The sequence below is a fragment of the Paractinoplanes globisporus DSM 43857 genome, from assembly GCF_000379645.1.
Classification (GTDB): Bacteria; Actinomycetota; Actinomycetes; order Mycobacteriales; family Micromonosporaceae; genus Actinoplanes; species Actinoplanes globisporus.
The window spans coordinates 1-55,712 of record NZ_KB903301.1 but is presented as its reverse complement, the minus strand read 5'-3'; the positions used below and the strand labels follow the sequence as shown (position 1 = coordinate 55,712).

General features: G+C 70.9%; 53 protein-coding genes (1 of these 53 running past the window's edge). 34 read left to right on the top strand and 19 right to left on the bottom strand.

What is annotated here, in order from left to right:
- The 4 genes from A3CQ_RS0115595 to A3CQ_RS0115580 form a co-directional block, all read left to right on the top strand.
- Positions 1 to 448 carry the end of a diacylglycerol/lipid kinase family protein gene (locus tag A3CQ_RS0115595; protein ID WP_020511872.1) on the top strand. The gene continues 860 nt to the left of window position 1, outside the view, so 448 of the gene's 1,308 nt are visible here — the last part of the coding sequence; the start codon falls outside the window, past its left edge; its stop codon occupies positions 446 to 448.
- Positions 445 to 1,200 carry a metallophosphoesterase family protein gene (locus A3CQ_RS0115590; RefSeq protein ID WP_051115257.1) on the top strand — a complete coding sequence of 252 codons (756 nt, stop codon included), beginning with the start codon at positions 445 to 447 and terminating at the stop codon, positions 1,198 to 1,200. Before A3CQ_RS0115595 ends, A3CQ_RS0115590 begins: the two co-directional genes overlap by 4 nt.
- A gap of 42 nt (positions 1,201 to 1,242) precedes the next feature.
- Positions 1,243 to 1,704, top strand: a complete 462-nt coding sequence (locus tag A3CQ_RS0115585) for a DUF8821 family protein (protein ID WP_020511870.1) — start codon at positions 1,243 to 1,245, stop codon at positions 1,702 to 1,704.
- A gap of 187 nt (positions 1,705 to 1,891) precedes the next feature.
- Positions 1,892 to 2,644 (top strand): metallophosphoesterase, encoded by a 753-nt coding sequence (locus tag A3CQ_RS0115580; RefSeq protein WP_020511869.1) that lies wholly within the window; start codon positions 1,892 to 1,894, stop codon positions 2,642 to 2,644.
- On the opposite strand, the gene A3CQ_RS0115575 is transcribed toward A3CQ_RS0115580, so the two are convergent.
- A complete protein-coding gene (locus A3CQ_RS0115575) occupies positions 2,641 to 3,192 on the bottom strand; it encodes a DinB family protein (protein ID WP_020511868.1) in 552 nt (183 codons plus the stop codon). The two genes, A3CQ_RS0115580 and A3CQ_RS0115575, sit on opposite strands and share 4 nt — an antisense overlap.
- Before the next feature lie 92 nt (positions 3,193 to 3,284).
- Between A3CQ_RS0115575 and A3CQ_RS0115570 the strand changes: the two genes are divergently transcribed.
- Together A3CQ_RS0115570 and A3CQ_RS0115565 are read left to right on the top strand one after the other, a co-directional pair.
- Positions 3,285 to 4,358: an AI-2E family transporter gene (locus tag A3CQ_RS0115570; RefSeq protein ID WP_020511867.1), complete on the top strand. Its 1,074-nt coding sequence runs from the start codon at positions 3,285 to 3,287 to the stop codon at positions 4,356 to 4,358.
- Between the two features lie 11 nt (positions 4,359 to 4,369).
- Positions 4,370 to 4,915 carry an AAA family ATPase gene (locus A3CQ_RS0115565; RefSeq protein ID WP_020511866.1) on the top strand — a complete coding sequence of 182 codons (546 nt, stop codon included), beginning with the start codon at positions 4,370 to 4,372 and terminating at the stop codon, positions 4,913 to 4,915.
- Here the strand turns inward: A3CQ_RS0115565 and A3CQ_RS0115560 are convergent.
- The 3 genes from A3CQ_RS0115560 to A3CQ_RS0115550 are packed head-to-tail and all read right to left on the bottom strand — an operon-like array spanning position 4,878 to position 7,426.
- Positions 4,878 to 6,167 carry a hypothetical protein gene (locus tag A3CQ_RS0115560; RefSeq protein ID WP_169516279.1) on the bottom strand — a complete coding sequence of 430 codons (1,290 nt, stop codon included), beginning with the start codon at positions 6,165 to 6,167 and terminating at the stop codon, positions 4,878 to 4,880. The genes A3CQ_RS0115565 and A3CQ_RS0115560 overlap by 38 nt on opposite strands.
- A 2-nt stretch (positions 6,168 to 6,169) precedes the next feature.
- Entirely contained in the window at positions 6,170 to 6,772 is a 603-nt protein-coding gene (locus A3CQ_RS0115555; protein WP_020511864.1) for a hypothetical protein, read from the bottom strand.
- Between the two features lie 48 nt (positions 6,773 to 6,820).
- Positions 6,821 to 7,426: a GNAT family N-acetyltransferase gene (locus A3CQ_RS0115550; RefSeq protein WP_020511863.1), complete on the bottom strand. Its 606-nt coding sequence runs from the start codon at positions 7,424 to 7,426 to the stop codon at positions 6,821 to 6,823.
- 203 nt (positions 7,427 to 7,629) lie between these two features.
- On the opposite strand from A3CQ_RS0115550, the gene A3CQ_RS0115545 reads away from it, so the two are divergent.
- From A3CQ_RS0115545 to A3CQ_RS0115535, 3 genes are all read left to right on the top strand, one after another.
- Positions 7,630 to 9,504, top strand: a complete 1,875-nt coding sequence (locus A3CQ_RS0115545; RefSeq protein WP_020511862.1) for a pectate lyase-like domain-containing protein — start codon at positions 7,630 to 7,632, stop codon at positions 9,502 to 9,504.
- Between the two features lie 66 nt (positions 9,505 to 9,570).
- Positions 9,571 to 10,107: a MarR family winged helix-turn-helix transcriptional regulator gene (locus A3CQ_RS0115540; protein WP_245577241.1), complete on the top strand. Its 537-nt coding sequence runs from the start codon at positions 9,571 to 9,573 to the stop codon at positions 10,105 to 10,107.
- 53 nt (positions 10,108 to 10,160) lie between these two features.
- Complete coding sequence (locus A3CQ_RS0115535; RefSeq protein WP_020511860.1) at positions 10,161 to 10,820, top strand: putative glycolipid-binding domain-containing protein; 660 nt, start codon at positions 10,161 to 10,163, stop codon at positions 10,818 to 10,820.
- Here the strand turns inward: A3CQ_RS0115535 and A3CQ_RS53020 are convergent.
- On the bottom strand, positions 10,783 to 11,568 hold the full coding sequence (locus A3CQ_RS53020; RefSeq protein ID WP_020511859.1) for a serine hydrolase: 786 nt from the start codon (positions 11,566 to 11,568) through the stop codon (positions 10,783 to 10,785). The genes A3CQ_RS0115535 and A3CQ_RS53020 overlap by 38 nt on opposite strands.
- Before the next feature lie 10 nt (positions 11,569 to 11,578).
- Positions 11,579 to 12,730, bottom strand: a complete 1,152-nt coding sequence (gene rho / locus A3CQ_RS0115525) for a transcription termination factor Rho (RefSeq protein WP_020511858.1) — start codon at positions 12,728 to 12,730, stop codon at positions 11,579 to 11,581.
- A 199-nt stretch (positions 12,731 to 12,929) separates the two neighbouring features.
- On the opposite strand from rho, the gene A3CQ_RS53015 reads away from it, so the two are divergent.
- The 4 genes from A3CQ_RS53015 to A3CQ_RS0115505 all read left to right on the top strand — a co-directional run bounded on the left by A3CQ_RS53015 (position 12,930) and on the right by A3CQ_RS0115505 (position 16,003).
- Positions 12,930 to 13,262, top strand: a complete 333-nt coding sequence (locus A3CQ_RS53015; protein WP_020511857.1) for an ArsR/SmtB family transcription factor — start codon at positions 12,930 to 12,932, stop codon at positions 13,260 to 13,262.
- Entirely contained in the window at positions 13,246 to 13,605 is a 360-nt protein-coding gene (locus tag A3CQ_RS0115515; protein WP_026205734.1) for a VOC family protein, read from the top strand. The genes A3CQ_RS53015 and A3CQ_RS0115515 overlap by 17 nt, the downstream gene beginning before the upstream one ends.
- Before the next feature lie 62 nt (positions 13,606 to 13,667).
- Positions 13,668 to 14,528, top strand: a complete 861-nt coding sequence (locus A3CQ_RS0115510; RefSeq protein ID WP_020511855.1) for a hypothetical protein — start codon at positions 13,668 to 13,670, stop codon at positions 14,526 to 14,528.
- On the top strand, positions 14,525 to 16,003 hold the full coding sequence (locus A3CQ_RS0115505) for a class I SAM-dependent methyltransferase (protein WP_020511854.1): 1,479 nt from the start codon (positions 14,525 to 14,527) through the stop codon (positions 16,001 to 16,003). Before A3CQ_RS0115510 ends, A3CQ_RS0115505 begins: the two co-directional genes overlap by 4 nt.
- Here A3CQ_RS0115505 and A3CQ_RS0115500 read toward each other — a convergent pair.
- Together A3CQ_RS0115500 and A3CQ_RS53010 are read right to left on the bottom strand one after the other, a co-directional pair.
- Positions 15,984 to 17,099: a glycosyltransferase gene (locus tag A3CQ_RS0115500; RefSeq protein ID WP_020511853.1), complete on the bottom strand. Its 1,116-nt coding sequence runs from the start codon at positions 17,097 to 17,099 to the stop codon at positions 15,984 to 15,986. The genes A3CQ_RS0115505 and A3CQ_RS0115500 overlap by 20 nt on opposite strands.
- Positions 17,089 to 18,087 carry a glycosyltransferase family 2 protein gene (locus tag A3CQ_RS53010; protein WP_020511852.1) on the bottom strand — a complete coding sequence of 333 codons (999 nt, stop codon included), beginning with the start codon at positions 18,085 to 18,087 and terminating at the stop codon, positions 17,089 to 17,091. The genes A3CQ_RS0115500 and A3CQ_RS53010 overlap by 11 nt, the downstream gene beginning before the upstream one ends.
- Before the next feature lie 263 nt (positions 18,088 to 18,350).
- Between A3CQ_RS53010 and A3CQ_RS0115490 the strand changes: the two genes are divergently transcribed.
- The 4 genes from A3CQ_RS0115490 (at position 18,351) to A3CQ_RS0115475 (ending at position 22,760) form a co-directional block, all read left to right on the top strand.
- A complete protein-coding gene (locus tag A3CQ_RS0115490) occupies positions 18,351 to 19,436 on the top strand; it encodes an LCP family protein (protein WP_020511851.1) in 1,086 nt (361 codons plus the stop codon).
- Between the two features lie 38 nt (positions 19,437 to 19,474).
- Positions 19,475 to 20,917, top strand: a complete 1,443-nt coding sequence (locus A3CQ_RS53005) for a GGDEF domain-containing protein (protein ID WP_051115256.1) — start codon at positions 19,475 to 19,477, stop codon at positions 20,915 to 20,917.
- A gap of 68 nt (positions 20,918 to 20,985) precedes the next feature.
- On the top strand, positions 20,986 to 21,834 hold the full coding sequence (locus A3CQ_RS0115480; protein WP_020511849.1) for an MEDS and STAS domain-containing protein: 849 nt from the start codon (positions 20,986 to 20,988) through the stop codon (positions 21,832 to 21,834).
- Positions 21,831 to 22,760 (top strand): anti-sigma factor RsbA family regulatory protein, encoded by a 930-nt coding sequence (locus A3CQ_RS0115475; RefSeq protein ID WP_020511848.1) that lies wholly within the window; start codon positions 21,831 to 21,833, stop codon positions 22,758 to 22,760. Before A3CQ_RS0115480 ends, A3CQ_RS0115475 begins: the two co-directional genes overlap by 4 nt.
- On the opposite strand, the gene A3CQ_RS53000 is transcribed toward A3CQ_RS0115475, so the two are convergent.
- Entirely contained in the window at positions 22,672 to 23,859 is a 1,188-nt protein-coding gene (locus A3CQ_RS53000) for an MFS transporter (RefSeq protein ID WP_020511847.1), read from the bottom strand. The two genes, A3CQ_RS0115475 and A3CQ_RS53000, sit on opposite strands and share 89 nt — an antisense overlap.
- Positions 23,860 to 23,912: 53 nt before the next feature.
- Here A3CQ_RS53000 and A3CQ_RS0115465 point away from each other — a divergent pair, with 53 nt between their 5' ends.
- Positions 23,913 to 24,653, top strand: coding sequence for an AraC family transcriptional regulator (locus A3CQ_RS0115465; protein ID WP_020511846.1), 741 nt, complete (start codon positions 23,913 to 23,915; stop codon positions 24,651 to 24,653).
- Here A3CQ_RS0115465 and A3CQ_RS0115460 read toward each other — a convergent pair.
- Positions 24,625 to 25,212, bottom strand: a complete 588-nt coding sequence (locus A3CQ_RS0115460; protein WP_020511845.1) for a TetR/AcrR family transcriptional regulator — start codon at positions 25,210 to 25,212, stop codon at positions 24,625 to 24,627. The two genes, A3CQ_RS0115465 and A3CQ_RS0115460, sit on opposite strands and share 29 nt — an antisense overlap.
- Positions 25,213 to 25,250: 38 nt before the next feature.
- Here A3CQ_RS0115460 and A3CQ_RS0115455 point away from each other — a divergent pair, with 38 nt between their 5' ends.
- From A3CQ_RS0115455 to mmsB, 5 genes are all read left to right on the top strand, one after another.
- Positions 25,251 to 26,108: an ABC transporter ATP-binding protein gene (locus tag A3CQ_RS0115455; RefSeq protein WP_020511844.1), complete on the top strand. Its 858-nt coding sequence runs from the start codon at positions 25,251 to 25,253 to the stop codon at positions 26,106 to 26,108.
- A complete protein-coding gene (locus tag A3CQ_RS0115450; RefSeq protein WP_020511843.1) occupies positions 26,105 to 27,550 on the top strand; it encodes a fluoroquinolone export ABC transporter permease subunit in 1,446 nt (481 codons plus the stop codon). The genes A3CQ_RS0115455 and A3CQ_RS0115450 overlap by 4 nt, the downstream gene beginning before the upstream one ends.
- 321 nt (positions 27,551 to 27,871) lie before the next feature.
- Positions 27,872 to 28,999 (top strand): multiple monosaccharide ABC transporter substrate-binding protein, encoded by a 1,128-nt coding sequence (chvE, locus tag A3CQ_RS0115445; protein WP_026205732.1) that lies wholly within the window; start codon positions 27,872 to 27,874, stop codon positions 28,997 to 28,999.
- Positions 28,999 to 30,531 carry a multiple monosaccharide ABC transporter ATP-binding protein gene (mmsA, locus tag A3CQ_RS0115440; protein WP_020511841.1) on the top strand — a complete coding sequence of 511 codons (1,533 nt, stop codon included), beginning with the start codon at positions 28,999 to 29,001 and terminating at the stop codon, positions 30,529 to 30,531. The genes chvE and mmsA overlap by 1 nt, the downstream gene beginning before the upstream one ends.
- Entirely contained in the window at positions 30,528 to 31,778 is a 1,251-nt protein-coding gene (gene mmsB, locus A3CQ_RS0115435; protein WP_020511840.1) for a multiple monosaccharide ABC transporter permease, read from the top strand. Before mmsA ends, mmsB begins: the two co-directional genes overlap by 4 nt.
- 42 nt (positions 31,779 to 31,820) lie before the next feature.
- On the opposite strand, the gene A3CQ_RS52995 is transcribed toward mmsB, so the two are convergent.
- Positions 31,821 to 32,393 (bottom strand): MerR family transcriptional regulator, encoded by a 573-nt coding sequence (locus A3CQ_RS52995; RefSeq protein ID WP_020511839.1) that lies wholly within the window; start codon positions 32,391 to 32,393, stop codon positions 31,821 to 31,823.
- Between the two features lie 147 nt (positions 32,394 to 32,540).
- On the opposite strand from A3CQ_RS52995, the gene A3CQ_RS0115425 reads away from it, so the two are divergent.
- Complete coding sequence (locus A3CQ_RS0115425; RefSeq protein ID WP_020511838.1) at positions 32,541 to 33,947, top strand: pectate lyase; 1,407 nt, start codon at positions 32,541 to 32,543, stop codon at positions 33,945 to 33,947.
- 133 nt (positions 33,948 to 34,080) lie between these two features.
- Here the strand turns inward: A3CQ_RS0115425 and A3CQ_RS59045 are convergent, their stop codons facing one another.
- Positions 34,081 to 36,072, bottom strand: coding sequence for a GMC oxidoreductase (locus A3CQ_RS59045; RefSeq protein WP_245577240.1), 1,992 nt, complete (start codon positions 36,070 to 36,072; stop codon positions 34,081 to 34,083).
- 53 nt (positions 36,073 to 36,125) lie between these two features.
- Here A3CQ_RS59045 and A3CQ_RS0115415 point away from each other — a divergent pair, with 53 nt between their 5' ends.
- The 3 genes from A3CQ_RS0115415 to A3CQ_RS0115405 all read left to right on the top strand — a co-directional run bounded on the left by A3CQ_RS0115415 (position 36,126) and on the right by A3CQ_RS0115405 (position 38,800).
- Positions 36,126 to 36,887, top strand: coding sequence for an alpha/beta fold hydrolase (locus A3CQ_RS0115415; RefSeq protein ID WP_020511836.1), 762 nt, complete (start codon positions 36,126 to 36,128; stop codon positions 36,885 to 36,887).
- Between the two features lie 84 nt (positions 36,888 to 36,971).
- Entirely contained in the window at positions 36,972 to 37,319 is a 348-nt protein-coding gene (locus A3CQ_RS0115410; protein ID WP_020511835.1) for a hypothetical protein, read from the top strand.
- A 20-nt stretch (positions 37,320 to 37,339) separates the two neighbouring features.
- Complete coding sequence (locus A3CQ_RS0115405) at positions 37,340 to 38,800, top strand: flavin-containing monooxygenase (protein WP_020511834.1); 1,461 nt, start codon at positions 37,340 to 37,342, stop codon at positions 38,798 to 38,800.
- Positions 38,801 to 38,827: 27 nt separating this feature from the next.
- Here the strand turns inward: A3CQ_RS0115405 and A3CQ_RS0115400 are convergent, their stop codons facing one another.
- Entirely contained in the window at positions 38,828 to 41,242 is a 2,415-nt protein-coding gene (locus A3CQ_RS0115400; protein WP_211216601.1) for a glycoside hydrolase family 95 protein, read from the bottom strand.
- A gap of 76 nt (positions 41,243 to 41,318) precedes the next feature.
- On the bottom strand, positions 41,319 to 42,110 hold the full coding sequence (locus A3CQ_RS0115395) for an MBL fold metallo-hydrolase (RefSeq protein WP_020511832.1): 792 nt from the start codon (positions 42,108 to 42,110) through the stop codon (positions 41,319 to 41,321).
- 502 nt (positions 42,111 to 42,612) lie between these two features.
- On the opposite strand from A3CQ_RS0115395, the gene A3CQ_RS52980 reads away from it, so the two are divergent.
- The 3 genes from A3CQ_RS52980 to A3CQ_RS0115375 all read left to right on the top strand — a co-directional run bounded on the left by A3CQ_RS52980 (position 42,613) and on the right by A3CQ_RS0115375 (position 44,712).
- Positions 42,613 to 43,533, top strand: coding sequence for a helix-turn-helix domain-containing protein (locus A3CQ_RS52980; RefSeq protein ID WP_063713569.1), 921 nt, complete (start codon positions 42,613 to 42,615; stop codon positions 43,531 to 43,533).
- A 134-nt stretch (positions 43,534 to 43,667) separates the two neighbouring features.
- On the top strand, positions 43,668 to 44,036 hold the full coding sequence (locus tag A3CQ_RS60815; protein ID WP_157295920.1) for a hypothetical protein: 369 nt from the start codon (positions 43,668 to 43,670) through the stop codon (positions 44,034 to 44,036).
- 475 nt (positions 44,037 to 44,511) lie between these two features.
- Positions 44,512 to 44,712, top strand: a complete 201-nt coding sequence (locus A3CQ_RS0115375; protein ID WP_020511828.1) for a DUF397 domain-containing protein — start codon at positions 44,512 to 44,514, stop codon at positions 44,710 to 44,712.
- A 108-nt stretch (positions 44,713 to 44,820) separates the two neighbouring features.
- Here A3CQ_RS0115375 and A3CQ_RS0115370 read toward each other — a convergent pair whose 3' ends face one another.
- The 4 genes from A3CQ_RS0115370 to A3CQ_RS0115355 are packed head-to-tail and all read right to left on the bottom strand — an operon-like array spanning position 44,821 to position 50,015.
- Entirely contained in the window at positions 44,821 to 46,797 is a 1,977-nt protein-coding gene (locus A3CQ_RS0115370; protein ID WP_020511827.1) for a beta-galactosidase, read from the bottom strand.
- A gap of 55 nt (positions 46,798 to 46,852) precedes the next feature.
- Entirely contained in the window at positions 46,853 to 48,190 is a 1,338-nt protein-coding gene (locus A3CQ_RS0115365) for an ABC transporter substrate-binding protein (protein WP_085944316.1), read from the bottom strand.
- Between the two features lie 11 nt (positions 48,191 to 48,201).
- Positions 48,202 to 49,074 (bottom strand): carbohydrate ABC transporter permease, encoded by an 873-nt coding sequence (locus tag A3CQ_RS0115360; RefSeq protein WP_020511825.1) that lies wholly within the window; start codon positions 49,072 to 49,074, stop codon positions 48,202 to 48,204.
- Positions 49,075 to 49,112: 38 nt separating this feature from the next.
- Complete coding sequence (locus A3CQ_RS0115355) at positions 49,113 to 50,015, bottom strand: carbohydrate ABC transporter permease (RefSeq protein WP_020511824.1); 903 nt, start codon at positions 50,013 to 50,015, stop codon at positions 49,113 to 49,115.
- A 201-nt stretch (positions 50,016 to 50,216) separates the two neighbouring features.
- On the opposite strand from A3CQ_RS0115355, the gene A3CQ_RS0115350 reads away from it, so the two are divergent.
- The gene (locus A3CQ_RS0115350) at positions 50,217 to 51,212 is read left to right on the top strand and encodes a LacI family DNA-binding transcriptional regulator (protein ID WP_020511823.1); all 996 of its coding nucleotides are present in this window, start codon (positions 50,217 to 50,219) and stop codon (positions 51,210 to 51,212) included.
- On the opposite strand, the gene A3CQ_RS0115345 is transcribed toward A3CQ_RS0115350, so the two are convergent.
- Entirely contained in the window at positions 51,195 to 52,862 is a 1,668-nt protein-coding gene (locus A3CQ_RS0115345) for an Imm49 family immunity protein (RefSeq protein WP_020511822.1), read from the bottom strand. The two genes, A3CQ_RS0115350 and A3CQ_RS0115345, sit on opposite strands and share 18 nt — an antisense overlap.
- A 196-nt stretch (positions 52,863 to 53,058) precedes the next feature.
- Between A3CQ_RS0115345 and A3CQ_RS0115340 the strand changes: the two genes are divergently transcribed.
- The 3 genes from A3CQ_RS0115340 to A3CQ_RS0115330 all read left to right on the top strand — a co-directional run.
- Entirely contained in the window at positions 53,059 to 54,468 is a 1,410-nt protein-coding gene (locus A3CQ_RS0115340; protein WP_020511821.1) for an alpha/beta hydrolase family protein, read from the top strand.
- 154 nt (positions 54,469 to 54,622) lie between these two features.
- Entirely contained in the window at positions 54,623 to 54,919 is a 297-nt protein-coding gene (locus tag A3CQ_RS0115335) for a transposase (RefSeq protein ID WP_040432469.1), read from the top strand.
- A partial coding sequence (locus A3CQ_RS0115330; RefSeq protein WP_020511819.1) for an IS3 family transposase occupies positions 54,916 to 55,712 on the top strand: 797 nt, incomplete at its 3' end. The genes A3CQ_RS0115335 and A3CQ_RS0115330, both read left to right, overlap by 4 nt.

Sequence of the window (55,712 nt, the reverse complement as noted above, 5' to 3'; positions counted from 1 at the left end):
CACCGGCCACCAGGGCCCGACCCTGAGCGTGCAGGCCGGTTCGCTGTCGCTGATCGGCCCGCAGGCGGTCCTGGTCAGCAACAACCCGTACGGCCTCGACGACGTGGCCGGGCTGGGCCGCCGCTATCGCCTCGACGGCGGGATCCTGGGCGTTCTGGCCGTCCACGTGCGCGGCGCCGCCGACGCCGCGAGCCTGGTCTTCGGCGGCCGGCCCGGCACCCTGACCCGCGCCGAGGTCCGGACCGTCGACATCGACTCGACCGCCGGCAGGCTCCCGGTGGGCGTCGACGGCGAGGCACTGATCATGCCCACACCGGTCCGCTGCACCATCTCGCCCGGCGCCCTCCGCGTCCGGGTGCCCCGCCACCGTCCCGGCGTTCCGGCGCCTCCGCCCGAGCTCGACTGGGCGCGCCTGCGCAAGCTGGCCTTCGGCCTGAACCGCCGATGACCGAACCATTGGTCATCGCCCACCTCTCCGACCTTCACCTGGGCGCCGACGTACCCGCCGCGGTGGCCTCGATCGCCGACGAGGTGGCCGCCTTCGAGCCCGATCTGACCGTGGTCAGCGGGGACCACACCATGCGCGCCCGCCCGAGCGAGTTCCTCCGGGCGGCCGACCTGCTGGACAAGCTGCCGGCCCCGCGCCTCGTGATCCCCGGCAACCACGACCTGCCGCTGATCAGCCCGCTGCGGGTGACCGCGCCCTACGCCCGCTACCGCCGCTGGATCGGCGAGGACGATCCGGTGGTGCGGATTCCGGGTCTGACCGCCCTGGGCATCAACAGCATGCCGTGGTGGCGGTGGAAAAGCGGGCGGGTGACCCCGGAGCAGGCGGTTCTCATCCGGCAGGTGCTGGGTCAGGCTCCTCCCGCCGACGTACGCCTGCTGGCCCTGCACCATCCGCCGTTCGCGGGCGGCCCGGCCCGTCTGGTCGGCCGTTCCCGGCTTTCGCAGGCGCTGCAGGCCGCCCAGGCCGACGTCGTCCTCTTCGGGCACACGCACGTCCCCGCCGTCGAGCAGACCCCGACCCACCTGCTGCTGGTCAACGCGGGCACGGCCACGAGCTACCGCACTCGCAACCTGCCGCGCTCCTGGACCCTGCTCCGCATCCACCCGACCGCCATCGAGGCCCTCGAGCGTTTCGAGTCCACCCCCGGCACCTGGCACACCGGCCGCGTGATCCACCTCTTGCGCCGATAGGTTTGAAGGTCTGCACGTTCTTCAGATATTAAGGAAATCACCATGACCTATGCCGTGGACTTCGACACCGTGTCGACCGCCGGCCTGGAGTCGTCGCCGGTCGCGGCCGCGCTCGCCGGCCTGCGGGCGAACGAGGCCCGGTACTTCCGGAACAAGTACGACCACGTCTTCACGGTCGAGCCCGCGAGCGACGCCGGGGCGACCATCGACTGGGTGAACCGCATCCTCGCCGAGGAACGCGGCATCGTCATCTCCTCGCCCCCGCTCGAGGCGACCGCGTTCCAGGTCGAGAACATTCGGATGGCCTACGTCTTCTACCAGAACGGCCTGTCGATCAACGTGATGTACACGATCGACGACGGCGGCAAACGGGCGGTCGGGTTCAAGCTCTCCGACGGGATCGACGTTCCCGCCGAGCTCGGCTCGTTCAAGTTCGCCCGGCAGAAGTCGAGGCTGGCCGGGACGATCCGCGGCTCCTTCTTCGTCATCAAGAACGATTACTGATTTTCACCCTGCTGTTCACACTTGCCGGATGTTCGGGGCACGCTCAGCAACACCGGAAATTTCGGTCTTTGTCCCCGCCGGACCGGCCGCTGTCTACGAGGCTGTTCCTAAACTGGGTCGCGGCCGCGCACCCCTCGGGGGAGCGCGGCCGTCGTTGTGTCGGTGGAGCTTCGGTATGGGGTAGCGAATGGGCCGGATCGTGCTGGTGGGAGACGTCGGCGGGTTTCCCGGGGAACTGGCGCGGGTGGTTGGCGGTGGCGGCCACGACCTGGTGATCCAGGTCGGTGACCTGGTTGATCGTGGTCCGGACAGCCCGGGCGTGCTGGCGCTGGTGCGGGAGCGTCTCGAACGCGACCGGCGCGGCTGGGTCCAGCTGATCGGCAACCACGAATGGCAGTACCTCGACGGCGAGATCTTCTGGCCGGAGCCGCTGGGCGAGGACGACCAGGGCCTGCTGCGCGCCTGGTGGCTGAGGGAATGGGTCCGGGTCGCCGCGGCCGTCCGGGCGGCCGACGGCGAGGAGTTCCTGATCACCCACGCCGGACTGGGCGTGGAGGCCTGGCGGCAGCTGGGCGAGCCGGTCACGGCGACGACGGCGGCCGATCTGCTCAACACCCGGCCGCGGGAGGTGCTCGGCAGCTATCGCGGCCCGCTGTGGGCGTCCGCGGGGTCCGAGGTCTACGAGTCGTGGCTGGACGAGGGGACGCCGATGCCGTTCTCGCAGATCCACGGGCACGACCAGATCGTCGGCTTCGAGGGCCGCACGTGGCGGTGCGGCGAGCGGGTCCGGCAGCGGGCCATCGTCGACTGGGCGGCCCGGCACACGATCACCCGGGTGAGCGGCGGCGCCCGCTTCATCGGTATCGACCCGCGGCACGGCCGCACCGGCGCGCCGCAATGGGCGCCGCTCGTGCTCGACGGCGCGACCCTGGTGGCCTAGGGCTTGAAACCCTCCCGGTACAGGTCCCGCAGGACGCCGATCTCGCCGCCGTGGTGCATGACCTCGCGGTTGATGTGGATGATCAGGGCGGCCATCGGATCGTCGGCGAAGAAGCCGCCCTTCGGGCCCAGCGGGCGGGCCAGCGCGTCCGCGTCGAGCGCGGCGATGTTGTCGTGCCAGTCGCGGTAGCACTCCGACAGGAAGGCGACGCCGTCGGCCGCGGTGCCGGGGATGGTGGCCGGCCAGTGCCGCAGGTCGAACATGTCGGCGTCCCCCGAGTCGCGGAAGAACGTGCTCGTGCGCGTCGACATGGCGGTCGCCGTGTGCACGATCCGCCAGGCGATCGTCGTGAACGGCGGGGGAGTCGGGTGCTGCTGGTACCCGTCGTACGCGAAGCCGCCCTTGCCGTCGGGATGGACGGTCCAGCAGCCCGCGACGGGCTCCCAGAGGTACTCGTCGTCGGTCAGCCCGTCGAGCCGCGGGCGCAGGTGCGCGTCCCAGTAGAACTCGAGCTGCGACACCAGGAGCGAACCCCAGTCGACAATCATGCGCACCAGTTTCCGGCAAAGGGTTGGGTCTTGCGACCGAAGCGCGAGATCGTTCGTTCCGCCATGATGGCCGCGTGGAGAGGAGCCCTTCGATGCCTGCGACCCGGACCGTGTTGCGCTGGGCGGTCGTGGCGACGTGCGGAGTGCTGGGCGTCCTGCTCGTCGCGTACGGCCTCTATCTGATCCGGAGCATCCTCGTGCTCGTCCTGATCGCGCTCTTCCTCGCGATCAGCTTCGAGCCGGTGGTACGCAAGCTGAGCGCCTGGGGCGTGCCCCGCGGCGCCGCCGTCGCGATCGTCATCGTCGCGCTGGTCGTGCTCGTGGCCGGGTTCATCTGGTCGCTCGTCCCGCTGATCGTCGAGCAGGGCGGCCACCTGGCCGACGACCTGCCCGGTTACGTCGCGAAGCTCTCGGAGGAGTCGAAGGGGGTCCGCGAGGTCACCGACCGCTACCACATCACCGAGCGGCTCACCGCGCTGGCGGCATCGCTCCCCGGCCGCCTCGCCGGCGGCGCGGTCGGGTTCTTCCAGCGGTTCACCGGCGCCCTGACCTCGGCACTCACCGTGCTGGTCCTGACCATCTACTTCATGGGCGACCTGCTGCGCCTGCGCCGGGGCCTGCTGTCCGTGGTGCCGGAGCGGCGCCGGCAGCGGGTCGGCGAGATCATCGACGTCACGGTCGACAAGGTCGGCGGCTACATGATCGGCAACATCATCATCTCGGTGATCGCCGGGACCACGACGTTCCTCTGTCTGGCCGCCCTGCACGTTCCCTTCGCGCTGCCCCTTGCCGTCACCGTCGCGATCACCGACCTGATCCCGATGATCGGCGCCACCCTCGGCGCGACCATCTGCGTGCTGGTCTCGCTGTTCACCGTCGGTCTGTGGCCCCGGACGATCCTGGTGATCATCTTCTTCGTCGTCTACCAGCTGGCCGAGAACTATCTGCTGGTCCCGCGCGTCTTCCGCAACACGGTCGACATGCCGGCCGCCGCCGTGCTGCTGGTGGCACTGACCGGTGGCACCCTGCTCGGCCTGGCCGGCGTCATCATGGCGATTCCCGTCGCGGCGACCGTCAAGGTCGTGGTCGCGCCGCTGCTGTCCGGGCCGGCGGAGACGGAGGCGGAGGTGGAGGCGGAGGACGCGGGCGTGCCCGAAACTCAATAACATCGGGTCCCATGATCGTGTGGATCAACGGCACTCACGGCGCGGGCAAGACGACCACCAGCGCGCTCGTGCAGCAACTGATGCCGGAGTCTCGACTGTTCGACGCCGAGAAGGTCGGCGAGACGCTCATGGACATCACGCCCGGGCTGCCCGCGACGGACAACTTCCAGCACTGGCCGCCGTGGCGGCAACTCATCGTCGAGACCGCCCGCCGCGTCCTCGACTACACCGGCGGCGTCCTGGTGATGCCGATGACCGTCCTGGTCGAGTCGTACTGGCGCGAGATCAGCGCGGGCCTCGCCCGGCACGCCATTCCGGTTCGGCACTTCGTCCTCCACGCCGACCAGGAGACCCTCCGCCGGCGCATCGCGGGGGCCTCGCCGATCCCGTCGCCGTTCCGGCTGCGATACCTTCAGCCGTACGCCGAGGCGGCGCGCACGTGGCTGCATAGCGAGGCCGAGGTCGTCGACACCACGCACCGCACGCCGGCCGAGGCCGCGCGGCAGATCGTGGCGGCCGTCAGGATCGGCGCGGGCGGAGACCCCAGGCGTAGCTGAGGGTGACGGCGGCGCCGGCCAGCACCCACCATCCGCTGATCCCGCCGCCCTGCCACACGACGGCCAGGACCGCGGTGGCCAGACCCATCACGACGGCGATCCCGCCGTTGAGCAGGCGGTACCAGAGCGGGCGGCGGGCCGACAGCTCGTCGAGAGCGTTTGGCTGGGCGCGGACCGCCTCACGCACCGCGGCCAGGCCGGACATGGTCGAGGTGTGCACCGCCGTGGGCACGGTCGCCGCCCAGGCCGCCAGCTCGGCGGTGGTCGCGCGCCCGAGGCCGGCGTCCGGCAGGCCGAGCAGCTCGAAGAGCGACGCGAGCGCGCCGGCCGGTGCCAGGTCCGTGCGGCGCAGCAGGCCGATGAGGGCCAGAGCCTGATCCGGTACGCCGAACTCCGTCGCCAGAAGCCGTCCGGCCGTTGCGGTGGTCTCGGGCGTGGTCGGCGCCGTCCCGCCCCACTGGTGGCCGGTGACCGGTTTCGACCCGTGCATGACGACGAACCCGGCCTCGTCGGCGGACCACCAGCAGGCGATCGCCGGTTGCCGGCCGGCCAGCGCGAGCGCCGCGTGGGTGGGCGGCCGCTCGCGCCCCGAGCCGTCCCAGAAGTGCAGCACCCACCGGGGCGAGATGGGGATCGTCCACGCGGACTGCCCGGTCAGCACCGCGTCCCCTAGAGCGGACGCCCCGGCGACCACGACCCCGGTGCGCGGCGCCGGCGCCTCGACCGCCGGCGGCAGCTCCGGCCGGCCGGGCGAGACCGCAGGCGACAGCTCCGGCCGGCCGGGCGAGACCGGCGGTGACAGCTCCGGCCGGTCAGGCGAGACCGGCGGTGACAGCTCCGGCCGGTCAGGCGAGACCGGCGGTGTCGAGGGAAGGCCGAGGGCGACGGGAGCCGGCGGCGCGAGCAGCAGCTCGACCGGGACGCCGAGGGCGCGGCACGCGTCGGCGAGCCGGGCCCGCCGGGTGTAGCGCGGGTCCACGTGAGTGATCGCCTGCCGCAGCAGCGCCGCCCCGCGCGGCAGCGTCTCGGCGTCGAACGACGATCGCGTGGCACCGTCCGGGGCGTACGTGGTCACCTCGAGCTCCGTGCCGAGCCGGAGCACGCAGGCGAACGCCCGGGTCGCGGCGCCGATCGCGCGCGGATCCCGGTCGAGGCGCGACCAGCCGTCGTACGTGGCGAGAATGGTGGCCGGACCGGCCAGGCGGGCGATCCGGTGCGGGGTCGCGCGCACCACGAAGATCTCGTCGAACACCGTCAGGCCCGGGCGAAGAGCCGGTGCCACACGCCCCCGGCCGCGGTGGCCTCGACCCGGTGGGCGTCGTGCAGGCCCGGCTCGTCGTTGTCGAGGAGCGAGCGGCCGACGGCGATGTCGGGCAGGTCGAAGACCGCGCACAGCCGGCGCAGCAGGTCGGGCAGCGGGATGCGGGCCTCGCCGGGCACCGGGTCGTTGCGCACCATCGACAGCGCCGGCCCGCGCTCGGGCGCCCCGAACCGGGCCGCGAGCTCGGCGCAGTAGGCGTCCCACTCCTGCCGCTCGGCCAGGTACCGCCCCGGGTCGGAGGAGGGCTCCCAGCCGGCGGCCCACTGCAGCGACGCATCGCCCTCGTCGTCGATCAGCAGTGCCTCGGCCAGTTCCTCGTCGCACAGCAGCAGCCAGGCCGGCGTGGCCGTGTGGCGCACGAGCGCGCGGGCGGGCTTGGCGAGGCGCCCGGTCGACGAATACGTCCGGCCGGGCGGGTCGAACAGGACGATGACGCCGAGCGGGTCGTCCACGACGAAGCCACCCGTGCGCCCGGCACGCACTGCCTCGGTCACGGCCGGGGCCGCGGCCTTGGTCACCAGCGCGTACGTGGACATCGGGAACCCTCTCGACGGGCAAGCGCGCGCAGTCTAGTCGATGGATCGTCAGGCGCCGATCCGCAGCCCCAGGTAGGTGATCGGGCCCGCGCCGGGCACCGCCAGCTCCTCGAATCCGAGCCGGTCGTAGAAGGCCCGGGCGTTCACGTTCGTCGAGCGCATCCCGAGGTGGACGCCGGGCGCCCCGACCGCGTGCGTGAACCGGTCGATCAGCTTCCGCCCGAAGCCGCGACCCTGGTACGGCGGGAGCAGGTCGATGTGCAGGTGGGCCGGGAAGGCGTCGAGGTCGATCCCGGGCACCAGCATCCGCTCCGGGCGGTAGAGCGCGGCGATCATGTCCTCGGACGGGGTGCGCGGCGGGGGCGGCGGCACCGGGTACTTGCCGCCGAGGAACGGGATCCACTCGGCCGTCCACCGCTTCACGAACCCGGCCGTGTCGGGCGTACCGACGACGTAGCCGACCGCCTCGCCGCCGTCGTCGACCACGAAGGCGACCTCCGGGTCGAGCTGGACGTACGGCCCGGCGAAGATGTCGCCCATCAGGTCGTCGGAGGAGTAGTGGCCGCGCGCGTCGCCGCCGGAGTCGGCGGTGCGCACGCAGATGTCGTAGAGGGCCGCGCGGTCGCGGGGCCGGTAGGGACGAATCTCGGGCACGAGCCGAGGCTAAGCCGTGGAACCGGTACCGCGCCCGCCGGTACCGGTTCCGGCGGCCTTTCGGGCAGACCCTGTTCCGGAACCGGGGCGAGATGTCCGAAGCCTGTGCGAATGCCGAAGTCGGCCGCCTTGACATGCCCGCCCGTCTATTGCCATCTGTGATCAGTGTTGTTTCAGGTACATGACGGAAGGACCCCTCCAGCATGACCACAGGCGCCGGGCGGCGAGTCCGCCGGCAGTTCGGGCGGCTCTTCGCGATAGGACTGGCGGTGGTGACCGTCGGCACGCTCAGCGGCACGGCCGCGCAGGCACACACCAACAAACCGGCCCCCGGGCCGGACTTCGGCAGCAACGTGACCATCTTCGACCCGAGCATGCCGGTGGAGCAGATCCAGGCGGCGCTCGACGCCGCGGCCACGAAGCAGACCGACGCCGAGATGAGCACGGATCGGTACGCGTTCTTCTTCAAGCCGGGCACCTACGGCACGGACGCCAAGCCGCTCCAGTTCAAGATCGGCTACTACACCGAGGTCGCCGGCCTGGGCGCGAGCCCCGACGACGTGGTGATCAACGGCAAGATCGAGGTGTACAACCGCTGCCTCGCCGACAACGGCACCAGCAACTGCCTCGCTCTGGTCAACTTCTGGCGCACGCTGTCCAACCTGTCGCTGCACATCAACGGCACCGGACAGCAGGGCTGCCGCGCGGGCAACACCAACTTCTGGGCGGTCTCGCAGGCGGTCTCGCTGCGCCGGCTGGATGTCACCGGCGGCACGTTCTCGCTGATGGACTACTGCACCGCCGGACCGCAGTACGCCAGCGGCGGCTTCATCGCGGACTCCCGCTTCCCGACCGTGCTCAACGGCTCGCAGCAGCAGTGGCTCACCCGCAACAGCAAGGTGGACAGCTGGACGAACGCGGTGTGGAACCAGGTGTTCGCCGGCGTCGAGGGCGCGCCCGACGAGTCGGCGTTCCCGAACCCGCCGTACACCACCCTGGCCACCACCCCGGTCAGCCGGGAGAAGCCGTACCTTTTCGTCGACGCCAAGGGCAAATGGAATGTCCGCGTCCCGTCGGCGCAGAAGAACACCAGCGGTGTCTCCTGGGCGAACGGGATCACCCCCGGTCGTACCGTGTCGCTCAACGACTTCTTCATCGCGAAGCCGTCCGACCCGGTGTGGCTGATCAACGCGAACCTGTTGCTCGGTAAGAACCTGCTGCTCACGCCCGGCGTCTACAACATCGGGCAGAGCATCAACGTGCTCTGGCCGAACCAGGTCGTGCTCGGCGTCGGTCACGCCACGCTCACCGCGGTCAACGGCGCCACGCCGCTGAAGGTGGCCGACGTGCCCGGCGCGATCGTCGCGGGCGTGACCATCGACGCCGGCACCAAGGAGTCGAAGACGCTGCTGCAGGTCGGCAACAAGAACGGGCTGAACTTCAGCTCGCCGAGCAACCCGACCACGCTGTCCGACGTGTACTTCCGCGTCGGCGGCCCGCACGTCGGCAAGACCGACACCGCGCTCGAGGTCAACAGCGACAACGTCCTCATCGACCACACCTGGGTGTGGCGTGCCGACCACGGCATCGAGGGCTTCACCGGTGGCGACACCGAGCGGTGGAACACCAACACTGGCCGCTACGGCGCCGTGATCAACGGTGACAACGTGACCGCGACGGGCCTGTTCGTCGAGCACTTCCAGAAGTTCAACACGACCTGGAACGGCAACGGCGGCACGACGGTGCTCTACCAGAACGAGCTGCCGTACGACCCGCCGACGCAGGCGGACTGGATGAACGGCACCGAGAACGGCTACCCGGGCTACAAGGTGGGCGACAAGGTCAAGACCCACAACCTGTACGGCGCGGGTGTCTACGTGTTCAACCAGAACAACCCGTCGATTCACACCGAGAACGGCTTCGAGGTTCCGAACCGTCCCGGCGTGAAGCTGCACCACATCATGACCGTCAATCTCTCGGCCGGCGTCATCGACCACGTCGTCAACGGCGTGGGCGAGGCGGCCGACACGACAAAGATCGGCGTCCCGGTCTTCGTGACCGACTACCCGGCGCCCTGATCCCCGAACGCGCCGACGCGGCCGGGACCGTTTCGACGGTCCCGGCCGTGGTGCAAAGATGTCCCTGTGCAAGCTTTGCCGTCCGCCGGCCCGGACAGGGCCGGTCCGGAGAACGCCGGCCCGGAACCGGCCGTCCAGGCGCTGATGCTGGCCAGCCGGGCCTTCGTCGGGCTGACCGTGCGCGCCCTCGCCGCCGTCGAGGCCGACGTGACGCTCCCGCAGTTCCGGGCGCTCGTGGTGCTCGCCGTCCGGGGCACCCTGCGCAGCGCCGACATCGCCGAGGAGCTGCAGGTCAACCCCTCGACCGGCACGCGGATGACCGACCGGCTCGCGGCCAAGGGGCTGGTGCGGCGGGTCCGCTCGACCGACGACCGGCGGGTGGTGCGCCTGCGGCTGACCCGGGAGGGGCACGACATCGTCGAGCGGGTGATGGCCCGCCGGCGGGCCGAGCTCGAGCGGATCGTCGCCGCGACGGCCGGGGTCTGGCGGCCGGCCGTGACCGAGGCGCTGACCGCGTTCGCGGCCGCCGCCGGCGAGATGCCCGAGCAGGAGTGGTGGCTCGGCTGGCGGCAGCACGCCGATGACCCCGAGCAAGACGCCTGAGTTTGTCGCGCGGCAACCTGGCGGCAAAGGTTGCATGGTGCAATGGTTGGGGAATGCACCCCAACTCTGAGGCGGCCGAGCAGATGACCACGGGAATGGCCACCACCCAGCGCCGGGTGGCGGCGGCGCGCACTTACGGCCCGCTCGTCTGGCAGCGGACCGGCACGGTCGGCACCGAGCTCGTCCTGCGGGACGGCGTGGCGCCCGGCGTCGTCACCGGCGCCGTCGTCGTGGGCGGCCATCAGCCGTACACGTCCCGCTGGCATGCCGACCTCGACGGCGCGTGGCGGGTGCGGGCTCTGACGATCACGACCGAGGGCAGCGGCTGGCGGCGCAACCTCGCGCTCTCCCGTACCCCCGACGCGGTGTGGACCTGCGGCGCCGAGGAGTCCGGCCCGGTCGACGCGCCGCCCGCCGGTCTCGACGACCCCGCGCGGCTCGACGGTGGCGCGGTGCTGCTGCTCGCCGACTCGCCGATCTTCCTGACCTGGGCGATGCGCATGCTGCGGCTGAGCCCGGAGTCGGGCGCGGTCACCACGCCGGCGATCCGGGTGCGGATGCCGTGGCTGACCGTCGTCCCGGGCGAGGCGTCCCTCCACCGGGTCAGCGAGACCAGGCTGCGGGCCACCGGCGACGGCCCGGCCGTCTCCTACGACCTGGACGCCGAGGGCATCGTCACGTACCAGGCGGGCCGTCTGCGGATCGCACACTGATCGCGGCGCCGATCGCCCGCATGCCGGTCAGCACCTCGGCGGTGGCGTCGCCCTCGCCCGGATCCCAGTTCGCCAGTACGGCATAGCTCACGCCGCCGCGATAGCCCGCGTCGGCGCGGATTCCGTCGGCGGTTCCGGTCTTGTTGCGTACGCCGTCGGCGTGCGCCAGCGGATCGTCGTGGAACGCCGCGGCGACCATCGACAGGTCCGTGCTCGTCGCCAGCCATCCGTCCAGGACGTCATCCGTGGCGGGGTCGACGAGCTCGCGGCGGGAGAGCCGGCCCATCATGCCGGCCAGTTCGGACGCGCAGCCGGTCGAGAGCGTCACCGGGTGCTGCGGGCCGCGGTCGTCGCGTACGCGATCGTGCAATGCGGTGTGCCGCAGGCCGAGGTGCCCGGTCAGGATCGCCACGCTCGCCAGCCCGATCCGCTCGAGCAGCACGTTGGTCGCATAGTTGTCGCTGACCGCCGCGATCAGCACGGCCAGGTCGGCGATCGGCAGCTCGGCGACGGAAAGGTGCTGCCAGAGGCCGGAATCCGCGACCGCGAGGCGTGGGTCGCGGGGGAGGACCTCGCCGGGATCGAGCTCGCCGGCGGTGATCCGCCGGGCGGTCTCGGCCAGCAGCAGGAGCTTGCCGACGCTGGCGGTCCGAAGACGAAGATCCGGCTCGTGCGTGGCGTCGCCGGCCACGATCGACCAGCGCACGTGGGGGGTGGCCGCGACTATCTCGTCGACGATGGGCTGCACCCCGCCATTGTCACTGTTGCAGCGACAGGGCGACGCGGCGCAGGAACTCGGCATTGCTGCCGGTGGTGCGCAGCTGCTCGATGAGCTGGCGCATGGCGTCGCGGCGGTCCTGGCCGCCGAGCGCACGGCGGATCTGGGCGAGCACGGCCAGCTCGGCCCGGCCCACCACGGTCTCGTCGTGCCGGGTGCCGGTCGAGGCGATGTCGATGGCCGGGTAGATGCGGGCCTCGGCGAGCGACCGGTCCAGCTTGAGCTCGGCGTTGCCGGTGCTCTTGTACTCCTCGAAGATCACCGTGTCCATGGCCGAGCCGGTCTCGACCAGCGCGGTCGCGATGATGGTCAGCGAGCCGCCGCCCTCGATGTTGCGGGCCGCGCCGAGGAACCGCTTCGGCGGATACAGGGCGGCAGAATCCAGACCGCCCGACAGCGTACGGCCGCGGCCCGGCGCGACGAGGTTGTAGGCGCGACCCAGCCGGGTCAGCGAGTCGAGCAGCACGACCACGTCCTCGCCCACCTCGGCCCGGCGCTTGGCCTGCTCGATGGCGAGCTCGGCCAGCGCGGTGTGCTCCTGCGGCGGCCGGTCGAAGGTCGCGGCGATCACCTCGCCCTTGACCGAGCGCTGCATGTCGGTGACCTCCTCGGGCCGCTCGTCGATGAGGACGACCATGAGGTGGCACTCGGGGTTGTTGCGCGCGATCGCGTTGGCGATCTGCTGCAGCACGATCGTCTTGCCGGCCATCGGCGGGGCGACGATCAGCGCCCGCTGCCCCTTGCCGATCGGCATGACCAGGTCGATGACCCGGGTCTCGAGCAGCGTGGGGTCGGTCTCCAGGCGCAGGCGCTCCTGCGGGTAGAGCGCGGTCAGCTCGTAGAAGTCGGGCCGGTTCCGCCGCGGCGGCCGCCCGTTGACGGCCTCCACCTGCAGCGTGGCCGGCTTACGGCCGCCCGCCGGGATCTGGGCGAAGCCGGTGACCCGGTCGCCCCGGCGCAGCCCGAGCTGGCGCACGTGATGCTGACTGACCGGGATGTCGTCCGGCCCCGGCAGATAGCCGTCGGCTCGCAGCCAGGCCCGGTCGTCGACGATGTCGAGGAGCGCGTCGACGGCGACGTCGGCAGGCTCCGTGGTGGGTGATTTGGGTGTACGGGTAGCAACAGTTGTCATCGAGGGACTCCTCAGAAACCGCTCGTCGCCGGGTACGGGCGTACGTCAGCGGTGTGGGTGAAAGAAAACGCGGCCGGTATCCAGAACATCGGCCAGGACCAGCGGGGGCTTCGCGCCAGCACACGCGGTCCAACTGCGGCAAAGGTAGCACAGCCGATCGGCGGTAGGAAATGTGTAAGCTCTAGCTTACACTTTCCCGGTGACCCACCTCAGCGCCACGCTCGCCGCGCTGGCCGACCCGTCCCGCCGGGCGCTCCTGCAGCGCCTCGCGCACGGGCCGGCCACCAGCGGGCAGCTCGCCGACCTGCTGCCGATAAGCCGGCCGGCCACCTCGCAGCACCTGCGTGTGCTGTCGGCGGCGGGGCTGATGGAGACCACCGTGCGCGGCCGGCAGCACTGGCACGCACTGAGCGCCACCGGGCTGGCCGAGGCCGAGCACTGGATCCGTACGCTCATCCGGACCTGGACCTCCGCACCCACCTTGACCAGGACCGTCACCAGTGAGGGAGGCCCGCGTGAGCAGGCCCGTTAGCTATGTCGAAGTGCAGTCGCCCGACCTCGAGGCGAGCACGGGCTTCTTCCGGAAGGTGTTCGGGTGGGACCCGCAGCCGTTCGCCGCGCCCGACTATCTCGTGGCCCCGCACGGCGACGCGCCCGGCATCGACACCGGGCTGCTGCCCGCGCGTGACGGGCAGCCGCGGGCGATCCCGGTGATCCGCGTGCCCGATCTCGACGCCGTGCTGGCCGCGGTCGCCGAGCACGGCGGTACGGTCGTCGTGCCGCCGTTCGCGATCGGCGGGGTCGGCCGCGGGGCCTACCTGACCGATCCGGCCGGCGTGCTGGTCGGCGTGCACATGTACGACCCGGGGGCGTGATCGTTCAGCCTCGGGACACATGCTGTTCGCCGGAGCTTCTCCTCGTACGGGTGGGATGGGTTGTGCATCACGCGAACCACTACTACGGGCACTCCCACGTGCTCGCCCGTTACTGCGGGCTGGACGACACCGACCCGCCGCGCCTGCACGGTTACCTCCAGCACGGGTGGAACATCGGGGACGGTCTCGCCCCCGACCACGAGTACGTGCCCGGCGTGCCGTCCTTCCTGTGGTCCGAGCGCACGCGGCGCCGGGCCTGGTCGCTGGGCCGCCGCCAGCTGTACGTGGTCGGCTCGCCGTTCGCCTACCTGCTCACGATGGAGCCGATCTCGCCTTCGGAGAAGCGCGAGGGCACGATCTGGTACCCGTTCCACGGCTGGGAGGGCCAGCACGTGGTGGGCGACCACGACGGGCTGATGGCCGAGATCCGGCGCACCGAGGCGGGCCCGGTGACCGTCTGCCTGTACTGGCAGGAGTACCGGGACAAGCGGGTACGCCAGCGGTACGAGCGGGCCGGGTTCCGGGTGATCTGCCACGGCTACCGCGGCGGCTGGTGGAAGGACCTCGATCCGGGATTCCTCTACCGGCAGCTGGGTGAGCTGCGCAAACACGCCCGCGTCGCGTCCAACCGGCTGTGCAGCGCGGTCTTCTACGGCGCCCTCGCCGGGTGTGAGCCCGCCGTCTACGGTGACCCGATGCACCTCGAGCGGGAGAAGTCGGCGTTCGGCGGGCAGGAGCGGATCCTGCGCGAGTGGGCCGGCCTGCACGGCCCCCACGTCGACCCGGCGCCGGCCCGGCGGATAGCGGTCGACGAGCTCGGCGCCGACCGGCTGCTCACCCCGCCCGAGCTGCGCCGGCTGCTCGGCTGGCCGATGCCCAGAAGCGTCGAGGACGCCGAACTGACCGGAGTGCTGACCCGATGACCGTCCAGCTGATCGGCGGCGAGATGCTGCAGTGGTCCGACCTGTCCGGCACCCACGGCCCGCTGCCCGCGGGTGGCCCGGCGCTGCTGCCGTTGCCGGCCGGAACCGGCGGCCGCACGCTGGTCGCCGGGCCGCACGACCCGGCCCTGATCGACGCCGTCCCGGCCGACCAGGTCACGGTGCTGGTACGCGGCGTGGCCGACGCCGAGGCCCTCGCCGCCCGGTACTCCGCCCGACCCGGGGTCGCGGTCTGCTGCGGCAGCCTGGAGAAGCTGGCGGCGGCCCCGGCCTATGACACGGTGATCGCGCTCGACGGGCTCGGGCGGCTGTGCACGCCCGAGGCGCCCGACCTGAGCTGGGACGAGATGCTCGGCCAGCTCCTCGCCGTGCTCCGGCCGGGCGGCCGGCTGCTTCTCGGCGTGGAGAACCCGTTCGGCCTGCACCGCCTGCTGGCGCTGCCGCCGGCGCCGGCCGACACCGACTGGGTCGCCCCCGACGGTCCGTCCGGCCCGGCCGACCTGCACTCCCGCCTGGCCGCCGCGGGTGTCCCGGTGGTCCGGGAGTACGCGGCCTATCCGACTCCGGGAACACCGGCCGCCCTGCTCGGCGCCGAGGTGCTGGCCGACCCCGGCCTGCGCGGCTACCTCGCGGCGACGCTGGCCGGCGCGCGCCCGGCGCCGCAGTTGCTCGCCGACCCGGACCGCCTCGTCACCGGGGCGCTGCGGCACGGGCTCGCGGCCTCGCTCGCGCCCGCCTGGATCCTGCTCGCCGGTGACATCGCGGCCGGCCCCGCCGCGCTGACCGCGAACGGCGAGCTGCGCCTCGACGGGGGCGCCTGGGTGCGGGGGGACGGGACCCCGATCCCGATCGGGCGCACGCTCGAGGACCTCGTGCTGGACGCCTGCGGGCGCCGGGCGATGCCGGTCGTGCGCGAGCTGCTCACCGCCTGGCAGGACGGCCCGGCCGCCGGGGTGCCCGCCGGTCAGGTCGTCGTCGACGCGGCCGGCGCCTGCCACGGTCTCACCGCGCCGGCCTCGCCGGCCTCGCCGGCCCCGCCGGTCGAGGCGCTGCGGCGGCTCGCGGCCACGCTGATCGGCGGCGGTTACGCCCACCTGTGGCCCAGCCCGGCCGACGAGGCCGAGCTGACCGCGCTGCTTGCGGGCATGGCCGGGCGGGAACTCGACCCGCACAGCGTGCCCGCCGGCGACCCGGCCGGGGCGCGGCCGGGCGCGGGGAGTGTCCGCGAGCTGATGGTCGCCCGGGATCGGCTGGAGCAGGAGCTGGCCGACGCGCGGGCCAAGCACGAGTTCTACGAGCGCACGATCGCGAGCCGGGACGCCGAGCTCAAGCGGGTACGTCAGATGAACGCCTTGCTCTCCGCGACTGTTCCCGGCAAGGCGGCGACCACCCTGGTCGGCGGCCTGAAGGCGGGCCGCCGCGCGATGCGCTCCGTGGTCAAGCGCCCGCGCGACTGACCTCGTCGTAGATCTCCTCGAGGCGGGCGGTCTGGGTCCGCAGGTCGAACTTCGCGATCATCAGCTCGCGGGCCCGGCCGCCGAGCTTCTCGCGGAGCGCCTCGTCGGCGAGCAGACGGGACAGGTTGGCGGCCAGCGCCGGGCGGTCGCCCTCGGGGGAGAGCAGGCCGGTCTCGCCGTCGTCGACCGCCTCGGGGATGCCGCTGTGGTGGGTGGAGACGACCGGCAGGCCCAGCGCGGCGGCCTCCATCACCGTCGTCGGCAGGCCCTCGGTGTCGCCGTCCTTCGCGGTGCGCGACGGCGCGGCCAGCAGGCGGGAGGCCAGCAGCACCCGGCGCACCTCGTCGGGCGGCTGCACCCCCAGGAAGGTCGCATCGACGCCGAGCTCGCGCGCGTACGCCCGCATGCTGGGAAGCATCGGCCCGGCGCCGATGAATACCGCCCGCGGCCGACTGGGCTGAAGAGTCGCGAGCGCGGCCAGCAGGTCGTCGGCGCCCTTCTTCTCGACGAAGCGCCCGACAAAGGCGACGTCCCAGAGCTTGGCGACGGGCGCTGGGGGCGGCGGGATCGGGACGCCGCTGTAGTGGACGCGTACCTTGGCGGGGTCGGCGCCCCACCCGATCGCCTTCGAGCGGATCACGTCGGAGACCGCGATGATCACGGCCGCGCGGTCGAAGACCGTCCGCAGGTTGCGGCGGTACCGGATGCCGTGCGCGCCGGAGCTGGCCGGCTGGCGGGTCACGTCGTGGCCGTGCGCGGTGACGATCAACGGGATGCCCAGGCGCCGGGCCTCGCCGCTGACCAGCCAGCCGTCGCCGGCGAAGTGGGCGTGGACCAGGCGCGGCGCCGCATCGGCGAGCAGCCGGCGCAGGCGCGGAGAGCTGCCGGTCAGCCGCAGGCGGAGGAACGCGTTGCGGTCGTCCGGGGACGGGTACGCGATGAGGTCGGTGTCGCGGGACACGGCCGACTCGACCTTGGTCGCCCCGGCGTAGACCGGCTGCCAGCGGCTGAGCGCCTCGCCCTGGTTGCGGATGAAGGTCTCGGAGCCGCCGAGCATCGCGCTGCGCCAGATGACGACCCGGGGCTCAGCGGGCATCGACCTTGCCCGGACTCTCGGTCTCCGCCGACGATGACGCCGGCGACGATGCCGAGGCGCGGCGGCCCACGATCAGGTCGCGCAGGCGGGCCCGCAGCGCCGGCGGGAGGGTCCAGATCTGCAGGAAGGTCACGTAGTCGAGCGGGCCGGGGCGGCCGTGCGTGCGCGCCTCCGACAGCAGCTCGCGGAAGACCTTGCCGCTGCGGGTGGGCGCGGCCATCGAGCTGAGCACACTCATCGTGTACGCAGCGTACGCGCGGGGCGTGAACAGTTCGCGGTTGGCCCGCTGCCAGGCGAGCTGTTCCTCCCACGGGTTCTGCAGGCTGATCCGGTCCCGGTCCTCGTCCTGGTGCCACAGCACGAGCGGCTCGTCGGCGTACAGCAGCTCGACGTCTTTTTCCCGGACGGCCCGCAGGGCCCAGTCGAGCTCCTGCTGGCGCCGCAGTCCCACGGTGAAGGGCACCCGCCGGAGCAGCTCGGTCGGCGCCATGATCGTGGAGGTCTGGATGAAGCCGTCGCCGTAGAACAGGCCGCGGCGGACCGTGAAGTACTCGCTGAGCGGCTCGCCGGGGGCGGGCAGGCGGCGCGGCATGACGTTGTCGGCGCGCGGCGTGCGGCTGATCATGCGGGTGGCCACGACCGGGGACGGCCGGGTGGCCGTGGCGGCGAGCCGGAGCTGAGCCTCGATCTTGGTGGGCAGCCACTCGTCGTCGTCGTCGAGCAGGGCGGTCCATTTGCCGCGGGCGGCGAGGGCGCCCTGGTTGCGCGCGTTCGGCGCCTTGCCGCGCTCGGCGAGCACGAGCACCCGCAGCCGGTCGTCGCCGACCTGCGCGAGGGCCGCCTCGGTGGCGGGGTCGGGGCCGTCGACCACCACGATCACCTCGAGCTCGCGGTGCGTCTGGTCGAGGGCGCTGCGGACGGCTCGAACGGCCAGTTCCGGGCGGTTGAGCGTCGGGATCACGACGCTGACGTCCGGCGGTGTCGACATGGAGACCTGCTAACGCGAGGGGGATGGAGAGGCCGGTCGGACGATAGGGCCGGTAGGCGGACGGCGGGTTAACAGCGGGCTGCGGAGGGACGAAGCGACCGGAATCACGGAACTCACTCCGGCTCCGGCCGATCCCGAAAGCCCTTTTATCCGTGTTAGTCACGGAAGCCAGTCGCGTAGTGAGGGAGATGATCTTGAGAAGGAGAGCCCGTCGTCGTGGACGCGGACCACGTTGGGCCCGCTGGTGCATCACCCTCGGTGCGTTGCTGGCGATCGCCGGCGGCGGCTCGGCGGCGGCGATCCAGGCGACCGTGGGCGCGGCGACCCGCTCGGTGGCGCAGCAGAGCCTGATCGGTGCGGCCGGCGACCAGGTCAGGCACGCGTCGGTCACCGGGGCGAAGAACGTGCTGCTGGTCGGCATCGACGCGCGCAAGGACGCGCTGCCCACCGCCGGCACCCGGTCGGACTCGATCATCCTGCTGCACATCGCGTCCGATCACGACTCGGGCTACATGATCTCGCTGCCCCGGGACAGCTACGTGCCGATCCCCGAGTACGACAACGGCGCGCAGAGATACGCGGGCGGCAAGAACAAGATCAACTCGGCGTTCTTCTTCGGCAGCCGGGGACTGACCGGGCCGGCGGCGCTGTCGCACGGCTTCGAGCTGCTCTCGCTGACCGTCAAGGAGCTGACCGGGATCACCCCGGACGCCGGCGCGATCATCGATTTCGCGGGCTTCCGCAACGTGGTGAACGTGCTCGGCAAGGTCTGCATGTACGTCGACGAGGACACCACCTCGATCCACGTCGGCACCGACAACGAGACCGGCAAGGCCGCGAAGCCGTACGTGATCAACAAGGACGGCACGCTGAAGTCGAAGATCAAGGGCGTGACCCCGAAGCTGTACAAGAAGGGCGATCACTGCTTCACCCCGGGCGAGGCGCTCGACTTCGTCCGCCAGCGCGACCTGCTGGCCAACAACGACTTCGACTACGGGCGGCAGCGTCACCAGCAGCAGTTCTTCAAGGCGATCATCAACCAGGCGGTGAAGGACGGGCTCTCCTCGCCGACGAAGCTGCCCGGCCTGATCAAGGCGATCGGCTCGACGATGACCGTCGACTCCGGCGGGATCTCGCTCGAGGACTGGGTCTTCGCGATGAAGGGGATCAACCCGAACGACCTGGTGACGATCAAGACGAACGAGGGGAAGTTCAACCCGGACAAGGTCGCGGGCATCGGCGACGTGGAGATCCTCAGCCCCGACAGCCTCGAGCTGCTCCAGGCGGCGAAGGACGACACGGTCGGACAATTCGCCGCGTCCCACCCGACCTGGGTGTCCAGGACGTGATCTCTTAACCGGGTGCGCGGCCTGCCGATATCCCCGGCATGCCGAGGCGCGCGTGGTCCTGGTGGCTCGCGCTGAGCGTGCCGGTGGCCCTGTGCTACCCATGGCTGCCCAGCGGGTCCCTCATCGCCGGGATCGGCTTCGAGGGCGTCGGCGCGATCGCCTGCCTGGTGATGATGGTGGCGATCCGCCGGCTGCGGCCGCCGAACCCGCGCATGTGGTGGCTGCTGGCGGCCGGCAACGCCGCGTCGGTGGTGGGCGACCTCGTGTACGACTATCTGCTCAACGTGGCGCACGTCGACGCGTACCCGAGCGTCGCCGACATCTTCTATCTGCTCTCCTACCCGGTGACGGTGGGCGGGCTCGGCCTGCTCGTGCGCGGTCGCACCCGGGGACGCGACCGCGTGGGGCTGGTCGACGCGGCGATCATCTCGACCGCGCTCGCGCTGCCCGCCTGGACGTTCGTGATCCGGCCGATCAGCGCGATGGACCATCAGGGCCTCGGTGACCAGCTCGTCTCCCTCGCGTACCCGATCTTCGATGTGCTTCTGGTCGTGATGACCGCCCGGCTGGTCATGACGCCGGGCGCGCGCCGGCTGCCGTTCGCGACGCTGATGCTGATCGTCGCGCAGGTGACCCGGCTGGTCTCCGACGTCGCGTTCAGCGCCACCTCGATCACCGGCGCCGACTTCCCCTGGCTGGACGGGGGCTGGATCCTCACCTACCTGCTCACCACGGCGGCGGTGCTGCACCCGTCGGCCGCGCGGATCGGCGAGCCGGGCCCGCACCGCGACGCCGGGGTGCTCTCCACGCCGCGGCTCACCCTGCTGGCGGCCGCGTCGCTGCTGGCGCCGGTGGTGCTGGCCGTGCAGGGCCTCCGGGACCGGCGCGAGATCGACTGGCTGGCCGTGGCGGCCGGGAGCACCGTCCTGTTCCTGCTGGTGGTGGCCCGGATGAAGCTGCTGCTCGACCGGGTGCAGGGGCAGGCGCGGCAGCTCGACCAGCTCGCTCATCTCGACGGGCTCACCGGCGTGCCGAACCGCCGGTCGTGGGACGAGGCGCTGTCCCGCGAGCTGGCCCGGGCCCGCCGCTCCGGCGAACCGGTGGTGGCCGGACTCCTCGACCTCGATTTCTTCAAGCGATTCAATGACGCGTACGGCCACCAGGCCGGTGATCTGCTGCTCAAGGAGGCGGCGGCCACGTGGCGAGCGCTGCTGCGCGATCCGGACGTGCTCGCCCGGTACGGCGGCGAGGAGTTCGGCGTGGTCATCGCCGGTCTGCCGGCCGAGGAGGCCCTCACCATCGTCTCCCGGTTGCGGCCGGCCACCCCGCGCGGCCAGACGTTCTCGGCCGGGCTCGCCGAGTGGGACGGCACGGAGCCGGCCGACGAGCTCGTCCGCCGCGCCGACGAGGCGCTGTACCAGGCGAAGGCGGCCGGCCGCGACCGCGTGCTCCTCGCCAAAAATGTCACTCTCGCGGGGTAGCGCCGTCGCACAGCGCTGTGGGTACGGTGAATCCGCACCCCCACCACCCGCCGTGAATGGGGAGGACCGTGGGCGGGTTACCGCTCCTGGACAAGGTCGCTCTCGGCGACCACGTCTGCTGGACTGTCGATGACGACGCCACCCGGCTGGAGGCGATCGCCGGGTTCGTGCGCGCGGGCCTCGAGGCCCGTCACCGGGTCGTCTACTGTGGCGACGACCCCGGGGACGTGCTCGCCGGGCTCGAGCGCCACGGGGTCGGCACCCGCGCCGCTCTCGACGACGGCCAGCTGCGCGTCATCACGCCCGAGTCGAGCTATCTCGCCGGTGGCGTCTTCGACCCGGAGGCCACCATGAAGCTCTGGCGCGCCGCGATCGACGAGGCCCGGGGGGTGGGCTACGCCGGCATCCGCGTGATCGGCGACATGACCTGGGCGAGCCGCAAGGTCCCCGGCGTCGAGCGCCTGCCGTGGTACGAGGCGCACGCCAACGCGATCTTCATGGAGGGCTACGTGGCCGGCGTGTGCGCGTACGATCGGCGCCGCTTCGACCCGCTGCACCTGCGGCGGCTCGGCTGGGCGCATCCGGGCGCCGCCGCCTTCCGGTCGCCGTTCGAGCCGGAGTCGTCGCTGCGCGCGCGGCGCACCCGCGACCCGTACGGCGTGCGGCTCGCCGGGGAGGTCGACCTGTCCAACCGGGACGCGCTGCGTGCCGTGATCGACCACCTCTTCGACCACGAGCCGGCCGCGACGATCGACGTCACCGAGCTCACGTTCGTCGACACCGCGGCGGCCCGCATCCTCGTCGACGCAGCCGCGCGCGGCCCGGTGCGGCTGGCCGGCATCTCGCCGTCGCTGCGCAAACTCCTCGAATTCCACGGCGCCTGCCGGATACCCGGCCTGGCGATGGAGTTCAGATGACCAGGTTCGATCATCCGGCGCTGCTCTATCGCGACACCGACGAATACCTCGCGACCACGGTGCCGTTCATCCGCACCGCGGTCGAGGCCGGCGATTCCGTTCTCGTCGCCGTCCCCGCGGGGAACCTGACACTCCTGCGCGGTGCGCTCGGCGGCGTCGGCGGCTGCGTCGAGTTCGCCGACATGGCCGAGAGCGGCCGCAACCCCGGGCGGATCCTGCCGGCGGTGCTGCTGCCGTTCGCCGAGGCGCACCGCGACCGGCACGTGTCGATCATCGGCGAGCCGGTCTGGCCGGGCCGCACCCCCTCCGAGCGGACGGCCTGCACGCAGCACGAGGCGCTGATCAATACGGCCTTCGAGGGGCGCGACGCGTCCGTGCTCTGCCCGTACGACACGGCCCGCCTCGACCGGGCGGTGGTCGCCGACGCGTGGCGCACCCACCCCACGATGATCGACGAGGGTTCCCGGATCGCCAGCGGCGAGTACGACGACCCGCTGCTCACGGCGGAAGCGGTCAACCTGCCGCTGCCACCGCCGGCCGGGGACGCCGTGTCGCTGCGCTATTCGGGGCTGGCCGACCTCGCCGTGGTACGGCGGTTCATCCGCCGGCGCGCGGCCGCGGTCCTGCCCGCCGAGCGGGTCGACGAGCTGGTGCTGGCCGTGCACGAGCTGGTGACCAACACCATCAGGCACGCCGGAGGCCCGGGCCTGGTCACGATCTGGGTCGAGGCGGGAGTGCTCGCCTGCCAGGTCGAGGACCGCGGTCACATCGCCGACCCGCTGGCCGGCCGCCGGCTGCCACCCCCGCTGAGCCCGTGCGGGCGCGGCCTGCTGCTCGTCAACCAGCTGTGCGACCTGGTGCGGATGCGCTCGGGTCCGGGCGGGACATGTGTGCGGGTGCATATGTGGGTGGCCGCGGATCGGTGAGCATCAGGCCCAGTGCCCAGGCGACGAGCGGTGCCGCGCAGAGGATCGCGAAGACGCCCTGCGGCCCGTAGTGCTGGGCGGCCAGGCCGAGCAGCGGCGCGAACAGGCCACCGATGCTCACGCCGAGGCCGAGCGTGACGCCGGCCGCCGTGCCCGGCCGGCCCGGCAGGTAGTCCTGGCCGAGCTTGACCAGCACCGCGAACGGGACGTTCAGCGCCGCCCCGGCCAGCGCGGCGAACACCAGCGGCGCGACCGTGCCGCCGGTCAGCCGCAGCGCGATCAGCAGCGGCACCGCGGCCAGCGCGCCCACCTGGACGGTGCGGACCGTGCCGATCCGGTCGGCGATCCGGCCGCCGGCCAGCGTGCCGGCGACCCCGCCGACGAGGAACACGGCGAGCGCCGCGCCGGCCAGGCCGCGCGAGGCGTGCAGGTGGCGGATCCAGTAGAGCTCGATGAACGTGTTGATCCCGAAGAACGCGGCCGAGCGCACGACCTCGACGCCGGTGAGCGCCAGGAACGGACGCCACTGGTCGGGGCCGGTTCTCCTCGCTTGTGAAAAAGAGCGGCGGCCGTGGTTGCGCAGCAGCACGAGGGCGATCAGCACGGCCGGCGGCAGGAACAGCGCGGTGGCCGGCACGCCCCACGCGACCAGGGCCGGAGTGGCCAGCACCGGGGCCAGGAAGAAGCCGACGCTGCCGCCGGCCGCGAAGATGCTCATCGCCGTGGTGCTCTCGCCGGCCACCTCGCGGGCCGCCTTGCCCGCCGCCGGGTGGAACATCGCCACGCCCAGGCCCGAGAGCAGGATCAACGTCCACACCAGGGGGTACGCGCCGGCGGCCAGGCCGGAGAGCCCGAGCCCGATGCCGGCCAGGGCGACACCGGCCGCGGCCAGCCAGCCGAGCCGGAACCGGTCCACCAGCACACCGACGAACGGCTGCGGCACCGAGCTGCCGAGGGCCGCGGCGAGGGTGAGGCCGGAGGCGGCCACGTAGCTGTAGCGGTGGTCGAGGACGAAGTAGGGCAGCGTCGCCGGGACGAGACCCTGGTACAGGTCGTCGACGGCGTGGGCGGTGCCCCACAGCCAGATCCTTTTGCTCATGCCCGCAGCCTTGCTTCTTTCCCGGGAGCGGGCTTCCGATATTCTGCCGGATTATGTCGGTAATCCGCCGAACCCTGGTCAGTCCCACCATCCGGCCGCTCGCACACCGCGAGCGGATCGAGTGGCACGACCATGCGGTGCACCAGCTCGCGTACCCCCTGCGTGGTGTCTTGGAGGTTTCGACCAGCCACGGGGCGTGGGTGGTGCCGCCGAATCGAGCGGTGTGGATCCCGGCCGGGGTCGCGCATTCGCATCGCGCGCACGGGCCGACCGAGCTGCGGTCCCTGATCTTCGACGTGCCGGTGAACCCCCTCGCCGCCTCGTCACCGACCGTGCTGGCGGTCAGCCCGCTGCTGCGCGAGGTGATCCGAGCGCTGTCCGGCGGCGGCGCGCTGACCGAGGAGCATCGGTACCACCTTTCGCGGGTGGTGTTGTGCGAGCTGCGGGCGGTCGAGGCGCTCCCGCTCTGCCTGCCGGCGCCCTCCGACCCGCGTTTGGTTGCTCTGTGTGACGCGCTCGCTCTCGACCCCGCCGATTCCCGTACGCTCCGGGAGCTCGGACGGCAGGTCGGGGCGGCCGAGCGCACGCTGTCGCGACTGTTCCGGGAGCAGACCGGTATCACGTTTCCGCAGTGGCGGGGGCAGTTGCGGCTGCATCACGCGCTCAAGCTGCTGGCCACCGGGCTGCCGGTCACGCGGGTGGCGGCGGATTGCGGGTATCGGAGTCCGAGCGCGTTCATCGAAGCTTTTCGCGCCTCGTACGGGACTACTCCGGGGCGTTACCTGGCGAGTTGAGGGTTTTGAGCCCGTCCACGACGAGCGTAAGCGCTTGCCCGATCTTTACGTCCTTATCGGATCTGCCGGGTGACAAGATCGCGCCGACCAGGGCGCCGACGAGGGCACCGGCGGCCGCGCCGGCTCTCGTGTCGTCCAGGCGGTCGGGGTAGCCGCGCCGCAGCCACTCGGCGATGAGCCGCTGGGCGGCGATCAGGCGCTCCATGGCCTGCGCGCGCAGCTCGGGGCGGGCCAGCATGACGGCCATCCGCCGGGTGTCGGCCAGGTCGTCCGAGGCGGCGAGGACCCGCTCGACGATCTGGTGCACGGCCGCGAGCGGGCTCTCCGGCCGCACCTCGCCGAACGCCTCGGCCATCGCCGCCAGCCGCGCGTCGGTGCCGGCGAACAGCACGTCCTCCTTGGCGCGGAAATACCCGAAGAACGTGCGCGTCGAGACGCCCGCCGCGGCGGCGATGTCGGCGACGGTCGTGCCGTCGTACCCCTTCTCGGCGAACAGGCGCGACGCGGCGCCGACGAGCGCGGCCCGCGTCCGTGCCTTCTTCTCCTCCCGCAGACCCATGGCGCTGATCTTACACTTCGATGTAAAGTTGCATCGTGATGCAAAAATCGGTGATCCGGGTCGAGGGACTCCGGGTGCGCTATCCGGGCGCCGCGCGTGACGCGGTGTCCGGCATCGGCTTCACGGTCGCCGCCGGCGAGGTGTTCGGCCTGCTCGGTCCCAACGGCGCCGGCAAGTCCACCACCCAGCGCGTGCTGACCGGCCAGCATCGCGCCTTCACCGGCGTCGCCGAGGTGCTCGGCGTGCCGGTCGCGGCGTGGGGCCGCTCGCTGTATTCGCGGATCGGCGTCGGGTTCGAGCTGCCGGCGTACTTTCCGAAGCTCACCGCCCGGGAGAACCTGGCCGCCTTCGCCGCGCTCCATCGTGGACCGGTCTCCTCGCCCGGCGCGGTCCTGGCGGCGGTCGGGCTCACCGAGGCGGCCGACCGGCGCGCGTCGGCCCTCTCCAAGGGCATGAAGATGCGGCTCAACCTGGCCCGCGCCATCCTGCACCGGCCGGACGTGCTGTTCCTCGACGAGCCGACCTCCGGTCTCGACCCGGCCAACGCCGCCGCGGTGCGGGCGGTGATCCGCGAGCAGGCCCGCGCCGGCCGCACGGTCTTCCTCACCACCCACGACATGCCGGCGGTCGAGGAGCTGTGCGGCCGGGTCGCCTTCATGCGCGACGGGGCGATCGTCGCCCTCGACAGCCCGCGCAACCTGCGCCTCGCGTACGGCCGCCGCTCGGTCGCGGTCGAGTACACATCGGACGGTGGCCTGAGCCGCGCCGAGTTCCCCGCGGCCGACGACCCCGGCCTGCTCGCGCTGCTCGCCTCCGGGCGGGTCCAGACTGTGCACACTCGCGAGGCCGCCCTCAGCGACGTCTTCATCGCGGTCACCCAGGACGTGGCGGCGTGACCGCGCACCTCGCCGTCGCCCCGTCGCGGCTCGCGGCCCTGTCCGCGCTGGAGTCGCGGATCCAGTGGCGGCAGGGCGTCCCGGTGGCGGTGCTCGGGCTCGCCGCCTGCTGGTCGGTCCTGCTCGCGCTGCTGCCCGGGGCGGTCGCCCGGGTCGCGAGTCCCTACCTGCTGTTCGTGGAGGTGATGACGGTCGGCACTCTGTTCGCCGGCGCGCTGACCGTCACCGAGCGGGCCACCGGCGCCTCCGCCGCGCTCGGTGTCACGCCGGCCCGGCCGTGGGAGCGTCTCGCCGCCCGGCTGGCTCCGCTCGGCGTGCTCACCGCGGCGAGCGCCGTGCCGGTCCTGGTCGCCGGTGGGCTGTCCGGCCGGCTCGGCGCCGCGCTGCCCGCGGTCGTCCTGTGCACCCTGCTCCTGCTGGCCGTCGCCGTGGGCGTCGCCGCGAGCCGGGACGAGTTCGTGGACTTCATGGTGGCGCTGGTCGTCCCGGTGGCGCTGCTCCTGGTGGTGCCGCTCGCGGTCTCGCTCGGCCTGCTGCCCGGCCCATGGTGGTACGCCGTGCCGACAACCGGGGTGCTGGCACTCCTACGCGGCGATTCCCTGTTCGCCGCCGGCCCGGTCGCCGCCTACGTGGCGTTGTGGGCCGTCCTCGCGGCGGGCTACGCCGTCCGGCGACTCCGGGCCGGGCACGAGGTCGCGCCGGGCCGATCCGGGTCGCGCGCGCGCCCGCTGCCGGAGCGCCCGCGCTGGCTGGTGTTTCCCCGCGCCGACCTCCGTAACATCACCCGCGACTCGATGCTGGCCGCGGTCGCGCTGAGCCCGCTGCTGCTGGCGCTGGCGCTGCGCCTGGGCTATCCACCCCTGGCCGCCTGGCTGCTCGACTCGCGCGGCCTCGACCTGGGCCCGTACGCGTCCGCGCTGGCAATACTCGCGGTGGCGGTCCACGTCCCGGTCTCGTTCGGCATGACGGCCGCGCTGATCGTCCTGGACGACCTCGAGGAGGGCACCCTGGCGGTCGTGCGGGTCTCCCCGCTGGGGGTGGCGCGCTACCTCGCCTACCGCCTGACGGCCGTCACCCTGCTGAGCGCGGTCGGCTTGGCGATCGCCGCCCCGCTCTCCGGCCTGGTGCCCGCCTCGGCCACCGCCGCGCTGCTGCTGCTGGCCGTGCCCCTGGGCCCGCTGGTCACGGTCGCCACGCTCGCCACGGCCCGCACCCGGGTCCAGGGCGTGACCGCCGACAAGCTGCTGGCGCTGCCGGTCTACCTCCCGGTCGCCGCCTGGTGGCTCACCGGCCCGGCCGCGCTCCTGCTGGCGCCGCTGCCCACGTATTGGATAGTCCGAAGCTGGTCCGGCCCCGACCCGGCCGGCCTGCTCGCCGGCCTGGTCTGTCTGGCCGCGTGGCTGATCCCCTTGACCCGCCGAGCCTTCCAGAGGCTCGCGTAGCGAACGTGGCGCCGGCCGCCCATGATCGCGAGACATCGGGGGACGTCGTTACGCACGGTCCGGCGGCGGGTGCGGCATCTCCTGGGGCCGACCGCCGGGCGAACGCGTATGCAGCCCGGTTTCCACGTCGCCCGTCTCGGATGGCTGCGTTGATGAACACCGTCTGTTATCGATAACAATTCGGCCTCTAGCAGCCTCGGCAACGATTAGGAATCAAGTTTCCTCAACATGTCGCCGACGTTGCCGGAACCGTTGACACGGTCGTTGTTAGCGTTCACACTCGACGCCACGCCGCTGCCCCCGATGAAGGAGTTAAGCGCAATGAGATTTTCCCGGATGGGGGCCGTGGCCTCCGCCGTCGTCCTTTCCGCCGCACTCGCGGCCTGTGGTTCCAGCGAGAAGACCGCTGACAAGCAGGCTTCCGGCGGTGACACCAAGGGCGCCCTGATCGGCGTCACGATGCCGACGAAGTCCTCCGAGCGGTGGATCTCCGACGGTGACAACCTGAAGAAGCAGCTCGAGGCATTGGGCTACCAGGTAGACCTTCAGTACGCCGAGAACGACATCCCGACGCAGACCCAGCAGCTGGACAACCAGATCACCAAGGGCGCCAAGCTGCTGATCATCGCGTCGATCGACGGCACCGCGATCACCACCCAGCTGGAGAACGCGAAGGCCAACAAGATTCCGGTCATCGCGTACGACCGCCTGATCCGCAACAGCCCGAACGTGGACTACTACGCCACCTTCGACAACGCGAAGGTCGGCGTGCAGCAGGCCACCTCGCTGCTGACCGGTCTGAAGGTTCTCAACGCCGATGGTTCGAAGGGCAGCGCGAAGGGCCCGTTCAACGTGGAGCTGTTCGCCGGCTCGCCGGACGACAACAACGCCACCTTCTTCTTCAACGGCGCGATGACGGTCCTGAAGCCGTACATCGACAGCGGCACGATCGTGGTGAAGAGCAAGCAGACCGACTTCAAGACCGTTGCGATCCTGCGGTGGGACCCGGCGACCGCCCAGAAGCGCATGGAGGACCTGCTGACCTCCACGTACAAGAGCGGCGCCAAGGTCGACGGCGTGCTGTCGCCCTACGACGGCCTGTCGATCGGCATCCTGTCCGCCCTGAAGAGCAATGGCTACGGCACGTCCGCCCAGAAGTACCCGGTCGTCACCGGCCAGGACGCCGAGCTCGCGAGCGTCAAGTCGATCATCGGCGGTGAGCAGTACTCGACGATCTACAAGGACACCCGCCAGCTGGCGAAGACCACCGTCGAGATGGCCGACGCCGTGCTCAAGGGCCAGACGCCGCAGACCAACAACACCACCGACTACGACAACGGCGTCAAGGTCGTTCCGTCGATGCTGCTGCAGTCGGTCATCGTCGACAAGACGAACTACAAGAAGGAACTCGTCGACACCGGCTACTACACCGAGGCTCAGCTCGGCTGATGTCGGACACCATTCTCTCGATGCGGGGCATCACCAAGACGTTCCCCGGGGTCAAGGCCCTGTCGGACGTGAACTTGGCGGTGCTCCGCGGCGAGATCCACGCGATCTGCGGGGAGAACGGCGCCGGGAAGTCCACCCTCATGAAGGTGCTTTCCGGCGTCTACCCGTACGGCGACTACGAGGGTGACATCACCTTCGAGGGTGAGCCCTGCCGGTTCGGCGGCATCCGCGACAGCGAGCACCGCGGCATCGTGATCATCCACCAGGAGCTGGCGCTCGCGTCCAACCTGTCGATCGCCGAGAACATCTTCCTCGGCAACGAGCAGGCGACGCGGGGCTTCATCGACTGGAACAAGACCAACGCGGCGGCGGCCGAACTGCTGCGCCGCGTCGGTCTGGACGAGAACCCGGTCACCCAGGTGCTCGACCTCGGCGTCGGCAAGCAGCAGCTGGTCGAGATCGCGAAGGCGCTCTCCAAGGAGGTGCGGCTGCTGATCCTCGACGAGCCGACCGCGGCGCTCAACGACGAGGACTCGGCGCACCTGCTCGACCTGCTGCGCGGCCTGCGCGAGGAGGGCATCACCTGCGTGATCATCTCGCACAAGCTGAACGAGGTCCTGGCGATCGCCGACACCGTGACGATCCTCCGCGACGGTAGGACCATTTCGACGACGCCGGTGTCCGACCTGACCGAGGACAAAATCATTTCGGGCATGGTCGGGCGGGACCTCAATCATCGGTTCCCGCCGCATTCGCCGTCCGTGGGCGAGGAGATCTTCCGGATCGAGGACTGGACCGTGCACAGCCCGACGCAGCACGGCCGGCTGCTGGTGGACAAGGCGTCGCTGACGCTGAATCGGGGCGAGATCGTCGGACTCGCCGGGCTGATGGGCGCCGGCCGGACCGAGCTGGCCATGAGCGTCTTCGGCCGCGCCTACGGCGCGAACATCAGCGGGAAGATCTTCAAGGACGGCAAGGAGATTCGCCTGCGGTCCGTGCGTGACGCGATCAGACACGGCATCGCGTACGCGACGGAGGACCGCAAGCGGTACGGCCTGAACCTGATCGAGGACATCAAGCGGAACATCTCCGCGGCGGCCCTCGGGCGGCTCGCGCGCGGGGGCTGGGTCGACGACAACGAGGAGTACCGGGTCGCCGACGGATACCGCACGTCGATGAACATCAAGGCGCCCAGCGTCTCGAGCATCGCCGGCAAGCTCTCCGGCGGCAACCAGCAGAAGGTCGTCCTGTCCAAATGGATCTTCACGGATCCGGACGTGCTGATCCTCGACGAGCCCACCCGCGGCATCGACGTCGGTGCCAAGTACGAGATCTACACGATCATCAATCGCCTCGCCGACCAGGGCAAGGCGGTGCTGGTCATCTCCAGCGAGCTGCCCGAGCTGCTCGGGTTGTGCGACCGCATCTACACGCTCTCGGCCGGGCGGATCACCGGTGTGGTGCCGCGCGCCGAGGCCACCCAGGAGGGCCTCATGACCCTCATGACCGCCGGACAGGAGGCAGGCAAGTGAGCCTCGCACCCACCAACGCCGACCTCGCTGTGGACACCTCCCCTTCGCCCGCGGAATCCGGCTCGAGCGGCCGCCGATTCTCGATCAACCTGCGGCAGAGCGGCATCTACATCGCGTTCGCGCTGATCGTGCTGCTGTTCACGATCCTGACCGGCGGTGACATGCTGGCGCCGCAGAACATCAGCAACATCATCGTGCAGAACTCGTACATCCTGATCCTCGCGATCGGCATGATCCTGGTGATCATCGCGGGCCACATCGACCTGTCGGTCGGCTCGATCGTGGCGGCGTGCGGCGCGGTGTCCGGCGTTCTGATGGTCGAACACCATATGGCCTGGCCGATCGCGCTGGTCATCACGCTGTTGTTCGGCGCGGTGATCGGGGCCTGGCAGGGCTACTGGGTCGCGTACTTCGGGATCCCGGCCTTCATCGTCACGCTCGCCGGCATGCTGTTGTTCCGCGCGATCACGCTCTCGATCCTCGGCAACCGCGGCATCGGGCCGTTCCCGGACGCGGTGCGCACGCTGTCCAACGGCTTCACCGACGGCTACCTCGGGAACGTCGGGCTCGGCGCCCTCGGCGGGGCCGACCTGTTCAGCCTGCTGATCGGGCTGGTCGCGGTGACCGGCCTGATCGTGACCCAGTGGCGCACGCGCGCCGGCCGGGCCCGCTACGGCCAGGCGGTCGAGCCGGTCTGGGTGTTCGTCGCCAAGATCGTGGTGGCGGCGGTCGTCATCATGTTCGTGATCGTGCAGCTGGCCCGGTTCCGGAACCTGCCGTGGGTGCTGGTGCTGCTGGCCGGGCTCGTGCTCGGCTACTCGCTGATGGCCAACAAGTCCGTCTTCGGCCGGCAGATCTACGCCGTCGGCGGCAACCTGCAGGCCGCGACGCTCTCCGGCGTGAGGGTCAAGTCGATCATCTTCTGGATCTTCGTGAACATGGGCGTGCTGTCGGCCCTGGCCGGCATCATCTTCGCCGGGCGGCTCAACCAGGCCAACCCGACCGCGGGCAACCAGTTCGAGCTGGACGCGATCGCGGCCGCCTTCATCGGCGGCGCGGCGGTCCAGGGCGGCGTCGGCAAGGTCGTGGGCGCCATCACCGGTGGCCTGATCATGGGTGTGATCAACAACGGCATGAGCCTGATCGGGGCGCCGTCCGAGCGGGTCATGCTGGTCAAGGGCGCGGTTCTGCTGGCGGCCGTGGCCTTCGACGTGTGGACCAAGCGGCGGGCGGGCGCGTCGCGCTGAATCCTGACGCCCGGGCCCTTTTCGGGGCCCGGGCGCGCTTTCTCAGTGGCCCATCAAGCGGGCGCGGGTCCTCTGCATCTCGGCGAGTTCCTCCTCGGACAGGGCGGCCATCGCCGCTTCTCGGCCGCGGCTCATCTCGGCCAGTTCCTCCTCGCTGAGGTGGGCGGTCGCCTCGTGGCGGTCGCGGTTCATCTGCTCGATCTGCTCGGGCGTCAGGGGCCGGTTCATCGTGACCATCTCCTCGATCAACGTGACGAATTGCGACGGCTCCGGGTCGTCCAGCCGGCTCAGGAGGCCGAGCAGGCTCAGCCGTACGTGCTTGGCCTGCCGGATGCGTTCCTCGGTCTCGGCCAGCTGGCGGCGCAGGATCTCCCGGGGATCCTCACCGCCGGCCGCGAGGGCCGCCGCGATGTCCCGCAGGGAGAGGCCGAAGCCGCGCAGCGCGAGGATCGTGTGCAGCCGGCGCACGTCGTCGCCGGTGTAGCACCGGTGCCCGCCGGCCGTCCGCGACGACGGCACCAGCAGACCCAGACGGTCGTAGTGGTGCAGCGCGCGCACGGTGACGCCGGTGGCCCGGGCGAGTTCCCCGATCCGCCATTCCCGCTGCTCGGTCATTGTTTCCCTCCCTCCGCGGTGTGTCTCGAACGCTAGGTCCTGACGCTGCGTCGGGTTCAAGCCCAAATCTTTTCCGATTCCGCGGCAACCTTTCGGCGCCCTCCGACCACTAGATCACGTACGACGATGATCTGGAGGAGTGCACGGATGAAGCACGCAAGGACCTTTGTCCGGCGGCGGGCCGTTCTCGCCGGCGGGTTCGCGGTCGTGGTGGCCGCGGCGGCCGGGATCACCGCCACGGCGTTCGCGGGCAGCTCGGCCGCGGCGTTCGGCGACGACTTCGAGGACGGGAACTCGTCGGGATGGTCCAAATCGGGCGGATCCTGGGCGGTCGTCGCGGACGGAACCTCGGTGCTGCGGCAGTCGGATGCCGGGAGCGCGCTGGCGCGCCAGTTCGCGGGGGACAGCGGGTGGACGGACTACACGCTCACGGCGTCGGTGAAGGCGGTGTCGCTGACCGGGACCGGGGCCGCCGCGGGGATCGCCGCGCGGGCGGGCGGGGCCCATCAGTTCGATCGGCTGGTGCTGGCGCCGGGAGTGGCCCGGCTCGAGGAGGTACGAGGGTCGGCCGTGACCGTGCTGGGGAGCGTGGCGCTGTCGTCGGCGGCGAGCGGCTGGCACACGCTGAGGCTTGACGTCGTTGGTAAGACCGTCAGCGGGTTTGTCGATCAGGTACCGGTCGGGAGTGGAGCCACGACGCTGACGTCGGGGCGGATCGGGCTGCTCACTTCCTCGGCGGCGGCCGCGTTCGACGACATCTCGGTCAACGGTCTTACCTCCGTACCGTCAAATGCGTCGCCCAGCGCGACCACCGCCTCCCCTTCGGTATCGCCCAGCGCGACCACCGCTTCCCCCTCGATATCGCCGAGCGCGACCGCCACGGCCTGGCCGACGCCGACCGGGACCACCACGCTCACCGCGACCAAGACGGTGAGCGGGACCTTCGACGGCGGGAACGGCGAGTTCATCGGGGGCGGCGACCTCGGGGACGGCGGGCAGGACGAGGGGCAGGACCCGCTGTTCGAGCTGGCGGACGGCGCGACGCTGGCCAACGTCGTCATCGGCGCTCCGGCCGCGGACGGCGTGCACTGCAAGGGCAGCTGCACCCTGCGCAACGTGTGGTGGCTCGACGTGGGTGAGGACGCGGCGACCTTCAAGGGGACGTCGGCGTCGCAGACCATGACCGTCGTCGGCGGCGGCGCGATGCACGCCTCGGACAAGGTGTTCCAGCACAACGGGCCGGGCACGTTCATCATCGAGAACTTCCAGGCCGCGGACATCGGCAAGCTCTACCGGTCGTGCGGCAACTGCTCGAAGCAGTTCGCCCGGCACGTCGAGGTGTCCGGCGTGACCGTGACCGCCCCGCTCAAGACGCTGGTCGGCATCAACCCGAACCTCGGCGACACCGCCACGATCACCGGCGCGACCATCGTCGGCGGCACCGCGAAGAACGTGTGTGCCCTGTTCACGGGCGTGACCGGCGGCGAGCCCACGCAGACGAGCAACGTCCCGGACGGCGTCGCCTGCGTGGCCACCGGCATCACGCTCAAGTAGACCGGCCGTGGGGCGCGGCGGAGCCCCACGACCCCGGCGCACCGGCCCAGGGCTTCAGCCCGGCTCTGGGCCGGTGTGCCGTTCTCATGTCGACGTGTTGACGGCACGCATTGACGCGGTCGACGTCGACGAGTCAATACGAGAGCCGCAGCGCGCCCGGGGCCGTCGCCGGCACGGCCGGGCGGATCGGCGCCACCGCCGCGACCGGGCGGTACGGCTCGCCCATCGGTGGCCGCGGGTCGTCGCCGCCGGCGTTGGGCCACATGGCGATCGCGCGCTCGGCCAGCGCCGTGATGGTCAGCGACGGGTTCACCCCGAGGTTGGCAGCGACCGCCGAGCCGTCGACCACGTGCAGGCCCGGATGTCCGTAGAGCCGATGATAGGGGTCTATCACCCCGCGCTCGGCGTCGGGTCCGATCGCGCAGCCGCCGATGAAGTGGCCGGTCGCCGGGCGGCCGATGAGCTCGGTGACGGCGCCCAGCGGCACGCCGTCGATCTTCTCGGCCACCCGCCTCGCCACGTCGTGCGCGGCCGGCACCCACACCGGGTTGGGCTCGCCGACGCCGGGACGGCTGCGCAGGCGGCCCCGCCGGGTGTACAGCGTGATCGAGTTGTCCAGCGGCTGCATCCCGAGCAGCACGATCGTCTGCTCCGACCAGCGCCTCGGGGAGACGAACAGGCGCAGGTCCTTTCCCGCCCGCGCCAACTGTTTGAGGCCGGCGATCGGGCGCGAGCGTCCTTTGGTGTCGTCCACCAGCACGGTGGAGAGCATCGCGAGCAGATTGCTGCCCCTGCCGTAGCGCACCGGCTCCACGTGCGTGGCCGCGTCCGGGTGGATCGAGGAGGTGATCGCCACGCCGCGGCTGAAGTCGCGGTCGCGCCGGCGCGTGCGGGCGCCGAGGATCGACTCCGAGTTGGTGCGGCTGAGCTCGCCGAGCCGCGCCGAGATGCCCGGCAGGCGACCCCGGTCGCGCAGGCGATGCAGCAAACGCTGGGTGCCCAGGGCCCCGGCTGCGAAAATCACCTGCCCGGCGGTCATCTCTCCCTTGGTGATTCCTCCGGATTTGCGCGTACGTACGGAGAACCCGCCCCCGGCCAGCGGGCGCACATCGGTCACCGTGGTGAGGGGCTTGACGGCGGCGCCCGCTCGTTCGGCCAGGTAGAGGTAGTTCTTGACCAGCGTGTTCTTCGCTCCCACGCGGCAACCGGTCATGCAGGAGCCGCACAGCGTGCACGGCCGGCGCTCCGGCCCGGCGCCGCCGAAGAACGGATCCGCCACCGGTCGGCCCACGCCGCCGCCGTCGCCGCGGAACTCGGAGATGTCGGGCGCCGCGGTGGTCTTGGAGGGCCCGGGCGCGGCGGCGGGTGCGGGCGCGGCGGCGGGAGCGGGCGTGGTGCCGGGAGCAGGCGTGGCGCCGGGTTGGGACCTGGTGCCGGGTTGGGGCGTGGTGCCGGGCGGCGGCGCGGCGGCGGGAGCGGGCGTGGTGCCGGGTTGGGGCGTGGTGCCGGGCGCGGGCGCGGCAGCGGGAGCGGGCGTGGTGCCGGGCGCGGGCGCGGCAGCGGGAGCGGGCGTGGTGCCGGGCGCGGGCGTGGCGGCGTACCGGGGCGTGGCGGCGGCCTGGGGCGCGGCGGTGAAGAGAACGCCGACCGGGGTGCGGCGGTAGGTGTGTGCGACGCCGAGGTCTTCCGCCACTGCGCGCAGAGCCTCGTCGGACGGGGTCTCGACCGGGTTGGTGGTGACGCCGAGCATGCGTTTGGCCTGGTCGTAGGCGGGGGCCAGCTCGGCCTTCCAGTCGGTGATCGCGGACCACTGTGGATCGGCGAAGAAGGCGTCGGGTGGCTCGTAGAGGGTGTTGGCGTAGCCGAGGGAGCCGCCGCCCACCCCGGCCCCCGACATGATCATGGCGTGCTTGAGGAGGGTCAGCCGGAGGATGCCGTAGCAGCCCAGCGCCGGGGCGTACAGGTAGCGGCGCAGTCGCCAGGAGGTCTTGGCGAACTCGTCGTCGGCGAAGCGGCGGCCCGCCTCCAGGACGGCGACCCGGTAGCCCTTCTCGGTCAGCCGCAGCGCGCTGACGCTGCCGCCGAAGCCCGAGCCGATGATGACGACGTCGTAGTCATGCGCCATGGCGTACGGTGGCATCGCTGTTGGCGTGATGTCAACAAGATGCCGGAGGCGCGATGAATCACGACAGGCGGGGCAGCGGCAGCCCGATCGTGCTCCTCCACGGCATCGGCAGCCGCTGGCAGGTCTGGAGCCCGGTGCTCGACCGGCTCGCGGCCCGGCACGAGGTGATCGCGCTCGATCTGCCGGGCTTCGGGGCCAGTGCGGCGGACGGCGGTTCGGGAACGGTGGAGCACCTTGCCGATCGGGTCGCGTCGTTCCTGTCCGATCGCGAGCTGGAGCGTCCGGTCGTCGGCGGCAGCTCGCTGGGTGGCGCCGTCGCCCTGGAGCTGGGCCGGCGGGGCGTCGCGCGGTCGGTGGTCGCCTTCTCTCCGGTCGGCTTCTTCGGCAACGTGGGTGCGGCCTGGTGTCGTACGGTCGTGAATGCGGCCCGGGCCGGCGGCGCGACGCTGAGCCCGGCCCTCCCGCGTCTTTTCGCCACCCGGTCCGGGCGGATCGTGCTGTGCGGCGTCTTCTACGGCCATCCGGCCTCGCTCGATCCCGGCGACTGCCTGGCCGATGTCCGGGCGCTCGTGGCCGCACCGGGTTTCGCCACCGCGCGGCGGCGGCTGGGGGAGTGGCGGATGACCGAGCCGATGCCGGACGTACCCGTCACGATCGCCTGGGGTGACCGGGATCTGGTGCTGCCCTATCGGCAGGCGGCCCGGGCCCGGCGGGTCCTGCCGCACGCCCGCCACGTGCGGCTCGCGGGCTGCGGCCATCTCCCGTTCGCGGATGACCCGGAGACCTGTGCGCGGCTTCTGCTCGAGGCCGCCTGAGATCCTATTGGCACACTGCCAACAGGCTGCTACGTTCGGGCGCAGGAAGAGCGACGCCGTCCGGGCGCGCCGAGAGGGGACGCGATGAGCCAGCCCCGCACCATCGTCACGCTCGAATCTACCATCCTCGATGAGGGCGGCGGCTCGATCCCGCCGGCGGTCGCGCGGCACCTCGACGACCCGGAAAGCCTGCTGGTCATGGTGGACGGCGACGAGCGAACCTCCCGCGGGGAGGACGGCGGCGGTAACGACGCGCCCCCGGCCGACGCCCCGGCCGTTGACTCGCCTCCGGCCGAGGAAACGCCGGACGGCGAGGACGGTGGCGGCAACGACGCACCCCCGGCCGAGAGACGGGGCGAGGACGGCGGCGGCAACGATGCGCCCCCGGCCGACGCCGCGACCGTCGGAGCGGACGCGGCCGCCCGGCGATGAGGGACGGCGACGCGCCCTCCTTGCCGAAGACGGGCGGGCCGCGGATCGTCATCATCGGCGCCGGATTCGGCGGAATCGCGGCGGCCCGGGCGCTGCTCGTGGCCGGGTACCGGGACGTCGTGCTGCTGGAGAAGGGCCCGCGGATCGGCGGCGTCTGGCGGGACAACACCTATCCGGGATGCGCCTGCGACATTCCGGCGCCGCTCTATTCGTACTCGTTCGCGCTGAATCCGGAGTGGTCGCGGCGCTTTCCCCCGCACGAGGAGATTCTCGGCTATCTGGAGCGGACCGCATCCAGCCTCGGCGTGACCGAGAAGGTGCGTTTCGGCGTGGAGGTGACCGAGGCGTGCTGGGATTCCGGCGCCGGTCGCTGGCGGGTGCGCACGAGCGACGGCGAGGAGATTCCGGCGGACATTCTGGTGCCGGCCGTGGGGCAACTCAGCCGTCCATCGGTGCCGTCGCTGCCGGGCGCGGAACGATTCACGGGCCCGGCATTGCACACCGCACGCTGGGATTCCGGACTGCGGATCGAGGGCAAGCGGGTCGCCGTCGTCGGCACCGGCGCGAGCGCCGTTCAGCTCGTCCCGGCGATCGCGGGACGGGCGGAAAGCGTCACCGTTTTCCAGCTCAGCGCGCCCTGGACGCTCCCGAAGCCGAACCGGCGATATGGGGCGGCGCGCCGGGCCGCGTACCGGATGATGCCCCGACTGATGCATCTGCCCCGAGCCGGCACCTGGGCCATGACCGTCGTCACCGGAAAGGCGGTGACCGGAAATCGCGCGGCCGGCCTTCTCCTGCGCGGCATTTCGACGGCGCAGCGGCGGTGGCAGGTGCGGGATCGCGGGCTGCGCGAACGGGTCACGCCGGCCGAGCCGATGGGCTGCAAACGGGTGCTGTTCACCAGCGACTGGCTGCCCACCCTCGCCCGCGAGAACGTCGATCTGGTCACCGAGAAAATCGTCGAGGTGACGGCCGAGGGCCTCCGGACCGCCGACGGCTGCCTGCATGGTTGCGACCTCATCGTGTACGCCACGGGATTCGCGGCCACCGAATTCCTGGCGCCCATGCGGATCACCGGCCGGGACGGCCGCACCCTGGACGAGGAATGGCGCGACGGGGCGTACGCGCATCTGGGTGTCGCGGTTCCCGGGTTTCCCAACCTGTTCCTCATGTACGGCCCGAACACCAACACCGGCAACACGTCGGTCATCTATTTCCACGAGGCGCAGGCCCGCTATCTCGCGCAGGCCGTGCGCCGGATCGCGTCGTCGGGCCGCCCGATGGAGGTACGGCCGGAACGGGCCGCGGCCTTCGACGGCGAGATGCAGAGGCGGCTGGCCGTGAGCGTCTGGACCGGTTGCCAGAGCTGGTATCGGACGGCGACCGGCCGGGTGGTCACGAACTGGCCGGGAATGGCGTCCGAGTATCGCCGCCGAACGGCGCGCCTCGATGTCTCCGATTACCTGCCCGGCCGCCGGTAGGACCGGCGGCCGGGCGAGTCGACGCCCTCAGGCGGGAGTGACGACGTAACGCACGCCCGGCCGCGCCGAGAACGACACCCGATCGCCGGAGGGCGAGGCGGCGACCGTACGGGCGGAATTGCCGTCGGCCAACCGGAAGGCCGACCCGAACAACGCGTTTCGCAGGGTGACCGGCCCGGCCTGGCCGGCCGTCACCGCGATCTCGCGAGCCGCCCCGGCCTCCCACGCGATGTCGACCGTCAGGTCGCCGCGGGCCCGCAATCCGCTCACCCGGCCGCGCGCCCACACCGACGGCAGCGCCGGCAGGATGTGCGTCTCGTCGCCGTGCGATTGCAGCAGCATTTCGATGACGCCCGAGGTCGCGCCGAAATTGCCGTCGATCTGGAATGGCGGATGCGTGTCCCACAAATTCGTCAGTGTGCTCGTCTTCAGCTGTTCGCTCAGCATGAGGTGGGCGTGATCGCCGTCGAGCAGGCGCGCCCAGAAATTGATTTTCCACGCCTTGCTCCACCCGGTGCCGCCGTCGCCGCGGGCGCGCAGGGACACCTCGGCGGCCCGGGCGAACTCCGGCGTCGCGGCGGGCGAGATCTGCCGGCCGGGGTGCAGCGCGTAGAGGTGCGAGACGTGGCGGTGGTCGTCGGCGGGGTCGTCCCAATCGCCCTTCCACTCCTGAAGCTGGCCCCACGAGCCGATCCGGGTGCCGGGGTCGAGCCGTTTCAGGGCGGCCGCCACCTCGTTGCGCACGCGCTTGTCGCCGAGAACCGTGGCGGCCTCGACCACGTTCGTGAACAGGTCGAAGACGATCTGCTGGGACATCGACGCGCCGGCCGAGAAATCCCCGTGCTCGGGCGAATAGCTGGGGGAGCAGACCAGGGTGCCGTCGCGCGGGTCGACGACGAGCTCGTCCAGCCAGAATCGGGCCACGTCGCGCATGACCGGGTAGGCGCGGTCGCGCAGGAAACGTCGGTCCAACGTGAACCGGTAATGGTCATACAGATGCTGACACAGCCACGCGGCCGCCTCCGGGAACCAGAACGCGGTCGGCCAGTCGTGGACGCCCGTGAACCCGTACGGGTTGGTCTCGTTGTGCACCGCGAAGCCCGGGTTGCCGAACATCTCCTTCGCGGTCACGGCACCGGGCGCGCGCAGGGCGTCGACGAAATCGAACAGCGGCCCGGTCGTGTCGCCGAGATTGGCCGGATCGGCTGGCCAATAGTTCATCTGCAGGTTGATGTTCACGTGGTAGTCGGCGCTCCAGGGCGCGGCGTCGTACTTGTTCCACACGCCCTGCAGATTGGCGGGCAGGGCCGCGTTGTCCCGCGAGGACGCGATCAGCAGGTATCGGCCGTACTGGAAGAACAGGGCCTCGAGAGCTCGATCCGCCGGGCTGTCCGCGCCCTGATAGGCGGCGAGGAGCTCATCCGTCGGCACGGGCGGCATCTCCTGCCCGATGTCGAGGCTCACCCGCCCGAACAGCGACCGATGGTCACGCACGTGGGCGGCCAGCAATTTCTCGTACGGCCGGGCGGCCGCGCGATCCAGATCGGCGGTGACCCGGCGATGCGGATCGGTCCCGCGATAGCTCGGGTATTCGTCGGAGTAATCGGTGCCGGCCGCGATGAGAATCGTCGCCCGGTCCGCGCCCGCCACGGTGACCGAGCCGTCCGCGTTGTCCGTCCGGGTGCCGCCGCTGGTCAGGATCCGCGCCTGGCCCTCGAACCGGAGCCCGTTGTCAATCAGCGCCCCCGCCACCGTGATCCGGCCGTTCCGCGCGGTCGTCGTCGCCGTGCGGTTCGCCGGCACCGCGACGGCGGCCGTGAAGGCGACCCGCCCCGGCTCGGACGCGCTCAGCCGCACGACGATCACCCGATCCGGGTTGCTGACGAAGTGCTCGCGAAGGTGCCGGACGCCGTCGGCCGCGTACGACACCCGCGCCACCGCCGTGCCGAGGTCGAGCTCGCGCCGATAGTCGGTCGCGGTCGTCTCGGCCAAGGTCAGCGTGAGATCGCCGAAGCTCTGGTAGCTCCCGTAGCCGTAGCGCGCCTGCCCGAGCGCCGCCGCGACCTCCTCCGGCGCCACCCGTTCCCGCTCGTTGATCGCCTGCTGCACCCCGGCCAGCGCCCCCGGCCGCGGCTCCCGCCAGTTGCCGAAGTCGTACCCCTCGGAGCCCGGCCCGCCGCTCCACAGCGTCTTCTCGTTGAACTGGATCGACTCCGCGCTCACCTGCCCGAACACCATCGCGCCGAGCGTGCCGTTCCCGATCGGCAGCGCCTGGCTCTCCCAGTCGGCGGCGGGCTCGTCGTACCAGAGAGTCAACGCGCCCGGTTTCTCGCCGGGAGCGCCCAGGGCCACCCTCGGCGCCGCCGCCGACGCCACGACCGCCGCTCCCGTCCCCGCCAGCACGGTTCGCCGGGACACCGCCCGGTTCGTCAGTGATTGCACGTCCCCACCCCCAAAGATCGGCACACGTCAATGTCCTCTGGGAGGGTACGGCCGGATCGCAGTGAGAGGAAAGGGCTTACCTGGCGGCGAGGCGCTGCAGTTGCCCGGTGTGCACGTCGCTCACCCATTCCCAGCCGGGCTTGGCCGACGGGCCGACGCGCGGGTCGGCGGGATCCCGATCGTCGCGCAGGGCGTGCACGTACGCCCGGTCCTGGTCGATCCGTGCCCGCACCTGGCCGGCACCGCCGACCGACCCGTGGCCCGGGATCACGACGTCGACGTCGGCCGCCATGCCCTCGAACAATCGCAGGGCGGCAAGGTAGTCCTCGATCGGATCCGCCGTGCCGTTCAGGTCGAGCATCGGGATCAGGACGTCGGACAGCATGTCACCGGCGACGAGGACTCCGCGCTCCTCGATCACCAGCGCCGCGTGCCCCGGGGCGTGCGCCCGATGCTCGATGATGCGTATCGCCGGGCCGTTCCACGGGATCGTCGCCGCCCCGGCGGGCAGGCCGGTGATGAGACCGAGCAGATCGAGCGAGACGTCCTCGGGGATGCCGAACCGGCGCGGATCGATCCCGCCCGCCAGCCGCTCCCGGACGGTAGCGGCGCAGCGCTCGGTGCCGTGCCGGGGCGCCGTGCCGAGCCCGGCGTGCCAGAGCAGGTGATCCCAATGCGGATGCGTCGAGAAGCCGGCCACCACGGTATGCCCCAGGTCGGACAGGTCGCTCGCCAGCCCCGCCATCTCCGCCTCGTGCACCCCGGCATCGATCAGCAGCACGCCGGCCGCGCCCCGCACGACGACGGCGTTGCTCTGGCAGAACTTGCTCTCGTGGACCAGCACACCCTCGGCAACCTGCGTCAGCACGGGCCCGCCTCCTTCGCCTCACCAAGGGCGTCACGCCCATCCGATCATTCTCTCCGACGAGCAGGAACCGGGGGCTGGCGCCGTTCAAAGCGGCGGGGACATCACGGTCCACAACAGACAGTTGGGTAACTTTTCAACCAGTATCGCCCCATGCGTAAAAAGGACCTTATGGACCGAACCTTCGCGGTAGAGCGATCAGCCACCCCCGGTGCGCGGATGAGCACGGATCGCTCGTACGGGCTACACGAGATTCCATCTTTGCAGGCCGCGACGGGTGTAGGTTGCACTTTGCCAGGTGTCTATGTGACACCTTCACTCTGCTGGCTGTCAGATTGTTACTCGTCAGTCCGTGACCGCATCCGCCGGACGAAAGGTTCTGAGATGGTTCTACGACGATGCTTGCCAGCGTTACGCGCAGTAGCAGAAGGATACACTCCAGATCGCATATCACATTTTGCTAGCCAGCAGACTGAAGCTTGCGCTGCGAGGGAGATGATCGGAAATGGCTGAATCCGTGGACCCTGCGGTCCAACGGTTGGCCCTCCGGCTGCAGCTTCGTCAGCTCCGCGTCGGCGCGACACTCACGCAAAAGGACGTCGCGAAGCAGCTGGAATGGTCACCCTCGAAAATCCTCCGCATCGAGAGCGGCGAGAACGGCGTCAGTGCCACCGACCTCCAGGCCCTCCTGAGGATCTACAAGGTCACCGACCCGCGCCGGACCGAGGAACTGACCAAATTGGCGCGGGAGGGACGAAAGCCGAGTACAAGCAGCTACGACGACGTGCTCAGCAAGGAGATCCAGCTTCTCCAGCGTTACGAGAAGGCCGCGTCGATCATCCGGCAATTCGAGCCGATCGTCGTTCCCGGCCTGCTGCAGACGAGGGAGTACGCCGAGTCCATCCTGCGTCTGTACGCCTCGCCCGACGATTCCGAGCGAGTCATTCAACGTCGCATCGAGTCCCGCTTGGAACGCCAGGAACTGCTCGAGCGCGATGATCCGCCAGAAATGTTCTTCATCCTCGACGAGGCAGCGGTTCGCCGCCGGATCGGCTACGAGGCGGGCGGAGACGCCGGCCGCTCCGTGATGCGCCAGCAGATCGAATACCTCAAGAAGATCAATGAGCATCCGCGGATCACCATTCAGATCATGCGATTCCTACTCGGCGGTTACCAGGGAATGCGGGGCCCGTTCGTCGTGATCGAATTTGCCGAGGCCGCACTGAACGACCTTCTCTACCTGGAGACCGTCGACGGCGAGTACATCAAGCAGGAGGAGCCGTCCGACACCCGGCCCTACCTGGAGCAGTTCTGGGAGATGGAGTCCGTCGCGACGGCCAAGGACGAGTTGAACGACCTGCTCGACGACGTCCTCCGCAGCATGGACAGCGACGAGGCCGGGGAGTTCGGCAGCGTCACGACCTAGCAAGCCATGGTGAACGGCCTCTTTCGATTGTTCGGAGTGGCAAATGGTTGCGCCAGCGCTCAGTGCCGAGATCGCGATGGTTCGCGGCCGGACGGGTCGAGCGGGGCCGTTCACTCCTCTGCCGGTGGCTGGCCATGCTTAGGATCCGCAGACCCGACGAGTCCCCCGACGAGATGCCGCAAACCCTGTGGCAGTTCCTGGGGTATGCCCTCCGCCTGGTCGTGGAGAAGGTTCTCGGCGACTGGGCTCGAACCCTGCAACTCTGGCTGCTCGGGGTCCTGCCCATCCTGGTGGTCTTCGGCGCGGCCGCCCTCGTCGTCGGCGCCGTCCATCCGAGCCCGCAGGGCTGGGGAGTCGTTGCCGGCACCATCTTCAGCGTGGCGGCCGGGGTGTCCCTTTCCCGCGGGGTTGCCCGGCGCGTGCGAACTCGCCGTTCGAGGCGTCTCAGCGGTGCCGCCACGCCTCCGTCAGGCGACGAAAAGCCGACGAAAGGAGGCCAATGACCGGTGGGCCGCCGACCAACCCGAGAAGCAGGGCAAGCGCGGACCGCACGACACCGATGGCAGCCGGATCCCCTCGCCAGACGACAGAGGCCAGCACATGACCAGCGCCGAAGGCCAGGATCCCGACAGCCAGCAGAGACAGCACCGCGAACAACGCCGCGAGCGGCGAGTCGTCCCACAACTCGTCGGCGGTGTCCTCCGCCGGCACCGGCGTTGTCGGTGATGGCACGGCACCTCCTCTGCTCACGCCGATCGCCGCGGACGTCGACCGGCAGATGCGTCGGGCGTGGGCCAATTTTGCCTCATCACCGGTTCTCGGCAACCCCCCCAAGCGGTCGACGTAGTGCGGCTGATCTGCACACAATGGTATTGATCTATGCAATTCCTTACACTGGCGATGTCCGCCCAAGTACCGTCCGAAAAGGTGTCCGCGAGGCGCGCTACGCCGATCGGCTTACCGCAGCGAGGAGGGCCTGTGGCTGACATCGAGGAAACCTCGGGAGGCTGGAGGAAGAGCACCAGAAGCTCCCAGGGGAACTGCGTCGAGGTCCACATCGGCGGCACGGTCAAGATCAGAGACACAAAAGATCAAGAGGGCCCGATGCTCTTGGTTTCGCGCGAGGCTTGGCAAGCGTTTATCGACGGCGTGCGCAATGGGGAATTCGACCTCGACTGAACACGGTCGGCTATCCGACATGCCGGACGCCCGCACAAGCCCTCGAACGGGAGGCCCGGTGGCGCCCGGGCGGGGGCGCCACCGGGATTTGGGGCACGCCTGGAACGGTCAGGCGCTGATCACCGCGACTCCCCTCGCGGCGAGGGTGGGCGCCGACGGGGACAGGGCCGAGATGTCGACCGGGTCGTCGGTGCGGTTGATGAGGAAGCGGAAGTCGCCGCGCTGGGCCAGCTCGACGCGGCCGCGCAGGTCGGCGGGCAGGTCGGGGGTCAGGCCGGCGCGCTCGGCCAGGTCGGTGAGGATCACGCCCAGGCCTTCGGGGCCGAGACGCGTCGACACGTACGCGGCGGAGCCGTTGCCGACGGCGCGGCGGGTCACGGCGGGGCGCCCCGCGACGTCGCCGGACTTGTAGGAGGCGAGGACCTCGACGGCCGGGTCGGTGACGTCGATGCGGTCGGTCCACATGGTGCCGGTCAGACCGTTGTCCAGGTGGGCCCGCTCGTTGTCCGGCAGCGGGGCGAACTCCTCGATGCGGATGCCGAGCAGGTCGCGTAGCGCGCCGGGGTAGCCGCCCAGCCACACCTGGTCGCGCTCGTCGACGATTCCGGAGAAGTACGTCGTGACCAGGTGGCCGCCGCCCGCAACATACGCCGAGAGCCGTGTGGACAGGGAGGCCGGGACGACATACAGGACCGGGGCGATCACGACGTCGTACGCGGAAAGGTCGGTGGAAAGCGGAACCACGTCGGCGCGGAACCCTTGGTCCATCAGCGCGACATACCAATCGAAGGCCTCCCGGCGGTAGCGGAGGCGGTTGGTGGGGTGCGAGTCGAGCTCGGACGCCCACCAGGACTGCCAGTCGAAGACGATCGCGACGCGTGCCGGCGTGCGCGGCGAGCCGGCGACCGGGGCGAGCTCCTTCAGCCGATCCCCCAGCGCGACGACCGAGCGGAAGAGCGCACTGTCGGCGCCGGCGTGCGGCAGCATCGACGAGTGGTACTTCTCGGCGCCGCCCCTGGACTGGCGCCACTGGAAGAAGCAGACCGCGTCGGCGCCGTGGGCCACGTGCAGCAGCGAGTCGCGTTCCAGTTCGCCGGGGCGCTTGGCCAGGTTGATCGGCTGCCAGTTGACGGCGCTGGTCGAGTGCTCCATGAGGAACCAGGGGCGGCCGCCGGCGATGTTGCCGACCAGGTTGGCCGAGAACGACAGCTCGTCGGCCGAGCGCGGGCCGGGCTGCCGGTAGTGGTCGTTGGAGACGAAGTCGACCTCGGCGGCCCAGTCGGCGTAGTCCATGTTCTTCGACTCGCCCATGACCATGAAGTTGGTGGTGACCGGCACGTCCGGGGTGAATGACCGTAATACCTCTCGCTCCGCGATGAGATAGTCCTTCAGCGCATCGGACGAAAAGCGCTTGAAGTCGAGCTGCTGGCCGGGGTTGGGGTGGGTGGCGGCCTGCCGGGGCGGGAGGATCTCGTCCCACGCGGTGTAGCGCTGCGACCAAAAGGCGGTGGCCCAGGCGTCGTTGAGCGCGTCGATCGTCTTGTAGCGATCCTGCAGCCAGGCACGGAAGGCACGCGCCGCGTCGTCCGAGTAGTCGAAGACGTTGTGGCAGCCCAGCTCGTTGTTGACGTGCCAGGCCGTCAGCGCCGGGTGATCCTGATAGCGGGACGCGATCGCGCGGACCAGGCGCAGGGCGTAGGTGCGGAACACCGGCGAGGTCGGCCGCCAGTGCTGCCGCCCACCCGGCCAGATCGTGTTGCCCTGCTTGTCGACCGGCAGGATCTCCGGGTGCGCAAGAGTCAGCCACGGCGGCGGCGACGCGGTCGCGGTGGCCAGGTCGACCAGGATCCCGTTGGCGTGCAACAGGTCCATCGCCTCGTCGAGCCAGCCGAAATCGAAGGACCCGTCGGCCGGCTCGATCCGCGCCCAGGAGAAGATCGCGAGCGAGACGATGGTGACGCCGGCCTCGCGCATGCGCCGGACGTCGTCGTCCCACACCTCGCGCGGCCACTGGTCGGGGTTGTAGTCGGCGCCGTACTCGAGGCGGGGTGTGCCGTCACGACGCAGCCAAGGGGTGGAACTCACACGATCTCCCTGCGGAAAAGCGGGGGCCCGCCCCGGAGAACGGGCCCCCGCGGTGTCACTTGACGGTGAAGCCCTGGTCGTTTCCGTACTTCGCGGACTGGTCCTGCCACGCTTTCAGGCCGTCGGCGAGGGTGGTGTTCGAGACGTACGCCTTGCCGACGGTGTCGTTGAAGATGCTGTTCGAGTAAACCTGGAACGGCAGGTACGACCAACCGGTGACGACGTTCGCCGCGGACTTCGCGAAGATCGCGTTGGCCTTCTGGCCGCCGAAGTACGGGAACGCCTTGTCCAGGAACTGCTGGTCGCTGAGCTGCTTGGTGGTGGCCGGGAAGGCGCCGTTGTCGACGCGGATCTGCACGCCGTCGCCGTCGTTGGCGTACTTCATGAAGCCGTACGCGAGGGCCTTGTTGCCGCCCTTGTCCATGATGGCGAGCGAGCTGCCGCCGTTCTCCGCGCTGGCGTTGGCGCCGGCGGTCCACTGCGGCATGTCGGCGACCCGCCACTTGCCCGAGCCGCTGGGCGCGCTCGAGGTGAAGTTCGCGGGCATCCACGCGCCGGTGGGCAGGGTGGCGATGGTGCCGTTGGCGATGCCCTGGAACCACTGGTCGGTCCAGCCGGAGATCGGGGCGACCAGCTTCTCGCTGATCAGCTGCTGCCAGAGCTGGGTGTAGGTCATGCTGCCCTGGTCGGCGAAGTTGATCGTCACGTTGGTGCCGTCCACCTGATAGGGCTTGCCCCCGGCCTGCCAGACCATGCTGGTCGTGAAGCCGGCGTCACCGGTGTCGCTGGTGATGTAGACCTTCGGGTCGGCCTTGTGGATCTTGCGGGCCGCGTCGAGGTACTCCTGCCAGGTGGTGGGCACCTTCACGCCGTACTTGTCGAAGACGTCCTTGTTGTAGAACAGCGCCATCGGGCCGGAGTCCATCGGCAGGCCGTAGATGTCGCCGCCGGAGTGCACGGAGCTCCACGGGCCGGGGGTGAAGTCGGCCTTGAGGTCCTCGGCGCCGTACCCCTTGAGGCTGGTCAGCGCCTTGCCCAGGGCGAACTGCGGCAGCGCGTAGTACTCGATCTGCGCGACGTCGGGGACGCCCTTGCCCGCCGCCACCGCGTTCTGCAGCGCCTTGTACTGGTCATTGCCCGTGCCCGCGTTGACCAGATTCACCTTGACGTTCGGGTATTTTTCCTGAAATTTCGTGACGACCTGTTTCAGGGTCGGCTCCCAGGCCCAGACGGTCAGCGTGCCGCCCTTGTCCAGGGCCGCGGTCACGTCCGCGTCGGAGACCGTGCCGGACGACGATGAGCCGGAGGAATCGGACGCGTCCGAGCCACCGCAACCGGCCAGGGCCAGGGTCAGAGCGGCGGCCGCCGCCACTGCGGGCAACAATTTGCGCATGAGGGGTCCTTTCATTCTTTGACGCTTCCGGCGGCGAGGCCGGACTGCCAGTAGCGCTGGAGCAGGAGGAAAGCCGCGAGCAGCGGCAGGATCGTGAGGAGCGATCCGGTGACCACGAGGTTGAAGACCGCCTGGCCGCCCGCGGTGGCCGACTGCGCGTTCCACGCGTTGAGGCCGATCGTGAGCGGGTACCAGTCCGGGTCCTTCAGCATGATCAGCGGCAGGAAGTAGTTGTTCCAGGTCGCGACGATGCTGAAGAGCAGGACCGTGACGATGCCGGGAGCGAGCAGCGGCACGGAGATACGGAAGAAGGTGCGGAACTCCCCGGCGCCGTCGACCCGGGCCGCCTCGAGGATGTCGTCGGGCACGGCCTGGGCCGAAAAGGTCCACATGAGGTAAAGGCCAAACGGCGTGACCAACGAAGGAATGATCACGGCCCAAGGAGTATCGGTAAGACCGAGCTTGGCGAACATGAGGAACTGCGGGACGGCGAGGGCGGTGCCCGGTACGGCGACCGCGCCGATGACGGTGGCGAAGACGCCCTTGCGCCCCGGGAAGTCGAACTTCGCGAGACCGTAGCCGGCCAGCGCGGCCAGGAACGTGGCACCGCCCGCGCCCACGACGACGTACAGCAGCGTGTTGCCCAGCCATCGCAGGAAGATGCCGTCGTCGTACGTCAGCGTCTGTTTGATGTTGTCGAAGAGGGCGAAGTGCCCGTCGTCGAACCAGAGCCCGAACGAGGTGAACAGCCCGTCCTGGGTCTTGGTCGAGTTGATCACGAGCCAGGCCAGCGGCACCAGCGTGTAGAGCGCCATCAGCGCGGTCAGGATCGTGAGGGTCAGACTTTTCTTGCGCCGGGGACTTTTCCGCACGCTCGAAGCCATTGCCTTCGTACGCGCCGGTGAGCGCAACGCCGTGGTCATCAGCTCTCCCTCGTGCCGCGAAGCTGCACGACGTAGGCGATGACCATCACGATGACGCCCATGATGATCGCTACCGTGGCGGCGTAGTTGTACTGCTGGCCGGAGAAGGACAGCGCGTAGGCGTACAGGTTCGGGGTGAAGAACGTGGTGATCGCGTTGGGCGCCAGCGGCTTGAGGATGGCCGGCTCGGTGAACAGCTGGAAGCTGCCGATCACCGAGAAGATCGTGGCGATCACGAGCGCGCCGCGGATGGCCGGCAGCTTGATCGCCCGGATGATCCGGAACTGGCCGGCGCCGTCGATCTCGGCCGACTCGTAGAGCGTGTGCGGCACGGTCCGCAGCGCCGAGTAGAAGATCAGCATGTTGTAGCCGACGAACTCCCAGGTCACGATGTTGCCGATGCTCGCGAGCACGAGGTGCGGGGAGAGCGGGTCGGGCAGCGTGACGTGCAGGGCGTCGTTGATGTTGCCGATCAGGCCGAACCGTGCGCCGTACATGAAGCCCCAGAGCAGGGTCGCGACCACGGCCGGCACCGCGTACGGCAGGAAGATCGTCACCCGGAAGAAGGACCGGCCGTAGAGCCGCCCGGAGTCGATCGCGAGCGCGACGAGCAGGGCCAGGAACAGCATGATCGGCACCTGGACGACCAGGAACAGCGCTACCCGGCCGAACGCCGACCAGAACTGCGAGTCCTGCAGGGCGCGCTGGTAGTTCTCGAGGCCGACGAACGAGTTCCCGCCGATGAGGCGGTTGCGGAACAGGCTCAGGTAGATCGAGTACGCGATCGGTGCGAGGAAGACCAGCGCGAAGACCACCATGAAGGGGCCGACGAACTGCCAGCCCTTCCAGGAGCGCCGCCGTCGCCGGGCGGCCGGTGGCGCCGCGGCCGGGATTGATGCCATACCCTCACCTTTCCGCACTATTGCCGGATGTTTGCGTAAACATTCTTAACCGTCGTCGCCGTGTGCGGTTGTGTTTCATTGTGTTTCGCGACGTTGGCTCACGTGATGTTTACGTAAACATCGAGGTGATAGTTTCACCGCGTGCACGGATCGTCAAGCAGTCCCGAAGCTTCTCCCCATCGCCGCACCCGCGGGGTGTCGATGGCCGACGTCGCGCGCCTGGCCGGGGTGTCCTCGCAGACCGTCTCGCGGGTGTCCACCGGCCATCCCGGCGTGGTCGAGTCGACCCGCCGGCAGGTGCTGGAGGCCATGCGCCAGCTCGGTTACCGGCCGAACAGCGCCGCACGGGCGCTGAAAAGAGGAACATTTCGCACCATCGGCGTCATCCTGTTCACCCTGGCGACCACCGGCAACAGCCGCACCGTCGAGGCGATCGCGGCGCAGGCCGCCCAGGAGGGGTACGCGATCACGCTGATCCCGGTGGCCGTGCCGACCCAGGACGGGGTGCTCGGCGCGTTCACCCGGCTCGGCGAGCTCGCGGTCGACGGCATCATCGTGATCATGGAGGTGCATCTGCTCGACGCGGCCAACCTCGTCCTGCCGCCGGGCGTGCAGGTCGTGGTCGTCGACTCGGACGCCGGTGACCGGTACCCGGTCGTCGACACCGACCAGGCCGACGGCGCCCGGCAGGCCGTACGGCACCTGCTCGACCTCGGCCACCGCACGGTCTGGCACGTGACCGGCCCGGCCGAGTCGTTCTCGTCGGAGCGGCGCGCACAGGCCTGGCGGAACGTGCTCGAGGAAGCGGGGCGTGAGGTGCCGCCGGTCCAGCGGGGCGACTGGTCGGCCGCCTCGGGCTATCGAGCGGGGCTGGCGCTGGCCGGGGAGCCGTCCTGCACGGCCATCTTCGCGGCCAACGACCAGATGGCGCTCGGCGTGCTGCGGGCGCTGCACGAGCGCGGCCGGCGGGTACCGGCCGACGTCAGCGTGGTCGGCTTCGACGACATCCCGGACGCGGGGTCCTACCTGCCGCCGCTGACCACGGTCCACCAGGACTTCGCCGAGGTGGGCCGGCGCTGCGTGCACGGGCTGCTCGAGCAGATCCGCGACGAGCGCGCCGAGCCGGGCACGGTCCTGGTGCCCACGACCCTGGTCGTGCGGGAGAGCACGGCTCGCCCGTCAGGCCTCGTCGGCTAACAGTCGGTACGGCTTCGGGAACCACGCCCAGTGGTCGTCGCACCAGGCCAGGCCGTCGTAGGAGAGCCCGGCCGTCCGATCGGGCGCGACGTAGCGCCAGGCCGCCCACACCCGGGCCGGCAGCAGCAGGCCGGTGATCTCGCGGTAGCCGTCCGGGAACTCGTCGCCGAGGGTCCCGGCCGGCGCGACGTGGATCTCCACGGTGGCGCCGGGGTCGGGATGCCGGAAATCGAGCGGCCCGGCCCACAGCTCCTCGTAGCGCCGCCGCGCCCGGTCGACCGCCGACGGGTCGAACGTCTTGGCGTAGTCCTCGTCCCGGGGGCGCAGCTCGCGCAGGGCGACGCCGGTGCGGTCGACGGCGATCGCCCGCAGCATCGGCTCCAGCTGCAGGCGCAGGACGGTGACCGACACCCGTTCCTCGGCGGCGTCGGCCATCTCGCGCCACGCGTTCTCGACGGCGGCCAGCCGTTCCGGGTCGAAGCGGGCCGGATCGGCGCGGTAGGCGGCCCAGCCGCGATCGTGCACGAAGCGCGGTTCGGGCCGGGCGCGGGCGTCGGCGAGACAGTCGGCGGCCTCGGCGAGCCAGGCGCGGCGCTGCCGGTCGTCGGGGGTCCGGCCGGCCCGTGCGGCGAGCAGGTCGGCCGCCAGGACCAGGTCGCCCACGTCCATGAGGTCGTCCTCGCCGGTCGGCAGCGGTTCGACCGTGAGACTCGCCTCCGGAATGCCCGGGCCGTTGCGGGCGGTATGGGTGATCTTGACTGCGCCGCCGCCGGCCCGCACGCCGTGCGATCGCCCGTCGCGCGGGAAGCCCTCCAGGTCGAGAAACCAGGTGGCCTCCTCCGGGCGGTGCAGCCGGCCGGGCGGGAAGTGGTAACGCACCGGGCCCAGCGGGCGCACGTTGCCGCGTACCACGTCGGGTGGCAGCCGCTCGGAGGGGCGCACGTCGAAGCCGCGGTCGTGCCCGCGTGCGGCCAGGCCGAGGATCGGGAGCGCGAGCAGGCCGAGCGGGTCGAACTCCCACTCCTCGCGACGGTAGTAGTGCTCGTGACACCGCAGGGCGGCCGCGAGCGCCGCGTCGAACGCCGCCTGCTCCGCGGCGGCCAGAAGATCAAGCAGCGGCCGTACGCGGAGAGCGACGAACTCGGGAGCGGCGACGGTCTCGGCCCGTTCCGCGAGGGCCGTGCGGGCCGCCGCGATGGTCTCGGGGTCCGGCTCGGTGAGCGCACGGCCGACGGGGACCCAGAACTCGTCGCCGATCTCGCCGAGGCGCTCCAGCAGGGGCGGATGGGCCAGCACCTCGAGCGCCGTCTCGTCGCGCAGCGCCCGGCACACGCCGACGGCCGTCAGCCAGGTGCCCGGCGCGATCGCGGCGCCGCTGGCGGGGAACAGCCGCACGCCGTCGGTCACCGGCATCTCCAGGTGGCCGCCGGGGCGTACGGACGAAATGGCCGCGGCCGTCGCCGCCGCACACGCGGAGGCCAAGGCCTGGTCGCGGATTCGGGACTTGCCGAGCGCCGCGGTCAGGCAGGCGCGCTCCAGCTCGAGCTCCAGCAGGTCGAGCCCGTCCCGGCCGGTCTGCTCGCGCGACAGCACCGCCTGGCGGCGCTCCTCGACGAACGCCAGGGCCTCGGTCCAGCGCTCGGCGCTCACCGGACCTCCATCGTCGTCATCCCGTTCCCGTTCTCGTCTGGCGGCTGTCGAGCGGCTTGACGTGGTAGTAGACGACATCGGGCCGGGTCTTCGACAGCTCTGTATCCAGCCTGTGGCCGTATTGCCGCTCAAGCCTCCAAGCCATCCTTGACATCCGTCAATGGCGAGCGTGGGATGTTACCGGGAGGTAACGGCGATGATCACTTGGTCGAAACGCGCGGCGCTCGCCCTGGCTCTGGTGCTCCCCCTCGCGGCCGTCGGCCGGCCGGCCCTCGCCGCCGATCCTCCGGTCTGCACGGCGCCCGTGCCGAGCACCACCCAGCCGGGTTATCTGGTCGCCGACCCCGACTGCGAGATCACCGGCGCGCCCTTCACCGCCCTGCCGGGCGCCCGGGTCCACACCGGAATCAGCGCCGGGGCGGCGTACCGGATCGAGGTGCCCGACCACTGGAACGGGACGCTGGTCGTCTACGCCCACGGCTACCGCGGCGCGGGCACGGTGGTCTATGTGGACAATCCGGCGCTGCGCGCCCACTACATCGCCGAGGGGTACGCGTGGGCGGCGTCCAGCTACGCCACCAACGGCTACGACGTCGGGCAGGGCGTGCGCGACTCGTACGCGATGATCGGTCTTTTCCGCCAGGCGACCGGCGTTGCCGCGCGCAACGTGATCATGACAGGCGCCTCGATGGGCGGTCAGGTCACCGCGGTCGCGATCGAGACCTACCCGCGCTCGTTCGTCGGCGCGATGCCGTACTGCGGCGTGCTCGGCGACGTGCGGCTGTTCGACTACTTCCTGGACGCCAACGTGACGGCCGCGGCCCTGGCCAAGGTGCCGATCTCGTTCCCGCTGACGCCGCCGGCCGACTACCAGGACCAGTGGCGCGCCCAGGTCGCGGCCATGCTGCCCGCGCTGGGCGTCACCGCCGGCCGGCCGCCCTCGCTGACGGCCGCCGGCAAGACGTGGTCGGACGTGGTGGAGCGCCGCACGGGCGGCGTGCGGCCCGGCTTCGACAGCGCGTTCGCCTACTGGAACACGGCGACGTCGCTGGCGCCGCTCAACGACCTGCCGTTCCTCTTCGGGCTCTACCCGGGCCTGACCGGCGGCACGTCGAACATCGCGACGGGCAACGTCACCGACAACCGGGGGACGTTCTACCGCAGCACGTCGCGCCTGTGGCCCACCGCCGACGAATGGCGCCTGAACGCTTCGGTCCTCCGGGTGCGGCACACGGCTGTCGCTGATCCGGGCCTCGCGGGTATCCCGCGTGTCGACGGCAACCCGCGCATACCGGTGCTGTCCCTGCACGACATCGGCGACCTGTTCGTCCCGTTCTCGATGGAGCAGATCTACGCGGGCCGCGCCCTGGCCCACGGCAAGTCGTCGCTGTTCGTCTCACGGGCGATCCGCGGCACGGGGCACTGCGACTTCAACGCCCAGGAGCTGACGGAGGGGTTCGACGCTCTGACCGGCTGGATCCACACCGGTCATCGTCCGGCCGGCGACAACATCCTCAATCCGTCGGCGGTGGCGTCGCCGGCCTTCGGGTGCCGCTTCACCCGCGCGACGCACGCTGCTTTCGTGGCCCCGGCCTGCCCGGCGTAAGTCACGCCGTCTTGGTGCGCAGAGCGGGGCGTCTTGGTGCGCAGAGCGGGGCGTCTTGGTGCGCAGAGCGGTGCGTCCTGGTGCGCTGATCTTCCCCCGGAGGTGTGGACACCTTGAAACTGGGCGTTGATGTCCAGAGGAAGGGGTGTCCCTGGTGGGGCGTCCATCGAGGTTCATACCCGAGTTCAAGCGGGACGCGGTTGATCTGGTTCTGTCGTCCGGGCGGCCGGTCAACGATGTGGCCCGGGAACTTGGCGTCGGGAACGAGACCCTGCGGAACTGGGTGAACAAGCGCCGACGCCGGGCCGAGGTCGACGGGCAGGTCCAGGCGTCGCCGGCGGACAAGGACGCGGAGATCGCCCGGTTGCGGGCGCAGGTCGCCGAACTGCAGCAGGAGAAGCTGGTCCTGCGTAAGGCAGCCGCGTATTTCGCCAACGAGATGGATCGGTGACCAGCCGCTTGCGGTTCATCTGCGCCCACCGCGCCGAACCCGGCGTGAAGCGGTTGTGTCAGATCCTGGCTGTCTCGGCTTCCGGTTACTACCGGTGGCTGAACACGGAGCCCGCCCGGCAGGCCCGCGCGGCAGCCGAAGACCAGCTCGCCGTACGGATCCGGCAGGCCCACGAGCAGTCCGGCGGCGCCTACGGGTCACCGCGGGTCACCAGCGAACTGCGTGAGCAGGGCGTGCTGGTCAACCACAAACGCGTCGAGCGGGTCATGCGCCGCCGCGCGATCATCGGGATCCATCAGCGCCGCACGGTGCGCACCACCATCCCCGGCAGCAACGCGCCGGACGTGCCGGACCTGATCCGCCGGGACTTCACCGCCACCAGGCTGGATCAACGCTGGTGCGGCGACATCACCTACCTGCCGGTGGCCGGCGGCTGGCTGTACCTGGCCACCGTCATCGACATCGCCTCCCGACGCCTGATCGGCTGGTCCATCAATACCCATCTGCGCACCAGCCTGATCACCGACGCCCTCGACGCCGCCGTGACCGCCCGCAGCGGCCAGGTCACCGGGGTGATCTTCCACTCCGACCGCGGCACCCAGTACACCAGCAACGCATTCGCCCAAGCCTGCCAGCGGCACCAGATCCGCCGCTCGACGGGCCGGGTCGGCACCAGCTACGACAACGCCCTGGCCGAAGCGTTCTTCGCCACCCTCAAACGCGAACTCCAGATCAACCACCAAACCTGGACGTCCGAAGCCGACGCCCGCCGCGACGTGTTCCGCTGGATCGC

What these genes read in the sequence shown, in the direction of transcription:
- A3CQ_RS0115590 (WP_051115257.1), top strand. Translation starts at nt 445, where the DNA reads ATGACCGAACCATTGGTCATCGCCCACCTCTCCGACCTTCACCTGGGC.
- A3CQ_RS0115585 (WP_020511870.1), top strand. Translation starts at nt 1,243, where the DNA reads ATGACCTATGCCGTGGACTTCGACACCGTGTCGACCGCCGGCCTGGAG.
- A3CQ_RS0115580 (WP_020511869.1), top strand. Translation starts at nt 1,892, where the DNA reads ATGGGCCGGATCGTGCTGGTGGGAGACGTCGGCGGGTTTCCCGGGGAA.
- A3CQ_RS0115575 (WP_020511868.1), bottom strand. Translation starts at nt 3,192, where the DNA reads ATGATTGTCGACTGGGGTTCGCTCCTGGTGTCGCAGCTCGAGTTCTAC.
- A3CQ_RS0115570 (WP_020511867.1), top strand. Translation starts at nt 3,285, where the DNA reads ATGCCTGCGACCCGGACCGTGTTGCGCTGGGCGGTCGTGGCGACGTGC.
- A3CQ_RS0115565 (WP_020511866.1), top strand. Translation starts at nt 4,370, where the DNA reads ATGATCGTGTGGATCAACGGCACTCACGGCGCGGGCAAGACGACCACC.
- A3CQ_RS0115555 (WP_020511864.1), bottom strand. Translation starts at nt 6,772, where the DNA reads ATGTCCACGTACGCGCTGGTGACCAAGGCCGCGGCCCCGGCCGTGACC.
- A3CQ_RS0115545 (WP_020511862.1), top strand. Translation starts at nt 7,630, where the DNA reads ATGACCACAGGCGCCGGGCGGCGAGTCCGCCGGCAGTTCGGGCGGCTC.
- A3CQ_RS0115535 (WP_020511860.1), top strand. Translation starts at nt 10,161, where the DNA reads ATGCACCCCAACTCTGAGGCGGCCGAGCAGATGACCACGGGAATGGCC.
- rho (WP_020511858.1), bottom strand. Translation starts at nt 12,730, where the DNA reads ATGACAACTGTTGCTACCCGTACACCCAAATCACCCACCACGGAGCCT.
- A3CQ_RS0115505 (WP_020511854.1), top strand. Translation starts at nt 14,525, where the DNA reads ATGACCGTCCAGCTGATCGGCGGCGAGATGCTGCAGTGGTCCGACCTG.
- A3CQ_RS0115500 (WP_020511853.1), bottom strand. Translation starts at nt 17,099, where the DNA reads ATGCCCGCTGAGCCCCGGGTCGTCATCTGGCGCAGCGCGATGCTCGGC.
- A3CQ_RS53010 (WP_020511852.1), bottom strand. Translation starts at nt 18,087, where the DNA reads ATGTCGACACCGCCGGACGTCAGCGTCGTGATCCCGACGCTCAACCGC.
- A3CQ_RS53005 (WP_051115256.1), top strand. Translation starts at nt 19,475, where the DNA reads ATGCCGAGGCGCGCGTGGTCCTGGTGGCTCGCGCTGAGCGTGCCGGTG.
- A3CQ_RS0115475 (WP_020511848.1), top strand. Translation starts at nt 21,831, where the DNA reads ATGACCAGGTTCGATCATCCGGCGCTGCTCTATCGCGACACCGACGAA.
- A3CQ_RS53000 (WP_020511847.1), bottom strand. Translation starts at nt 23,859, where the DNA reads ATGAGCAAAAGGATCTGGCTGTGGGGCACCGCCCACGCCGTCGACGAC.
- A3CQ_RS0115465 (WP_020511846.1), top strand. Translation starts at nt 23,913, where the DNA reads ATGTCGGTAATCCGCCGAACCCTGGTCAGTCCCACCATCCGGCCGCTC.
- A3CQ_RS0115460 (WP_020511845.1), bottom strand. Translation starts at nt 25,212, where the DNA reads ATGGGTCTGCGGGAGGAGAAGAAGGCACGGACGCGGGCCGCGCTCGTC.
- A3CQ_RS0115455 (WP_020511844.1), top strand. Translation starts at nt 25,251, where the DNA reads ATGCAAAAATCGGTGATCCGGGTCGAGGGACTCCGGGTGCGCTATCCG.
- chvE (WP_026205732.1), top strand. Translation starts at nt 27,872, where the DNA reads ATGAGATTTTCCCGGATGGGGGCCGTGGCCTCCGCCGTCGTCCTTTCC.
- mmsA (WP_020511841.1), top strand. Translation starts at nt 28,999, where the DNA reads ATGTCGGACACCATTCTCTCGATGCGGGGCATCACCAAGACGTTCCCC.
- A3CQ_RS52995 (WP_020511839.1), bottom strand. Translation starts at nt 32,393, where the DNA reads ATGACCGAGCAGCGGGAATGGCGGATCGGGGAACTCGCCCGGGCCACC.
- A3CQ_RS0115425 (WP_020511838.1), top strand. Translation starts at nt 32,541, where the DNA reads ATGAAGCACGCAAGGACCTTTGTCCGGCGGCGGGCCGTTCTCGCCGGC.
- A3CQ_RS59045 (WP_245577240.1), bottom strand. Translation starts at nt 36,072, where the DNA reads ATGGCGCATGACTACGACGTCGTCATCATCGGCTCGGGCTTCGGCGGC.
- A3CQ_RS0115415 (WP_020511836.1), top strand. Translation starts at nt 36,126, where the DNA reads ATGAATCACGACAGGCGGGGCAGCGGCAGCCCGATCGTGCTCCTCCAC.
- A3CQ_RS0115410 (WP_020511835.1), top strand. Translation starts at nt 36,972, where the DNA reads ATGAGCCAGCCCCGCACCATCGTCACGCTCGAATCTACCATCCTCGAT.
- A3CQ_RS52980 (WP_063713569.1), top strand. Translation starts at nt 42,613, where the DNA reads ATGGCTGAATCCGTGGACCCTGCGGTCCAACGGTTGGCCCTCCGGCTG.
- A3CQ_RS60815 (WP_157295920.1), top strand. Translation starts at nt 43,668, where the DNA reads ATGCTTAGGATCCGCAGACCCGACGAGTCCCCCGACGAGATGCCGCAA.
- A3CQ_RS0115365 (WP_085944316.1), bottom strand. Translation starts at nt 48,190, where the DNA reads ATGCGCAAATTGTTGCCCGCAGTGGCGGCGGCCGCCGCTCTGACCCTG.
- A3CQ_RS0115360 (WP_020511825.1), bottom strand. Translation starts at nt 49,074, where the DNA reads ATGGCTTCGAGCGTGCGGAAAAGTCCCCGGCGCAAGAAAAGTCTGACC.
- A3CQ_RS0115355 (WP_020511824.1), bottom strand. Translation starts at nt 50,015, where the DNA reads ATGGCATCAATCCCGGCCGCGGCGCCACCGGCCGCCCGGCGACGGCGG.
- A3CQ_RS0115350 (WP_020511823.1), top strand. Translation starts at nt 50,217, where the DNA reads ATGGCCGACGTCGCGCGCCTGGCCGGGGTGTCCTCGCAGACCGTCTCG.
- A3CQ_RS0115340 (WP_020511821.1), top strand. Translation starts at nt 53,059, where the DNA reads ATGATCACTTGGTCGAAACGCGCGGCGCTCGCCCTGGCTCTGGTGCTC.